The organism is Donghicola sp. (assembly GCF_025210255.1).
Lineage (GTDB): Bacteria > Pseudomonadota > Alphaproteobacteria > Rhodobacterales > Rhodobacteraceae > Donghicola > Donghicola eburneus.
Window position 1 is genome coordinate 1 of the sequence record NZ_JAOARZ010000011.1, and the last position, 55,329, is coordinate 55,329.

A 55,329-nucleotide genomic window follows, 5' to 3' on the forward strand; every position below is an offset into this window, starting at 1 on the left:
CGACCGCCGTATCCTGCTTCGGCACTGTGACAAGTTACGTAATTTTGTACCGTATCATCCATAAGAACCCTCCTTATCTGGACGGCTCCTTCTCGAAGAAACTGAAAACAACATCTACGAGGGTGATGGCGCGGCGCTTACTCTTTTCGGCGTTGCGGGCAAGGTCCAGCGTCTTTTGCGAGACTTCGTCCATCGAGACCTTTTGTGGCGCGGCAGAGAGGTGAGGCGCCAAGTCGAGCGACGTCATCATGTTCATAGCGTGGTGTCCTAGGGTGAATGGTGTTACCCGCTCCAACGACCGGTTTTGACGTCCTTTAGTGTGGGGTGCGAAATTAACCGCACTTCGGAAAAGGTTTGCGCCTAATGCCTATTTTGCACGCAAAAAGGGCGCCCGAAGACGCCCCTTTCATCACAATGTTGATCGCCCCTTAGGCTTGTTTGGCAAGGTTGCGCAGCACGGAATGGAGTACGCCACCGTTCTCGACGTATTCCTTTTCAGGGGCCGTATCGATGCGGCACTTCAGTGTGATCGTCTTGGTCGATCCGTCGCCATAGGTGATGTGGCAAGGCACTTCGGCCAAAGGCTTCACGTCATCTAGACCTTCGATGCTGACGGTTTCGTCGCCCTTCAGCTCCAGCGTCTTGCGGGTGTCACCACCTGTGAACTCGAAGGGTATCACGCCCATGCCCACAAGGTTCGAGCGGTGGATACGCTCAAAATTCTCGGCGATCACGGCTTTGACGCCGAGGAGCGCGGTGCCTTTGGCAGCCCAGTCACGCGAGGAGCCTGCGCCGTACTGTTCACCGCCAAAGATCACCAGCGGGGTGCCTTGGTCCTGATAGGCCATGGACGCCTCGTAGATCGTGGTCTGTTCGCCATCAGGGCCTTTGGTATAGCCGCCCTCGACGCCGTCCAGCATCTCGTTCTTGATGCGGATGTTGGCAAATGTGCCGCGCATCATGACCTCGTGGTTGCCGCGGCGCGAGCCATAGCTGTTGAATTCGCGCACCGGCACCTGATGGTCCAGCAGGTATTTGCCTGCGGGCGTGGTGTCCTTGAACGAACCGGCCGGAGAGATGTGGTCGGTGGTCACCATATCGCCAAGGATCGCCAGAACGCGTGCACCCTCGATATTGGTGATCGAGCCCTTCTCAGGCGACATGCCTTGGAAGTAAGGCGGGTTCTGGATGTAGGTCGAGCTTGCGGGCCAGTCATAGGTTTCGCCGCCCGACACCTCGACACCCTGCCATTTATCATCGCCTTTGAAGACGTCCGCATATTTAGACTGGAAGCTTTCGCGGGTCACGGTCTTTTCTACCAGTTCCGCGATTTCCGCGTTCGAGGGCCAAATGTCCTTGAGGTAGACATCGTTGCCGTCCTTGTCGGTGCCGATCACGTCAGTTGCGATGTTGACGTTCATGTCGCCGACCAGCGCATAGGCGACGACCAGCGGCGGCGAGGCCAGATAGTTCGCACGCACGTCAGGCGAGATGCGGCCTTCGAAGTTGCGGTTGCCCGACAAGACCGAGGTCGCGATCAGGTCGTAATCGTTGATCGCCTTGGAAATCGGTGCATCCAGCGGGCCCGAGTTACCGATACAGGTCGTGCAGCCGTAGCCCACAAGGTTGAACCCGATGGCATCCAAATCCTCTTGCAGACCGGCGGCCTCTAGATACTCGGACACAACCTGCGAGCCCGGCGCCAGAGACGTTTTGACCCAAGGTTTGCGGTTCAGGCCCAGTTCGCGGGCTTTGCGGGCCACCAGACCAGCGCCGATCATCACATAGGGGTTCGAGGTGTTGGTGCAGGATGTGATCGACGCGATCACGATCGAGCCGTCGTGCAGCTGATAGGCGCCGTCGTCGGTCTTGTACCAACCCTTTTTGTGGTGCCCTTCGTCACCAGGGATGTCGTGGGGTTCAGGCGCGCCGCCTTCACCTTCCCAGCGCACTTCTTCCTTGCCGCTGGCGTCTTTGCCTTCGCGGATGCCTTGGACGAACTTGCCGAACTCGGTGCCGGCTTCGGTCAGGGCGATGTAGTCCTGCGGGCGTTTGGGGCCCGAGATCGCAGGCACGATGGTGCCCATGTCCAGCTCGAGGGTCGAGGTGTAGACAGGCGCGTAGTCCGCATCGCGCCAGAAGCCGTTTTCCTTGGCGTAGGCTTCGACCAGTGCGATCCGGTCCTTGTCGCGGCCCGTCTGCTCCATATAGCGCAGGGTTTCCGCGTCGATGGGGAAGAAGCCACAGGTCGCGCCGTATTCAGGCGCCATGTTTGCGATGGTCGCACGCTGCGCCAGCGGCAGGTTGTCCAGACCTTCGCCGTAGAATTCAACGAATTTGCTGACCACGCCGTGTTCGCGCAGCATTTCGACGACCTTGAGAACAAGGTCGGTGCCGGTGGTGCCTTCGACCATTTCGCCGGTGAGTTTGAAACCAACAACTTCGGGGATCAGCATGGAGATCGGCTGACCCAGCATGGCGGCCTCAGCCTCGATCCCGCCGACGCCCCAACCCAGAACGGCCGCGCCGTTCACCATGGTGGTGTGGCTGTCAGTGCCGACCAGAGTGTCAGGATAGGCCACAGTCTCGCCGTTCTGGTCCACATCGGTCCAGACGGTCTGCGCCAGATATTCGAGGTTCACCTGGTGACAAATACCCGTTCCCGGAGGGACCACGCGGAAGTTTTCAAACGCGGTCTGACCCCATTTCAGGAACTGATAGCGTTCAAGGTTCCGTTCGTATTCGCGATCCACATTCATCTGGAACGCGCGCGGGTTGCCGAATTCGTCGATCATGACCGAGTGGTCGATGACCAGATCCACGGGGTTCAGAGGGTTAATCTTCTGCGCATCACCGCCGAGCGCTTTGATTCCGTCGCGCAACGCGGCCAGATCGACGACCGCGGGAACGCCGGTAAAGTCCTGCATCAGAACCCGGGCAGGGCGGTAGGCAATCTCGCGGGGGTTCTTGCCGCCTGCGGTGGCCCATTCGCCAAATGCCTTGATGTCGTCGGTCGAGACGGAAAAGCCGTCATCCTCGTAGCGCAGCAGGTTCTCAAGAACCACTTTCAGCGATGCGGGAAGTTTGGAAAAATCGCCAAGACCGGCATCGGTCGCGGCTTGAATGGAATAATAGGAAACGGTCTGGTCGCCGACCGACAGAGTACGGCGTGCTTTGACGCTGTCTGTTCCGACTGTAATGGGCATGAAATGGGCCTCCCTTTCAATCATGAGGGGTATCGCAAAAAATTATGTGGTCATGCTGCGCTCAGGATCAAGAGATCATCCCGCGCGACACAGCTTGCCGTCCAAGATGTAACCCTTTCACGATGCTGTCAGTTCCCAGACACATCGCATTTCGTTGATTGGTCTTCGCAGAAGTTTTTGCTTACATCCGAAGCAACAAAAAAAACGGTGCGGAGTAAGGATGAGACGAATTCTAACAGCTTTGGTGTTTGCCGGGATCGGGTCGATGGCTGCGGCGCAGTCTTCAACCTCTCCTGTGGTGGTGGAACTTTACACCTCCCAAGGCTGTTCGTCTTGTCCCTCTGCGGATCGGGTGCTGGAAAAACTGTCCTCGCGGGACGATATCTTGCCCTTGTCGCTGCACGTGGATTACTGGGATTACATCGGCTGGGCTGACACCTTTGCCAATCCTGCGTTCACCGAGCGGCAAAAGGTTTACGCCCGGAATATGGGCGAACGGATGATCTACACCCCGCAGATGGTGATCAACGGCGGTGCGCATGTGGTCGGCAATCGGCCCATGGACGTGGCGGATGCTTTGAATTTGGCCAAAGACACGCGCGGGGCAACATCGCTGTCGGTCAGGTTGGATGGCTCAACCCTGCGTATTCAGGCCATGGCGATCGATCCTGCCGGAGCGCCTTATGCGGTGCAATTCGTGACCTATCTGCCCGAGGAAACCGTCAAGATCAAACGCGGCGAGAATGCGGGCAAAGAGGTCACTTACGTGAATGTTGTCAGCGGATGGCAACATGTGGGTGAGTGGGACGGGACGGGTGAATTCACCGCCGCCGTTAACACCACGCCCGAAGAGGATGAGCATGCCGTCATCCTGCAAAAAGCCAATCAGGGCGAAGTTGTCGCTGCGGCCCGCTTGCGCTGACGCCGCGGCTTCCACCGGCGATGAACCCAGAACCACTGCTCTGGATGACGATGAATACGCTGCTCTAGGGCGGCTGTCATCGCGCGGGTTTGTTCAACGGGATCGTCATGGGTTAACGGCGCATCAAACTCTGCGCTGAACGTAAGGCCATCTGGCTGACGTACCCCAAAAAATGGCACCAAGAGCGCCCCTGTTTTGCGTGCGATCTCTGCCGCAGATGTCAGCGTCGGAGCAGGTTTTCCCATGAAATCAATTGGAACGCCGCCACTGTCGTAGATATCGAACAGCAAAACGGCCATGCCGCCTTGTTTTAGATGTTTGACCAGTCCCATGGTCCCACGGCGCCCTTGTTCAAACACCGGACCGCTCAGGTCGTGCATATTCTGCGCATAGTGTTCGTTGAAATAGGGGTTCGCGATGGGGCGATACAGGCCGCCGATTTGGTAGCCTTGGCGCACGAGCGCGGCGCGAGGGGCTTCGAAATTTCCGAAATGGCCAGTCACGAACAGGACAGGACGGTTCTCTGCGCGGGCCTCTGCGATCGCCTCTAGTCCGGGGCCAGAGAGCGTGGTCGTCTCGGCGCGTTTCAGCAGATCGCCGACCGAATAATTCTCGATGAAAACGCGGCCAAAATTATCGCATACCCCGTCCGCGATCCGGTTGCGCTCTGCTTCCGGCATGTCGGGCCAGATGTATGCCAGATGGTCCAGCGCCCGCTTGCGGTAGCCCACGCGCGGGGCAATGACCTTGCGCATGAGCCAACCCAGCAGTGCCACGCGCCGTTGATAAGGCAGCGCCAAAGCGGTGCGGATGATCCCGCGCAGGGCGCGGTCCTCGGCCCAGTCGCCCCAAGAACCGGAAGGTGCGGCGTCTGTCTGCTGTGTGCTCATGTCGTCTGGATGCTGCTTTGTGTCTGCGAGTGCAGACATAAGCCGCACGGGCGCTGATCACAAGCTTGGGGCGGATTCCTTACTCTTTGACGTCAGGGATCGGGAGCAGTTCCAGCCCGTTTTCCGCCTGCATCCGCCGGATGACCTTGACCACGCGGGCCATTGCGGTCTCGACCTCTTCGGTGTCGGGGGTCGTGCGTTCACGCGCTTGACTTCGCAGCTGATCAGATAGGCGTTTTGACATGTTCGCCAGCATGAACTTCCAAGAACTGATATCGTTCTCTTCGGTCGCACCAGAGATAATCAGCGCCATATCATCGTCCCCGATGGTGCGAACGACGGCGGGCGCGTCGATGGGTTTCAGGCGGTATTGCAGGTCGGCAAAGGTAAGAATCACGCCGCGCAGGGCCCGTGCGAACTCTGCGTCGTCCTCTTCTATCCCTGTCAGAACCGAATCGCGTGTGTTTGCGGTCGAGACATCCAAAATCTCTCCCAGCCGTTTGGCAGGGGGCTTGGCGAACTCTTTGGGCGGGGCCTGATCGATCTGAGTCGCGAGCGAAACGCCGATCCGGTAGACCGCCTCCGGGGTCACCTGTTCGGTGCGCGACACGGCAAAGGCCACGCGCCGGGCCTGATCGCCCGGCATGCGGGCCAGAATGCCTGCAGCTTTGTCGGTCGGCAGTTTTGACAGCAGGACGGCAGACACCTCTAGGCTTTCGCGTTCAAAGAAACCCATCAGCACATCGGCGTCCAAAGCAGATAGCCGCGCCCACGCATCGCCCTTTTGCCGGACCCCAGCCTCGCGGCGCAGGCGCGCGGCAGTTTCGGGACTCAGCTTGCCATCCAGCGTTTCGAGTGCACCCGCCAGCCCATCGGGAAAGGCCAACCCGATCTGCTCTAGCTCTGACGCGAACTCTCCCAGCACATCAGAGAGTGTGTCGCGATCAATGTAGCGCAGTTGGCCCATCGCTTGGGTCAAGGATTGCTGCAAGTCTTCGGGCAGGTCGGTCAGGGGGATGTCCGCGCCTTCTGACAGCAGAAAGCGCACGATGATCGCGGCCTTGTGCCGCCGCTGCAACGGAGCAGCAACGGGGCGTTGAACAGCGGTGATCCGGGCAAGGGGCTGACTGGTCATGGGGTCCTCTATACGGCAGAAGCACCCTAGACTCGCAGGAATGAAGAAAGCTTTACCTTCCGCAGGTTAGTGCAGATTTTGGCTCAGGTGAGGATACTGGGGAATGCGGATCGGGGGAACCAAAGCGGCCATGGTGCGCCGTGTCATGTGCGAGACGCCCCGTTGGCCGTCCAAACGCAGCACGGGCAAGCCCATCTTGTCGAGCCACTTGTTGTGGCAGGCCAGGCTGCGTCCTTTAAATTGGGGGTCGTCATACCGGCTGGCCCATCCCATAAAGCATTCGTGCACCAGATACATATCGCCGGTTTCGGTGATCCTGTCCCCGTACCGCCGTGCTTCGCGGGCGCGCAGGCGCTGCATCCGCAGGTCATGGGGCGTGTAGATGAAAATGATCAGGTCCGCGTCTTCGACCAGTTCTTCGCCCCAGCCCATGAGCGATCCGGCAACAATCCAGCCGTTGCGCGGCTGTGCCTTGTGCATCAGATCCAATCGTTCGGGGACGGTGCGCTTTTCGGTGTAGGGGACCTGTGTCGGCTTCCAATAATAGTCGTCAGTGTCCAGAAGCGGAAGATTCAGGACCTTGGACAGGCGGCGCCCTAGGGTCGAAACGCCAGAGCCAGCGGCCCCCGTAATATGAATTCTATAGCCCATGCCGGTAACTCCAGCTGCGACCCCGCCAGAAACAATCGGCTGAAATCGTCACGAAAGGTTATAAGTTTCTATACAAAAGGATAACGCTGTCGCTCGCGTCTCAGCAAGGCCGTTTTTGCACATGCAGAAAGTTTTAATTTACCAGTCATTAAAAAATCCGCCGCAGACAGGCTGCGACGGATCAGAATTTTCAGCGATGTAAAAGGCTTAGCTTTCGCCGAATACGCGCTTGAAGATCGCGTCCACGTGCTTGGTGTGGTAGTCCATGTCGAACTTGGCGTTGATGCCATCCACACCCAGTGCGGCGACGACTTCTTCGTCAGCCAGCAGAAGTTCACGGAAATCGACGCGGTCTTCCCAGACTTTCAAGGCGTTGCGCTGGACCATGGAATATGCGTCTTCGCGCGACACGCCCGCTTGGGTCAGGGCCAGCAGAACGCGCTGGGACATGACCAGACCGGGGAACTTGTTCATGTTGTCCAGCATGTTCTGGGGGAACACGAGCATCTTGTCGATCACGCCGGTCAGACGGGCAATCGCGAAGTCCAGAGTGATGGTCGCATCGGGGCCAATCGCGCGCTCGACCGAGCTGTGCGAAATGTCACGCTCGTGCCACAGAGCAACGTTTTCCATTGCGGGGATGACCGACATACGGACCAGACGGGCCAAACCGGTCAGGTTTTCGGTCAGAACGGGGTTCTTCTTGTGGGGCATCGCCGACGAGCCCTTCTGGCCCATCGAGAAGAATTCTGCGCCTTCCAGCACTTCGGTGCGCTGCATGTGACGGATTTCGATCGCGACGTTTTCGATCGAGGACGCGATCACACCCAGCACGGCAAAGAACATCGCGTGACGGTCACGGGGGATCACCTGCGTGCTGATGGGCTCGGGCTTCAGGCCCAGCTTTTCACAGACGTGCTCTTCGACGCGGGGGTCGATGTTGGCAAAGGTGCCAACCGCGCCACTGATCGCACCGGTTGCGATTTCTTCGCGGGCGGCTTTCAGGCGGCTCAGGTTGCGGTCCATTTCCGCGTAGAAGCGGGCAAAGGTCAGACCCATGGTGGTAGGCTCTGCGTGGATGCCGTGGCTGCGGCCGACGCGCACGGTGTTTTTGTGCTCCATCGCGCGCTTTTTCAGGGCGGCCAGCAGGCCTTCCATGTCTTTGATCAGGATGTCGCTTGCGCGGACCAGCTGCACGTTCAGGCAGGTGTCCAGAACGTCGGACGAGGTCATGCCCTGGTGGACAAAGCGGGCCTCTTCGGAGCCAACGTGTTCAGCAAGGTGGGTCAGGAACGCGATGACGTCGTGCTTGGTGACGGCTTCGATCTCGTCGATGCGGGCCACGTCGAACTCGACGTCTTTGGCTTTCCAGACGGCGTCGGCGTTTTCCTGCGGGATCACACCCAGCTCGGCCTGTGCGTCACAGGCGTGCGCCTCGATCTCGTACCAGATTTTGAACTTGGTGGCGGGTTCCCAGATCTGGGTCATCTCGGGGCGGGAATAGCGGGGGATCATCGGCAGGCCCTTTGCTTTGTCGTTGACAGTTGCGCGCGTCATAGACGGATGCGCGCAAATGAACAAGATAGCCTGCGTTTCCCGCTATTTTTCCAACAGATGCGTTTCCACGACCGAGGTCTGCTTCAAGGTGTCATGCACGGGGCATTTGTCCGCGATTTGCAGCAGGCGGTCGCGCTGTTCGTCGGTCAGATCGCCAAGCAGCGTAATCTCGCGGATAAAGCGGTCCACGCCCTTGTGCGGCATGGTCGGCATCGAGGCATCTTGGGCGTGTACCTTGTCGTGGCGCACATCGACGCGGATGTGCCGCAGGGGCCAGTTCTTGCGCCGCGCGTACATGCGAATAGTCATGGAGGTACACGCCCCCAGACCCGCCGAGAGGAACCCATAGGGCGACATGCCTTGGTCCGTGCCGCCATAAGCCTCTGGCTCGTCGGCCAGAACGTGGTGACGGGGGCCGGCCTGCACGTCGTTCAGGAAGCCGCTGGGATCGGCCTCGGACACGCGAATGATGCCTTCGGGGGCGCCAATCGGCGGCGCAGGGGGCCGCAGGTCCAGATAACGTTCCGCCCAAGCGGTGATCATCCCCGCCGCATACTCTGCATCGCGCGGGTCAGTTAGCAGGTGGTCTGCCGTGTCGAGGGTCACGTAGCTCTTGGGATGGCGGGCGTATTTGAAAATCTCGGTCGCGTTGGACAAGGGGACCACTTCGTCCAATGGTGCATGGAGGACCAGCAGGGCTTTGTCCAAGTCGCTGATCTTGTCCTTCAGGGTGGTGGATTCCACGTCGCGCACGAAATCTGCGCCGATACGAATCGCGTGGTCACCGATGAGAACCTCGGCCTCGCCGTTTTCGCGGATTTCAGGCAGCGCGTCTTCGAACTGGCGCGTCACGGACAGAGGACTGGCAGGCGCTCCGATTGTGGCAATCGCCCGAATGTGGGGCAGCCGGTGGGCGGCGGCCAGAACGGCGGTGCCCCCCAGAGAGTGACCGACCAAGAGGCTGGGGGTCATGCCCCGATCTGCCATATATTCGTTGGCTGCGACCAGATCATCGATGTTGCTGGAAAAGGTGGTCTCTTCGAAGGCGCCCTCGGACTGGCCCACGCCAGAGAAGTCAAACCGAAGGACGGCAATCCCCGCAGCGGCCAAACGGCGCGAGATGCGCGTGGCGGCAAGGCTGTCCTTGGTACAGGTAAAGCAGTGGGCAAACACGGCTGTGGCCAGCACGGGTCCGCCCGGTTGCTCCAGTCGCGCGGCCAAGGTGTGTCCCCCGGGTCCGGCGAAGGTGACGCGTTCGGTAGGCATTCATTTTCCCCAGATGTTTCCCTGTAGCTGTGTCAATTTAGGGCAATGGGCAAGGGGAATGACACAAGACTATCGCAAGGGTGATCGAACGGCATCAAAACGGATGAATGGAGTGGCAAGCTAAGCTAGCGTCCGAGGCATGAGCACAGAGATTTTACACAGCGCGATTCCCTATGACATTCGCAAGGGTCTGCCCGGCATCCAGCCCGTGCCAGAGAATGACTGGCTCTGGGTCGATGAATGCTATGGGGCGCAAATGGCCTATCGCGACCAGTTGATCGCCGAGCGCCTTGGCGATGTGCATTATCTAGAAGATGGTGCGCTGGAAGCAGGCCGAGAGTTTCTATTAACTTTGCTAAGTAAGCTTTCGTCTTTTCGGGATTTTGTGGTTTTGGATACGCATGTTATCCGGCCCGATGGTGTGCAGATTCCGATTGATTGGGACCAACCTTTGGTGACTGCGGGCCGGCTTGGTCAGGCCGACTACTGCATTCTGCAAAAGCCAGAAGGTGCGTCAGAGCATTGTCTAACCGGCGCAATCCTGTGCTTTCCGTCCAGCTGGACTCTCTCGGAAAAGGCGGGTCGGCCCCTGATGGCGATCCATGTGCCGATCCCTGAGTATGACGAGAATATTGGTAAGCGGGTGCAGCGTCTGTTCGATGGCGTGCAACCGGGGCGTCCAATCTGGCGGGCCAATGAGCTCTGGCACGGCTACGCGAATTTGCACCAACCCAAGTCAGAGAAGGACCCGCGCCGGTCCTACGGGCCTGATGCGCCGTTCTTTCGCTCTGAGCGTCAGGTGATCATGCGACTACCGGAAACGCGAGCCGTGGTGTTTTCGATCCACACCTTTGTGACCCGCAATCCGAATGCCGCTAGCGCATAATCTCTGCGCCCATGATCGCGATGGCCTGTTGATAGACCGTGGCGGCGTTCCATTCTTTGATCACTGCGAAGTTGGGTTGACCCTGCTGAAAGCCCGCACCGCGCCGCCAGCCCTTGGAGGCAAGGAAGTTCGCGGTCGAGGCCAGCGCGTCTGACTGGTTGTAGAAGTCCACGCGCCCGTTCCGATCAATATCCACACCATAGCGCAAGGCGTTTCCGGGCAGGAACTGGGTATGGCCAAGCTCGCCGTGTTTCGCGCCTTGGGTCGCTGCGGTGATGGACCCAATATCGACCAGTTGAAGCGCCCCGATGGCGTGAGGGATGAAGAAATCGCTACGGCGGCAGTCATAGGCCAACGTGGTGATCGCCGAAACGACAGGGGTGTCGCCCATGAAGCCCCCGAACGCGGTCTCCATCCCGTGGATCGCGATGATCACGCCTGCGGGAACGCCATAGATCTCTTCCAGAGCGCTGTAGAATTTCGCGTCACGGGCCAGACGTTTGCGTCCTTGCGCGATGATCGTGGCGCTGCCGCGCACCTGCATGAACTTCTCTAGGCTGTATTTGAAGCTCTTTTGATTACGGTCTGCGGCGATGGTTCCGTTCGAGTACCGCGCCGACGCCAGAGCCTGCAACCCGCGTTGGCCGACACCGGCCCGCTTCGCTGTTTGGGCAAAGGATGCCTTCCGCTGTTCAAAGCCTGCCGACGTGTTGCCGCACGCTGCACTGACGGCAGAGCCAGCCAAAATCCCGATCGCGGCCAAGGCCGCAGAGAGTGAAAGTCGCATCGTAAAACCTGTGTGTCTAAAATCCCGCAAAGGGTAGACCCATTCGTCCCAACCACCAAGTAAAGCCCCGGTCAGCAGGCATAGAAAAAGGGCGCCCGTTGCGGGGCGCCCTCGATGCTAAACCCAAGAGGGGAATTAGCAGCTGTAGTACATTTTGTATTCCATCGGGTGGGGAGTGTGCTCGTAGGCGTACACTTCTTCCATCTTCAGGTCGATGTAGCCTTCGATCTGACCTTTGGTGAACACGTCACCGGCCAGCAGGAAGTCCATGTCGGCTGCCAGTTCGTCCAGAGCTTCGCGCAGCGAGCCACAAACGGTGGGGATGCCGGCCAGTTCTTCTGCGGGCAGGTCGTACAGGTTCTTGTCCGACGCTTCGCCAGGATGGATCTTGTTCTTGATGCCGTCGAGGCCAGCCATCAGCAGAGCTGCAAAGCACAGGTAGGGGTTCGCCGCGGGATCGGGGAAACGTGCTTCGACGCGCTTCGCCTTGGGCGATTCGGTCCACGGAATACGAACACAACCCGAGCGGTTGCGTGCCGAGTACGCGCGCAGAACGGGAGCTTCGAAACCGGGAACCAGACGCTTGTACGAGTTGGTTGCAGGGTTGGTGAAGGCGTTCAGAGCTTTCGCGTGCTTCAGGATACCACCGATGAAGTACAGCGCTTCGTCCGACAGGTCAGCGTATTTGTCGCCAGCGAACAGGGGCTTGCCGTCTTTCCAGATCGACATGTTCACGTGCATACCGGAACCGTTGTCACCAGCCATGGGCTTGGGCATGAAGGTTGCGGTCTTGCCGTAGGCGTGCGCGACGTTGTGGATGATGTACTTGTACTTCTGCAGGTTATCGGCCTGCTCGGTCAGCGTTCCGAAGATCAGACCCAGTTCGTGCTGGCTGGTCGCAACTTCGTGGTGGTGCTTGTCCACCTTCATGCCGATTGCCTTCATGGTCGACAGCATTTCAGAACGGATGTCCTGCGCGTCGTCCACGGGGTTTACGGGGAAGTAGCCGCCTTTGTAGTCGGCGCGGTGCGACAGGTTGCCGGTCTCGAACTCTGCGTCGGTGTTCCAGGCTGCGGTTTCCGCATCGATCTGGTAGGACACTTTGTTCGGTGCAACCGAGTAGCGCACGTCGTCGAACAGGAAGAATTCAGCTTCGGGGCCGAAGTACGACACGTCACCGATGCCCGAAGACTTCAGGTAGGCTTCTGCCTTCTGAGCGGTACCACGGGGGTCACGGTCGTAGGCTTCGCCGGTGTCGGGCTCAACGATCGAGCAATGGATCGCGATGGTCTTCTCTGCGTAGAAGGGGTCGATGTAGACCGAATCGGTGTCGGGCATCAGTTTCATGTCCGATGCTTCGATCGACTTCCAGCCTGCGATCGACGAGCCGTCGAACATGAAGCCTTCTTCTAGGAAATCCTCATCGACCAGGTCCGAAACAACAGTCACGTGCTGCAGTTTGCCGCGCGGGTCGGTGAAGCGGATGTCGACATACTGGATGTCTTCATCTGCGATCAGCTTGAGAACTGCATCTTTGCTCATGTTCCCTGTTCCTCTCTAAAGTAGTGGATAGTTTTACAAGGCGGCTGAAATTACAGCGCGTCCTGGTTCGTTTCGCCGGTCCGGATACGGATTGCATGCTCAACGGGGCTGACGAAGATTTTGCCGTCACCGATTTTGTCGGTCTTGGCAGCATTGATGATCGCTTCGATGGCTGCGTCCACCTGATCGGCGGGCAGGACAACTTCGATCTTCACTTTGGGCAGGAAGTCCACGACATACTCTGCGCCGCGGTAGAGTTCTGTGTGGCCTTTCTGACGGCCAAACCCTTTGACCTCGATCACCGAGAGGCCCTGGACACCAACCTCTTGCAGAGCTTCTTTCACTTCGTCGAGCTTGAAGGGTTTGATGATCGCTTCGATTTTTTTCATAGCCGGCCTCCTCGTGTCGGGTTGCGTCACTTCAGATCATTTCTGTTTCCGCTCCACAATCGGATAGATTACTCTAGCCAAGCGCGTTGCAGCCGAATTTATAGGCGGGTGTAAAAAATGTGCAAGCTGACTGTATTTTGTGCAGTTTGAAAACTTTTAGGTGAATTGATGGGCGAAATTCTGACCTCTGCACAAATGCGCGCCAAAGAAAAAAGGGTGATGCAGGCTGGCGAGGTCACTGGCCTTGGGTTGATGGAGCGCGCTGGCCAAGGCGTTCTGGACGAGACTTTCCGCGAATTTCCGGACTTGGATAAATGCAAAGCTCACGCAGTTGTGCTGTGCGGGCCGGGCAACAATGGCGGCGATGGTTTCGTGATCGCCCGTGGGTTGTTTGAGCGCGGCTGGCAGGTCGAGGTTTTCTTTTGGGGCAAGGCCGAGAAGCTCTCTGACGATGCGCGGCAGATGCATGATGCATGGGCTGCTTTGGGTCCGATACATTCGATGACGCCTCAGAGCGCAGGGCAGGGTGAGCGCCCGACATTATTGTTCGATGCCATGTTCGGGATCGGGATCAGCCGTCCCATTCCGATAGAGTGCGCGCTGTCCTTCCATGCGGTGTGTGATCGGGCATCTGGTGACAAAAAGGTGATCTGCATCGCCGTGGATTGCCCGTCCGGCGTGGATGTGGACACGGGCGCGACGCTTTTGTCTGACGATCCGAGTCGCATCAAGGGCGACACTGACCCGCGGAAGATCGCCGAGCGGACAGATCTATGCGTCACCTTTCACGCTCCGAAATTGGGGCATTGTTTGGCACAGTTGGGGCGTCATCCCGTCGCCGTTGTGGATATCGGTTTGGACGCCGAGCCTGCGGATGCGGTCATACCTCCGGATGGCGTGACGCATTCTATCCCGCCTTTGGCGCCGGAAACCTGGCTCAAAGAGGTCACGGGTTTGGGCCGTGGGGGACACAAGTATACGCGCGGTCACGCTCTGATTCTGGCGGGCGGTGTTGGCAAAGGTGGCGCGGGCCGAATGGCCGCGCGGGCGGCGCTGCGCGCGGGCGCTGGCTTGGTCACGTTAGGGGTGCCGTCAGAGGCACTGGCGGAGAATGCAGCGCAGCTGAACGCCATTATGTTGACCGAGATTTCCAGCGCCAAAGACGTGTCGCAGGCATTAGAAGACACGCGCTTGTCTTCGGTCTGTCTGGGGCCGGGCCTTGGTGTCGGGATAGAAACGCGCGACAGAGTGCTCGCGGTACTACAGGCGACGGCCTCGGACGGGCGGCGCGCTGTTTTGGACGCCGATGCGCTCAGCAGTTTTGCCGATGCACCAGAGGTCTTGTTCGAGGCGTGTCATGAAAACGTGGTGATCACCCCGCACGAAGGCGAGTTTGCGCGTCTCTTTCCCGATCTCGCGGAAAAGGTGCGGATCCCGGATCCGTCCAAACAGGGGCTGGGGAAAGTCGAAGCGACGAAACTCGCGGCAGAGCGACTCGGGGCGACGGTCTTGCTCAAGGGCGAAGCGACCGTTTTGGCGGATCAGCGCGGGGCCAGTGCCATCCATTCTGCTCTTTATCATCGGGCAGTCCCGTGGCTGGGAACAGCGGGGGCAGGTGATGTGCTGGCGGGGATAATTGCGGGGCTCACCGCGCATCTGATGGCTGCAACCAGTGCTATGATCGATCTGGCCGCCGCCGCAGTTTGGCTTCATGCGCAGGCCGCGCGAAGCTTTGGGCCGGGCCTCATCGCAGAGGATTTGCCGGAGCAGTTGCCAAATGTCTTTAGGGAGTGCGGGTTCTAAGGGCGCTCGCCGCTAGTGATCACAGAACGGGGCAGTACAGTTCCAGCCCGTCTGCATAGATGATGTGATCAGTGTCGAAGCGCAGGCGATAGAACACACGTTTGGCGACCGGTAGGGACTTCAGGAATTCACCATCTTCCAGACGGCCTACGCGCATCAATGCCTGCTTCTGACCAGTCAACGCCTGAGCGCGCCAGTCTCGAATCAGGATTTTCTGGTTTGCGGGCAGGTCGGTGTCGTGTTCGGGGCGGTCGTGACCCAGACTTCCGGCGCGAATGCGGACGACATCACAATCGCTTTCAAATTTCTCGATTCGGCGCAGCACAGACATGCCCGCGTCACGGGTGATGATCCTTGCTCCTTCGCTCAGGGCTTCGACGGCGACGGCACCCATCGCGGTCAGAACCTGAGTGCCCGAGGTAATGCCCAAGCTCACATTGGCCATATCATCTGCGATCAGTGCGCTTTGCGTCGTCGGAAACATATCCACCTCGTATCTCACCACGGAGATACCTTCCGCGACATGTCTTAAGAAAACGTCCAAACGGGGCGAAATTAAGGCGCGGTGAAAAAAATTCATTTTGCCTCTCGCCACCGCTGAAACGCTTTGCTAGAGAGCAGTCCTCGGATGCGGGTGTGGCGAAATTGGTAGACGCACCAGATTTAGGTTCTGGCGCCGCGAGGCGTGGGGGTTCAAGTCCCTCCACCCGCACCACTGAGAATACTTTCTAAAAATCAGCTGATTACAGTGTGGGCTTCTCTACACATCGGTTTCATTTGACCAACCGTGTCTCGAACCCGTTACACTGGTCCTGCGGCAAGAACGACAGAGGAGCGCGCAGGATGGAAGAGCTGGAGACCAAATATGTCACGCCCCTGACCGAGGCTGTGACAGGGCTCTTGGACTATTTGTGGACCTTTGGGATTCAGTTGTTCACGCCCATCCAGTTCATCGCAATCTTCGTAGCTTTGTTCGTGGCGCTGGTGCTGCACCGTTTGGTGCGGCGCGTGATCAAAACTGTCGCAGAAACGACCGAGGGCCGCCTGACCCGCCGCGCTTTGGCAACGGCTGGGGCGATTAGCCTGCCGATCGGATGGGTGATCGGGCTGTGGATTGCGATGGGGGCGTTGAGTGCTTTTGGCCAGCCGATAACGATGGTCCGGCTGTTCGCAAGCCTGATCAACGCGTGGATCATTATCCGCATTCTGACAACGCTGCTGCCCTCAAACTCCTTTGCCAATCTGGTCAGTTGGACCATCTGGGCTGTGGCGGCGCTGAATGCGGTGGGGCTGCTGGACCCGACGATCCTATGGCTCGATTCGATAAAGTTTTCGTCCAACCAGCTGAACATTTCGCTGTGGACGGCCATTCAGGGCCTGATTGTCAGCTCCATGCTCTTGTGGGTGGCCTATCATTCGTCTGGCTTCATTGCGCGGCGGCTCGAGGCGGCGACGACACTTTCCCCCACAGCGCAGGTGCTTCTGTCCAAGGTTCTGGGCATCGTTCTGATGGTCGTGGCGGTGCTGGTCGGGATGCAGGTGGTCGGGATTGACCTGACGGCCTTTGCTGTATTTTCCGGTGCGCTGGGTCTGGGGGTTGGTCTGGGCATGCAGCGGACGGTGGCAAACTTTGTCGCTGGTTTTACCATGCTTGCAGACAGATCGATCAAACCGGGGGATGTGATCGAGATTCAAACCGGCGAGGGGCCCACCTATGGCGTGGTCAAAGCGCTGGCGGGGCGCTACGTGTCTGTTCGGACGCGGTCGGGGACAGAAACTCTGATCCCCAATGAAATCCTGATCTCTAATCCTGTGACCAACTGGTCTTTTTCGGACAAGCGCGTGCGCAGGGCCGTCCCGATTGGCGTTGCGTATTCCACCGATTTAGAAAAGGCGATGGCCCTCGCGATCGAAGGGGCGCAAGCCTGTCCGCGTGTGCTGAAGCTGCCTGCGCCGATTTGCCTGATCAAAGGGTTCGGCGATTCCAGTGTCGATCTGGAACTGCGGTTCTGGATTTCCGACCCAGAGGGCGGGGTAGCGAATATCACCAGCGAAGTGCTCTTGCAGATCTGGAAGCGCTTTCGTGAGCATGGCATCGAAATTCCGTTCCCGCAGCGCGAGATCACGATCAAGAACCCACCCGCGCCAGAGGTAGAGGCGCCGCAAACGCCGGAATAAGCCCACAATCGCGCCGAGTCGGATGGTTCCGCTGACAAATACGCCTTGCGCGCATCGTTTGTCCGCCTTAGAACGCGCCAAACCGATCCGGCGGGCGTGGCCCGCCCTAATTTCTATGGGGAAACGTATGCAGGTCACCGAGACGCTGAACGAAGGTCTGAAGCGCGGTTATGCGATCACCGTCACCGCAGCCGAGCTGGAAGCCAAGGTCAACGAAAAGCTGACCGAGGCGCAGCCTGAGATCGAAATGAAGGGCTTCCGCAAAGGTAAAGTCCCGATGGCTCTGCTGAAAAAGCAGTTCGGCCAGCGCGTTCTGGGCGAAGCGATGCAGGAAGCCATCGACGGCGCGATGAACGAGCACTTCGAAAAGTCGGGCGACCGTCCCGCAGCCCAGCCCGAGGTCAAAATGACCAATGACGACTGGAAAGAAGGCGACGACGTTGCGGTCGAAATGACCTACGAAAAGCTGCCCGAGATTCCCGAAGTCGACCTGTCGGGCGTTAAGCTCGAGAAGCTGGTTGTCAAAGCGGACGACGAGCAGGTCAACGAGACTCTGGAAAGCTTGGCGAAGAACGCACAGGACTTTGACGCGCGCGAAGAAGGCGCAGCGGCAGAGGACGGCGACCAGATCGTATTCGACTTCTTGGGTAAAGTTGACGGCGAAGCCTTTGAGGGCGGCGCAGCAGAAGACTACCCGCTGGTTCTGGGCTCGAACAGCTTCATCCCCGGCTTCGAAGAGCAGCTGGTTGGCGTGAAAGCCGGCGAAGAAAAAGACGTCACCGTCTCCTTCCCCGAAGAATACGGCGCAGAGCACCTGGCTGGCAAAGAAGCTGTCTTCGAGTGCAAGATCAAAGAAGTCAAAGCGCCCAAGGCTGCTGAGATCGACGATGAGCTGGCCAAGAAGTACGGTGCCGAAGATCTGGAAGGTCTGAAGACCCAGATCCGTGAGCGTCTGGAAGCCGACTACGCGAACACCGCGCGTCAGGTCACCAAGCGCAAGCTGCTGGACGCTCTGGACGGTCTGGTCTCGTTCGACCTGCCCCCGAGCCTTGTTGAAGCAGAAGCCAAGCAGATCGCGCACCAGCTGTGGCACGAAGAGAACCCCGAGGTTCAGGGCCACGATCACGGCGAGATCGAGACCACCGAAGAGCACACCAAGCTGGCCGAGCGCCGCGTGCGTCTGGGTCTGCTGCTGGCCGAAATCGGCAACAAAGCAGAAGTCGAAGTAACTGATCAGGAAATGACCCAGGCGGTTATGGCGCAGGCGCGTCAGTACCCCGGTCAAGAGCGTCAGTTCTTTGAATTCATCCAGCAGAACCCGCAGATGCAGCAGCAGCTACGTGCGCCGATCTTTGAAGACAAGGTTGTCGACCACATCGTCGATCAGGCCGAAGTCACCGAGAAAGAGATCAGCAAAGACGAGCTGAAAGAAGCTGTCGACGCGCTGGAAGAAGAAATCGCATAAACTGCGGTTCCTTTGACAGGATTTCGGGCCGTCCCAGTTGGGGCGGCCTTTTCTTTTGGGGCATTGGTGTGCATTTGGCCGATGGTTTGATTTGAGTATTTTTACAAAGCAGAAAGAGGCGGGGATGGCGCAGTTTGATGTGCGTATGGCGTCAATTGAGGATGCCGAGCGGATTGCTGAAATTCACGTGGCCTGCTGGAACGAGACCTATCGGAGTTTGCTGCCGGATTATTTGCTGGATCAGATGACTGTCGCGGACCGCGCGGACATGTGGCGCGGTGTTTTTGCGGCCTTTGAAGCGGGAGCTTTTGGCCAGTGTGCCGTGTTGGAGTTGGACGGAGAGGCCGTTGGATTTGCGGGATACTGCGCGCAGCGGGACGAGGCTTTGAAAGCGCAAGGCTTTGGCGGAGAGATCACAGCTGTGTACGTGCGGCGTGCGAACCAAGGGCAGGGCGCAGGGCGGCTCTTGATGCGTTGGTGTGCCGAGTCGTTGGTGGCTGCGGGAGTTCAGGGCGCTGCGTTGTGGGCATTACGAGAAAACGCGCCGGCAAGAGGGTTCTACGAGCGTATGGGTGGGGAGATTTGCGGCGAGACCGAAGAAACCCGCGATGGGGCTGTCTTGACGTCGGTTGCCTATGGTTGGGCGGATGTATCCGTGCTGGCCGTCCAATAAAAAACGCCGCGCAGGTGGGCTGCGCGGCGTCGCTTCGGGATTTGGAATAGGCGCGAGGCCTTATTCCGAAGCTGTCTCTTCTTCGTCGTCCGAAGCTGCCGAACCGAGGTCGTCGAACAGCTGCGAGACTTCAAAGTCCGCGGCTGCTTCTTCTTCGGCTGCCAGTTCTTGGATCGACTTGCCCGATGCCTGCAGTTCAGCTTCTTCGTTCGAACGAGCGACGTTCAGCTGAATGGTTGCTTCGACTTCGGGGTGCAGGACAACGTGTACGTCGTGCAGACCAAGGTACTTGATCGGTGCCGACAGAACGACCTGCTTGCGGTCAACGGTGAAACCAGCTTCGGTGGCTGCGTCTGCGGCGTCACGGGTGGTGACCGAACCGTAGAGAGCACCCGCGTCCGACGCGGCGCGAATCACGATGAACTGCTGGCCATCCAGCTTTTCAGCAAGAGATTCTGCTTCTTTTTTGGTTTCGAGGTTGTTTGCTTCCAGCTGGGCTTTACGCTCTTCGAAAGCAGCGATGTTTGCTTTCGATGCGGTCATGGCCTTCTGCTGGGGCAGCAGGTAGTTGCGGGCATAGCCGGGCTTGACGTCGACGACTTCGCCCATCTGGCCAAGCTTGGCCACGCGCTCGAGAAGGATAACTTGCATATCAGTGTCTCCTTATTTCACAGCGTAGGGCAGCAGAGCGAGGAAGCGGGCGCGCTTGATAGCACGAGCCAGTTCACGCTGCTTCTTTGCCGAAACGGCAGTGATGCGCGAGGGAACGATTTTGCCGCGCTCAGAGATGTAGCGCTGCAGAAGACGGGTGTCTTTGTAATCGATCTTGGGTGCGTTGTCGCCCGAGAAGGGGCACACTTTGCGACGGCGGAAAAACGGTTTGGTAGCCATGGTTTAGATCCCTTTCCTAATCCGCTTAGCGACGCTCGCGGCGGTCACCGCGATCACCGCGCTCTTCGCGCTTTTGCATCTGGATCGACGGACCTTCGGCGTGCTCGTCGACCTTGATGGTCATGACGCGCATGACGTCGTCATGCAGGCGCATCAGGCGTTCCATTTCCTGAACCGCTGCCGAGGGGGCATTGGTGCGCAGGAAAGCGTAGTGGCCTTTGCGGTTCTTGTTGATCTTGTACGCCATGGTTTTGACGCCCCAGTATTCACTGGCTACGATGGCACCACCATTGTCGGACAGAACGGTCGAGAAGTGTTCGATCAGGCCTTCGGCCTGTGCGCCGGACAAGTCCTGACGCGCGATAAATACATGCTCATAGAGAGCCATGTGTTATCTCCAGTCATTTTCAGCGAGCTTCATAGGGCGGGTTACTCCTTCGCCCCACCCACGAGAGGTCACGCGGTTCACGAAATTTGCGAAGGAAGCGCTCATATACACGAGTTCGGGAAAAACACAAGCCGCGAAGGGCTATTTGCGCCGGGCAGGATGATTGCGCTGGAAATGGCAACAATGGGGCGAAATGCGCCGGAAATTACCCCATGAGTGCCCAATTCTCGCCCTGACCCTTAAGGCATTGTAAACGCATATATTACCGAGGGAGCAGGTAAATGGTTGCACTGAATGAAAAGCCTGGAGCACAGGCGAACGGGCTTCCGTGGGAGAGCGGAGATGTCCATGTCGAGCCAACAATATGGGGCTATGTGGTCCATTGCGTATCGGCGGGTGAGAAATTGATGCCAGTCTTGCGCCTTGCGACCGCAATATTGGGGATCGTTGTCATCACGATGGCCGTGGGGTTGTGGTTTGTTCCAACCCGCTACTTGGGCGAGGAAACCCTGCTGGTCAAACTCGTGACCTCTGGCATGGGGTTCTACGGCGGGCTCATGCTTGTCCAAGCGGCCCAAGCGGTCAGCCGCCCCGAAGTGCAACTGGATATGCAGCGCCGCGAAGTGCGGATCATTGAAAGGTCTTCCCGTGGGGCCACGCGACTGATGGCCTGCCACAGCTTTTCCGCGCTCTCTGATATTCGGGTGGAAGAAGGTGAGCTCTTGGCTTTTGACCGCTCTAACGAAGAGGTGCTGCGCGTGCGTTTGAACGCAGTGATGGACCGCGCCCATATCGAGCGTCGGTTGCGCCGCGAGGTGTTTGGTCAGCGGGGCTGAAACGCCCCCTGCGCACACAGGCATAGGCCGACTGTTCGAATTCACACAGAACATGTTGAACCAACACGGATTGTCCGGAGCGCCGCTTCGGACAATTTGTTGTGGTGTAACGCAACACCCCTCTGGAGAGCGAAATGAAGAATACCCTGATTGCAGCCCTGGTCGCCACTACCGCAGCTTCCGCAGCATACGCAGCCCCCGAAAAGTACACCCTGGACCCCAGCCACAGCCAGATCGTGTTCAACTACAACCACCTCGGGTTCTCGACCACCTATGGCATGTACTCGGGTTTCGAAGGCGAAATCATGTTTGACGCCGAAGCGCCTGCAGACAGCTCGGTCACCGTGTCGTTCCCGACCGACACCCTGATCACTGGCTGGGACGAACGCACCCAGCACTTCCTGACCGGCGACTTCTTTGGCGCAGAAGAGAGCCCCGAGATCTCGTTCACCTCGACCGGCATCGAAGTCACTGGCGAGAAAACCGGTGAGATCACTGGCGACCTGACCATCAACGGCGTGACCAAGTCGATCGTTCTGGACGCAGAAATGACCCAGATGGGCGACCACCCGATGGCGAACAAGCCTTGGGTTGGCTTTAACGCGACCACCACCGTTGTACGCAGCGAGTTCGACATGGGTCAGTTCGCACCCTACGTCAGCGACGAAGTCGAAGTCTTTATCTCGATCGAGGCAATGAAAGCCGAGTAATCGCTGATCAGCTAACCGGTACAAGAAATGAAAAAGGCGGTCAGAGTTCTGACCGCCTTTCTTTTTGTCTGGCCGTTTGGGCCGAGGGGTTATTCCCCCTCGGCGGCGCGGGTAGCGGTCAGGTTGATCGCCACGTCGACGGAATATCCCAGCGAACCTTCGTCGCTCATGCTGTCGCCCACATGGTAGTTGCGGCGATCCAGAGTGACGGTGCCATTCACGGTCGCGGTGTCGCCGTCGATGGTCAGGTCAAAGGGCATAGTGATCGGTTGCTCGTAGCCTTTGATCGTCAGCGTGCCTTCGGCGGTGTTGCCCTCGGCGGTCGAGATCAGGTCAGCGGTAAAGGTCGCGGTCGGATGCTCTTCGACATTGAAGTAATCGGGGCCCATGGCCTGGTCCGTGACCGTGCCCAAGGTCAAAGAGGGGATCGAGATCGTGACCTCGGCTTGGCCTTTGACATCGGTCTCTGCGGTTTCGTCGTAGCTGATCGACGCGGTCCAATCAGCGAACGATCCTGTGACGGAGGATCCCATCTGCTGCACGGTGATCGCGATGTCACCTTCGGTTACGGTCCAATCGGTCTCAACTTCGGCCAATGCTGCGGCTTCGGTGCGTTCAGGCTGCGCGAACAGACCAAGCCCGGCACCTGTGCCCAAAGCGGCGGCCCAAATCACGAGCGCGACGAACAGAGGCGCAAAGACGCTGTGCTTGTCTTCGAGCGGACCCGTCGCGGGATAGCCGGGCAGCATCCGCAGCAGGGTCGCGTCGCGGTCGATGAAGTGGTGCTTTAGTGCGCCAAGGACGTGGGCGATCAGCGTAAACAGCAGGACCTTTTCCAAGATCCCGTGCAGCACAGAGAAGGTATGCGAGAGCTCTGGCGATTTGGGAACGAAGGGCAACGACTGACCGAAAGGCCACCAGATCGGTGCATAGCCTTCGGCACTGGCGTGGTGGATCCAACCGGTCAGCGGCACCAAGATCAGCGAGCCATAGAGCAGCCAGTGCGCGGTTTCGGCCAAAAGAGATTCGACTGGCTTGTCCCCGTTCATCAGGGCGGGCTTGGGTTGGGTCAGCGCCCACAGAATGCGTAGGACAGCCACAAAGAACACTGTGACCCCCAGCGTTTTATGCAGAGAGAAAAGCCATGCCTTTTGGGCCAGCTGTTCAGAGGTCTCGAATGGGGCATCGGTTGCAATGATCCCTAGGGGAATCAGCGTGAGGATGAGAAGCGCGACGAGCCAGTGGAAGGTCTTGGCTACGGCGCCGTAGTGGGTGGCGTTGTTGCTGAGGGGCATTGAAAAGTCCTGAACGTCAAATGAGGAGGGGTCCGCTTGGCAAAATAGCGTATGGGCAGTTTGCCACAATATGTGCGCCTGCACAGAGTTTGTGCCCTGCGCTTGTGGGTTTGAGCCGGACCGTCTAGACCTGTCGCAACTTTTTTAAAACGGAGAACTCCATGACACGCGCTTTCGTGTTTCCGGGGCAGGGCGCTCAGACCATTGGAATGGGCAAGGCACTGGCCGAGGCATATCCTGCTTCCAAAGCTGTTTTTGACGAAGTCGACGAGGCTCTGGGCGAGAATTTGTCCGGTTTGATCTGGGAGGGGGACATCGAAACCCTGACCATGACTGCCAACGCTCAGCCTGCGCTGATGGCGACGTCGCTGGCGGCAATGCGCGCGCTGGAGGCCGAAGGTGTTTCCGTGACCGACGCGGCGTTCGTCGCTGGTCACTCGCTGGGGGAATACTCGGCGCTGGCGGCGACTGGATCGCTGTCTGTTGCAGATTGCGCGCGCCTGCTGCGTCTGCGCGGCGATGCAATGCAGCAAGCTGTGCCGGTAGGCGAGGGCGCGATGGCGGCTCTGCTGGGTCTGGACTTCGAGACGGCTGCTGCTGTGGCGGCGGCTGCTGCCGAGGGGCAGGTTTGTCAGGCGGCGAACGATAACGATCCCAGTCAGGTAGTGATTTCCGGTGACAAGGCCGCGGTCGAGCGTGCCTGTGATATTGCCAAGGAAAAAGGCGCCAAGCGCGCGCTGCTGCTGCCCGTCAGCGCTCCTTTCCACTGTGCACTGATGCAGCCTGCGGCGGACAAGATGGCGGCGGCTCTGGCCGAAGTCGAGATCAAGAACCCCGCTGTGCCGCTGGTCGCGAACGTGCGTGCCGAGGCTGTGACCGAAGGCACCTTGATCCGCAATCTGCTGGTCGAACAGGTGACCGGTAGTGTTCGCTGGCGCGAAAGCGTTGCTTGGATGGCGGCGAATGGCGTGACCGAGATCTGGGAAATCGGTGCAGGCAAGGCGCTGAGCGGGATGATCAAGCGGATCGACCGGTCGGTGGCGACCAAGGCTGTTGGCACCCCCGACGACGTAAAAGCAGCTATTGCGGCTGAGTGAATGAGGGTGGCGCCGGGGGCTGTGCGCCCCCGGACCCCCGCAGGGTATTTGGACCAAGATGAAGTTTGGTTCCGAGAGAAGGATGAACGACATGTTTGATTTGACCGGCAAGAATGTTCTGGTGACCGGCGCTTCGGGCGGGATCGGTGGCGAGATCGCAAAAGCGCTGCACGCGGCGGGCGCGACCGTTGGCTTGAGCGGCACTCGTGTGGAGCCTTTGGAAGCATTGGCGGCGGAACTGGGCGAGCGCGCCCATGTGCTGCCCTGTAACCTGAGCGATGCCGAAGCGGTGGATGCGCTGCCTAAGCAGGCGGCCGAGGCTATGGGCTCTGTTGATATTCTGGTGAACAACGCGGGCATCACCCGTGACAACCTGTTTATGCGGATGTCGGACGAAGAGTGGGCGCAAGTTCTGGAAGTGAACCTGACTTCGACCTTCCGTCTGTGCCGCGGCGTGCTGCGCGGGATGATGAAAGCACGTTGGGGTCGGATCATCAACATCAGCTCGATTGTCGGTGCGACCGGCAACCCCGGTCAGGGCAACTATGCGGCCGCCAAAGCGGGTATGGTCGGGATGTCCAAGTCGCTGGCCTATGAGGTTGCGGCGCGCGGCATTACGGTGAATGCGATTGCACCCGGCTTCATTGCGACTGCGATGACCGACAAACTGAACGACAAGCAGAAAGAGGGCATTCTGACCCAGATTCCTGCGGGCCGTATGGGCAACCCCGAAGAGATCGCAGCTGCAACGCTGTATCTGGCGAGCAACGAGGCTGGTTATGTCACCGGCACCACCCTGCACGTCAACGGCGGGATGGCCATGCTGTAAGGTTCCCTAGAGGGACCTATGGAAAGCGTTTGCGTTGCCTGAGTGATGTGCTATAGGCGGCGCAGATTTTAGCCGAGGGTGCCATTGGCGCGTCGGCTGTTCGCTCTACGGTAGATGCCGTAGGGTCAAGAGCCGCCCGGTTGGGCAGAGACGTCCACCCCTCGGGGCGCGGGCAACAAACGGGCAAAAGCCCAGTAGAAGTGATGAGGAATTGACATGAGCGATGTCGCAGAACGCGTAAAGAAGATCGTTGTAGAGCACCTCGGTGTTGACGAAGACAAAGTCAGCGAAGGTGCTTCGTTCATCGACGATCTGGGCGCAGACAGCCTTGACACCGTTGAGCTGGTCATGGCGTTCGAAGAAGAGTTCGGCATCGAGATCCCCGATGACGCAGCTGAAAACATCCAGACCTTCGGCGACGCGGTCAAGTTCATCTCGGAAAACCAGTAATTTCCGACTGACTTACGTATAGCGAAAGCGGCGTTCCTGATGGGAGCGCCGCTTTTGTTTTGCGCGGTGGGGCGTTTTGCGATTCGATTGGGGCGCGCTTTCATGCGCTCTGAACGCGGAAATCCACCGGCGGAACGGGGCGCAAATGGCCCGCAGAACGCGCCAAGCCCTTGCCCCCCACGTGAAATGCGGGGTAGACAGCGGCAAAGCACTAATGAGGAAGGGCAGCCGCATGCGTCGTGTCGTCGTCACCGGTTTGGGATTGGTAACTCCGCTGGCTTGCGGGGTCGAGGAAACCTGGTCGCGTATTCTGGCCGGAGAGTCGGGCGCTGGTCCGATCACCAAGTTTGATGCCAGCAATCTGGCCACCACTTATGCCTGCGAGATTCCGCTGGGCGATGGGACCGATGGCACCTTCAACCCCGATGACTGGATGGCGCCCAAAGAGCGTCGCAAGGTCGATGACTTTATCCTTTATGGGATTGCAGCAGCGATGCAGGCGGTCAAGGATTCCGGTTGGGAGCCCGAGGATGCCGAGGCGCGTGAACGCACCGGCGTCATGATCGGCTCTGGCATCGGTGGTCTGAACTCGATCGCGGAAACCGCTGTTTTGATCAAGGAAAAGGGCCCGCGCCGTGTGTCGCCGTTCTTTATCCCTGGTGCGCTGATCAACCTGATCTCTGGTCAGGTCTCGATCAAATTCGGCTTCAAAGGCCCGAACCACGCTGTTGTAACTGCTTGTTCGACCGGTGCGCACGCCATTGGCGACGCAGCCCGTCTGATCAAGGATGGCGACGCGGACGTCATGGTTGCCGGTGGTGCAGAAGGCGCGATCTCGGAAATCGGGATTGCGGGTTTCAACGCCTGTAAAGCGCTGTCGACCAAACGTGCGGACGATCCCAAAGCGGCGAGCCGCCCCTACGACGCGGACCGTGACGGCTTTGTCATGGGCGAGGGCGCAGGCATCGTTGTTCTGGAAGAATACGAGCACGCCAAAGCGCGCGGTGCGAAGATCTACGCCGAAGTTCTGGGCTATGGACTGTCGGGCGACGCCTACCACATCACCGCCCCCAGCGAAGATGGCGAAGGCGGCGAGCGTTCGATGAAAGCCGCGCTGAAGAAAGCCGGTCTTGAGCCCAACGCGATCGACTACATCAACGCGCACGGCACCTCGACTATGGCGGACGTGATCGAATTGGGCGCGGTAGAGCGTCTGATGGGTGATCACGCGGGCAACGTCACCATGTCCTCGACCAAATCGGCGACCGGTCACCTGCTGGGTGCTGCTGGTGCAATCGAAGCGATCTTCTCGATCCTTGCGATCCGCGATCAGGTGGCTCCGCCGACCATCAACCTCGATACCCCCGCGGTGGAGACCAAGGTTGATTTGGCCCCGAACAAGAAGGTCGAGCGCAAGATTGATGTGGCTCTGTCCAACAGCTTTGGCTTCGGCGGTACCAATGCCAGTGTGATCTTCGGGAAAGTGAAGTAATGTGGCGCAGTGTTGCCTCTAACGCGCTGACGTTTCTGATCGTCGCGATCTTTCTGCTGTCTGGCGTCGTCCTCTGGGGGCAGCGCCAGTACACAGAAGCTGGCCCGCTGAACGAGGCAATTTGTTTGCGTGTGGAGCGCGGCAGCAATTTCAGTCGTGTGTCCGAGAACCTTGCTGAGCAAGGTGCAATCACGAATGCGCAGATCTTTCGCGTTGGCGTCGACTACACGGACAAATCCACCGAGCTAAAAGCGGGGTCCTACTTGGTGCCTGCCAATACCTCGATGGAAGAGATCGTGGATATCGTCACCCGTGGCGGCGCGAGCTCTTGTGGGACCGAGGTGGTTTACCGCGTTGGCGTGAACTCTTTGGTTGGGGAGGTCCGCGAACTGGACCCCGCCACCGGCCGTTTCGAGGAAGTGGCTGAGTATGCGCCTGGCTCGGACGCTGAGGTGCCCGCCGAAGTGACCCGCGTGAAGGAGTTGGGCGACACCCGCTATCGGATCGCTCTGGCCGAAGGTGTGACCAGCTGGCAGATCGTGAACGCGCTGAACAGCGTCGACGTTCTAAGCGGTGAGATTTCGGGTATTCCGGCCGAGGGTAGCCTCGCGCCTGACAGTTACGAAGTGTCCAAAGGCGATGACCGCGCGGCGGTAATTGCGCGGATGGAAGCGCTTCAGGCAGATCGTGTGGCTGAAGTTTGGGCCAGCCGCTCGGACAACATTGAAGTCGAGACCCCCGAAGAGATGCTGATCCTTGCCTCGATTATCGAGAAAGAGACCGGCATTGCGGAGGAGCGTCCTCAGGTGTCGAGCGTTTTTACCAACCGTTTGGCGCAGGGCATGCCACTGCAAACGGACCCGACCGTGATCTACGGAATCACGCGGGGCGAAGGTGTGCTGGGTCGCGGTCTACGACAGAGCGAATTGCGCCGCGAGACGCCTTGGAACACCTATGTGATCCGTGGTTTGCCGCCGACTCCGATTGCGAACCCCGGTCTGGCGTCGCTGCGTGCGGCGGTCGATCCGGCAGATACGCCCTATCTGTTCTTTGTGGCGGATGGCACCGGCGGCCACGCGTTCGCAGAAACACTGGCGGAGCATAATGCGAATGTGGCCAAGTGGCGGGCAATTGAAGCTGAGCGTGCAAATAACTGATATCGCTTGATGAATGCGGTTTGAGAAAGCGTCCCCTTGGGGGCGCTTTTTTCGTTTTGGGCCTGCTGTGCAGTCCACCTGCGGCGCGGGTATTTGTGCCAAGAAAGAGATACGCCTTTCCAAAGGGTTAAGGGCGCGGGCGTGTGAAATGCCGGGTCATAGGCGGGACGGACCGAGCGCGGTATATCTGGTGGCAAGCTAGACGAGACGGGCCCGCTACTTTGCAGGCAAACGGGTGGTGGGTCGCGTTTTCTCGTGCGGGTTTCGCATGAGAGGCAAAACACAATGAACACATCTATCGAGCAGCCCCATGAGGACCGTATTTTTGACCGCTTTCGCAATGTGGCGGGGCAAATCCACGATCTGATGGGGGAAGTCGAAGCCCTGCAGAACAAGATCCGCGTCGGTGACTTGGAGGCTATGAAGAACAGCGAAAAGGCGCTGGCCGCGCTGCGGGGGTGGATGAAACGGGCCTATGAATTGGAGGATCTGCACCATGAACGAACTGGACAGTCACGGGGTGGAGCCGAGCTTGACCTCGGCGCCGCACGCGCTTCGATCGGGGGCCGCTTGGCTCGCCTCCGCGCCGCTGGAGGTGCAGGAGCAGTTTCTGGACAGTCTGAGTGAGGCAGAGGTCGCGGCGTTACCGTGGCTCTTTGATTTCTGGGCTTTGCCGCATCAGTTGCCGCCTTCGGGGGATTGGCGCAGCTGGGTGATTATGGGGGGGCGCGGCGCGGGGAAAACCCGCGCCGGTGCCGAATGGGTGCGTTCTCGGGTCGAGGGTAACAGGCCCCGCGATCCGGGTGCGTGCTCGCGCATCGCGCTGGTCGGCGAGACATTCGATCAGGTGCGCGAAGTGATGATTTTCGGGGAGAGCGGGATTCTGGCCTGCTCTCCGCCGGATCGTCGGCCCGAATGGAGCGCGACGCGGCGGCGGTTGACTTGGCCCAATGGGGCAGAGGCGGCGGCCTTTTCTGCTCATGATTTTGAGGGACTCAGGGGGCCGCAGTTCGATGGCGCTTGGGTCGATGAATTGGCCAAGTGGAAGAACGGGCAGGAGGCTTGGGACATGTTGCAGTTTGCGCTGCGGCTGGGAGATGATCCGCGGGTCTGTGTGACGACAACGCCGCGGAACGTGGGGGTGCTGAAGGACTTGCTGAAGGCACCGTCTACGGTGGTGACCCATGCGCGGACGCAGGATAACAGCGCCTATCTGGCGGAGTCGTTTCTGGCTGAGGTGCAGGCGCGGTATGCGGGCTCTCGGCTGGGGCGTCAGGAATTGGATGGCGTGCTGCTGGAAGAGGCTGAGGGCGCGCTGTGGAAGATGGCAGAGCTGGAGCGAGCGCAGGTCGGTGCTGTGCCCGACTTGGATCGCATCGTGGTCGCTGTGGACCCGCCGGTGACGGGCCATGCGGGGTCGGACACCTGCGGGATCGTTGTGGTCGGCGCTGTGGTGCAGGGACCGCCGCAAAACTGGCGGGCTTATGTGCTGGAGGATGCTTCTGTGGCGTCGAGTTCCCCGTTGGCTTGGGCGCAGGCGGCTGTGGCTGCAATGCGCCGGCACAGTGCGGATCGGATCGTTGCCGAGGTCAATCAGGGTGGTGATCTGGTAGAGGCGGTTCTGCGGCAGGTCGATCCTTTGGTGCCCTATGCCAAGGTTCATGCCTCGCGCGGGAAGGTCGCGCGGGCCGAACCCGTGGCCGCTTTGTACGAACAGGGGCGCGTGCGCCACATTCGCGGTCTGGCAGAGCTGGAAGACCAGATGTGCCGGATGGGGCCCCGTGGTTTTGAGGGCAAAGGCAGCCCGGATCGCGTGGATGCGCTTGTCTGGGGTGTGACTGAGCTGTTGATCAAGCCTGCGCAGGGCTATCAGCGCCCGCAGGTTCGGAGCCTCTGACAGGCAGCGCACGGTGCTCCCAGCGGGTGTTAATCTTTGCGGCGGATAAGTGTCACACAGACGGCGCGGGACGGTCCCTCGCCAGAACGGAACGGAGGGACAATGGCGGTTTTCGATCTCTTCCGGGGTCGGGCAGAGCCCCAGCCCGTGCCAGAGACCAAGGCTAGCGCGACCGGTCCGGTGGTGCACTGGTCGGGAGGCGGACGGATTGCCTGGACCCCGCGGGATACGGTTTCACTGACCCGTGCGGGGTTTGTCGGCAATCCGGTGGGCTTTCGTGCGGTCAAGGTGATCGCCGAGGCGGCGGCCTCTTTGCCGCTGATCCTGCAGGACAGCGCGGCGCGGTATTCGGAGCATCCTTGGCTGGCGCTTTTGAACCGGCCCAACGGGGCGCAGGGGCGGTCCGAGTTTCTGGAGACCCTGTATGGCCAAATGCTGCTGTCGGGGAACGGGTACATCGAGGCTGTCGAAGCCGAGGGCGTGCCGGTGGAACTGCATGTTCTGCGCTCGGACCGGATGCATGTGGTGCCGGGGACGGATGGTTGGCCGGTGGCCTATGACTACGTGGTCGGGGCGAAAAAGCATCGGTTCGACATGATGGGCGGGCAGCCGGTTTGCCATATCCGCAGTTTTCACCCGCAGGATGACCACTATGGTCTGTCGCCTCTAGAGGCGTCGGGAACGGCGATTGACGTGCACAATTCAGCGGCGCGATGGTCCAAGGCTTTGTTGGATAACGCGGCGCGGCCTTCGGGGGCGATCGTGTATTCGGGGGCCGAGGGGCAAGGCACCATGAGCGCGGATCAGTATGATCGCCTTGTGTCCGAGATGGAGGCCCATCACACCGGTGCCCGCAATGCTGGGCGGCCGATGCTGCTGGAGGGCGGTCTGGACTGGAAACCGATGGGCTTTAGCCCCAGCGATATGGAGTTCCAGAAGACCAAAGAGGCCGCCGCGCGGGACATCGCCATTGCCTTTGGCGTGCCGCCGATGCTGCTGGGGATTCCCGGAGATGCGACCTACGCCAACTATCAAGAGGCGCATCGGGCGTTCTATCGCCTGACGGTGCTGCCTTTGGCGGGCAAGGTGCTGGGGGCGCTCTCGAACTGGCTGTCGGTGCTGTCGGGCGAAGAGTTGGCTCTGGGGCTAGATCTGGACCAGGTCCCTGCCTTGGCCGAGGAGCGCGAGGCCCGTTGGCGCCGCGTGGCGAATGCCGATTTCCTGACCGATGCGGAAAAGCGCGTGGCGTTGGGGTTCCCCGCCATGCCCGAGGAGAATGCAGATGCTTGAACGTAAATTCCATCGCCCGGATGCGGGTTTGCGCACCGATGGGGCCGAGATCAGCGGGTATGCCTCGGTCTTTGGTCTGGTGGATCGCGGCGGTGATGTGGTGGCCAAGGGCGCCTATGCAGCCTGTCTGGAGCGACTGAAGGCCAAGGGCGGCAGAGTCCGGATGCTGTGGCAGCACGATCCGAACCAGCCCATCGGCGTGTGGGACGAGCTGCGAGAGGACGACCATGGCCTTTGGGTCAAGGGCCGACTGCTGGAAAGCGTCGACAAGGGGCGCGAGGCTGCGGCCTTGGTCAAGGCCGGTGCGCTGGACGGGCTGTCGATTGGCTATCGCACCGTGCGTGCCGCCAAGGACGGCAAGGGGCGCCGCATCCTGCATGAAGTTGATTTGTGGGAGGTGTCGCTTGTGACCTTTCCCATGCTGCCTGACGCCACCGTTCGGGCCAAATCCCACAATCCCGCAGGGGCCTTTGTAAAGGCGCTCCAGCGGGCCGGTCAGCTTCTGACTCAAGCCTAATCCCAATCAAGGAGAGACCCGGATGGATCTGACCGAGGCGATACCACGGACCGGCGAAGCTGTGCCCGATTCAGGTGAAATGCACAGCGCGATCAATGACTTCTTGGGCGCGATTGAAGCGTTCAAGGCCGACGTGAATTCGAAATTTCAAAAGCAGGAAGAGAGACTGACCATGCTTGACCGTAAATCCCTGACCGGAACCCGTCCCGCTCTGTCGATGGCTTATGACACTGAGGCGCCGCACAAAAAGGCGTTTGATGCTTATCTGCGTAGCGGCGATGACGAGGGTCTGCGCGGTCTGGATATCGAGGCTAAGGGTATGTCCACCGCAGTGGCAGCCGATGGTGGCTATTTGGTGGACCCTCAGACCAGTCAGCGCATTTCTGGCGTGCTGTCGAGCACTGCTTCGATCCGCGCGATTGCCAATGTCGTCAGCGTCGAGGCGACCAGCTATGACGTGCTAATCGACCGCGCCGAAATGGGCCACGGTTGGGCGAATGAAACCGACACGATGGCCGAAACGGCGTCGCCCCAGATTGATCGCATCACCATCCCGCTGCATGAGCTGTCGGCTCTGCCCAAAGCCTCGCAGCGGTTGCTAGATGACAGTGCGTTCGACATTGAGGGCTGGCTGGCGGGCCGTATCGCGGACAAGTTTGCCCGCGCCGAGGCGGCGGCCTTTGTCAGCGGTGACGGTGTGGACAAGCCCAAAGGCTTTTTGACCCACAGCCGTGTCGCTGATGAAATCTGGACATGGGGCAATCTGGGGTATGTGACGACCGGTGCGGATGCGGCCTTTTCTGGCGCCGAGAGCCTGATCGATCTGGTCTATGCTCTGGGTGCTCAGTATCGCGCCCGTGCCCAGTTCGTGATGAACTCGAAAACTGCAGGCCAAGTGCGCAAGCTAAAAGACAACGATGGTCGTTTCCTATGGACTGATGGTCTGGCGGCGGGTGAGCCTGCGCGTCTGCTCGGTTACCCCGTACTGATCGCCGAAGACATGCCTGATATCACCACCGGTTCCTGTGCGATCGCGTTCGGCGATTTCCAGTCGGGCTATACTGTTGCCGAGCGTCCGGACCTGCGCGTTCTGCGTGATCCCTTCAGTGCCAAGCCCCATGTCCTGTTTTACGCGACCAAGCGCGTCGGCGGAGACGTGAGCGACTTTGCCGCGATCAAGCTGCTGAAATTCGCCACCTCCTGACCAGAGGTGCAGTGATCTGGCCCAGGCATGGGCCGGACAAGGCCTCGTGCTGTCGCTGTCTGGCCAATCCTCCGCACGAGGGCGGCAGCGCGGGGTCCGAGTTTGAGCGGGCTGATTTCGGAGACAAAAATGATCCTGAACGAAGAGACTAAAGTGCCTTTGACCGCTTTGCCGGTGCAGGCGTTCAAGTCCCATTTGCGGCTTGGCACCGGATTTGGCGAAGATGCGGTGCAGGAAGCTGTGCTCGAGGGGTACCTGCGGGCGGCCTTGGCGGCGATTGAGCGCCGGACCGGCAAAGCTCTGATCACGCGCGAATTTTCCTGCCGTATCTGGGCATGGCGAGATGTATGCGGGCAGACGTTACCCTTGGCGCCCGTGCGTCAGGTTTTGGAAATGAGTCTGATCGATGTGGATGACAACCTGACCATCGTGCCTGCAGATCGGTACCGATTGGCAGGCGATGCGCAGCGGCCGCGGATTGCGCCGCGTGGCACGCAGCTGCCGACGATCCCAAACGGTGGCTACGCTGAAGTGTTCTTTCTCGCGGGCTACGGCGAGACTTGGGGCGATTTGCCAGCCGATCTGGCGCAGGCCGTAATGATGCTGGCGAGCCACTACTACGAATATCGCGATCAGAGCGCAGGCGGGACAGATGCCTTTCCGTTTGGGGTGAGTGGTTTGATCGAGCGGTTTCGCACAGTCCGCGCCTTTGGGAGGATCGGCGCATGAAGTCGGTCCATCTGAACCAAGAATTGGTGCTGGAGGCGCGCCAAAGCGTCTCGGACGGTGCCGGTGGGATGCAATCGGGCTGGGTCAGCCTTGGCACGCTGTGGGCAGAGGTGCGAGGCGGCAGTGGCCGGATCGCAGGTGGGGCGGCGCAGGTGGTGTCAGAGACCGCTTATCGCATCGTGGTGCGCGCCGCCCCAGCGGGGAGCCCTGCGCGACCCGTTGCGGGGCAAAGACTCCGCTCTGGTGTCCGTGTTTGGCAGATCGAGGCCGTGCGGGAATACGACCACGCTGCACGCTTCTTGATCTGCTTTGCCAAAGAGGAGGTTGCTGCATGAGCTATCAACACTCAGGAGCCCTACAAACAGCCCTGTTTTCTCATCTGGCGGCGGATAGCGCTTTGTCGGCGCTGATCGGCGACGCTCTGTACGATACCGTACCATCGGGCACCCTACCAGAGACTTACGTGATGATGGGTGAAGAAGAGGCCAAGGATGTGGCAGACCCGTTGGGCCAAGACGCTCTTCACGACTTTACGCTGTCGATCGTTTCCACAGCGCAAGGATTTCTGATGGCCAAAACGGTCGCCGCGGCGATTGGTCAAGCGCTGGAAATTGCGCCTGTTCCTTTGACCGAGGGACGCGTGGTCTGGCTTCGGTTCCGCAAGGCGAAGGCGCAGCGCAATTCAGAAACTCGACAAATCGATCTCAAGTACCGCGCGTATCTCGCGGCAAACTGACTTTCAAACAAAGAGGTGAACTATGGCTACTCAGGCGGGCAAGGACCTACTGATCAAGATCGACCAAACCGGTGACGGTGTCTTTGAAACTCTGGCCGGGCTGCGCGCAACGCGTTTGTCTTTCAACGCTGAAACTGTGGATGTGACCAACCTTGGCAGCGAAGGTGGCTGGCGCGAGTTGCTGGCGGGTGCCGGTGTGAAATCGGCCTCAATCTCAGGGTCTGGCGTGTTCAAAGACACTGCGGGCGATGCCCGTGCGCGGCAAATTTTCTTTGACGGTCAGATGCCCGATTTTCAAGTGATCATTCCTGACTTTGGCGTCGTTCAAGGCGCTTTCCAGATCGCAGCGATTGAGTATGCGGGCACCTATGACGGCGAGGCGACCTATGAGTTGTCGCTGTCGTCGGCGGGCGCGCTGGACTTTACGGCGCTGTGATGGCGAACCCGTGGAGCGGAGAAGTCGCGATTTCGGTCAATGGCACTGAACGGGTCATGAAGCTAACGCTCGGGGCCTTGGCTGAACTTGAGGACCGGATCGAAGCAGGCAGCCTTGTGGATCTCATATCGCGGTTCGAAACTGGCACCTATCGGTCGCTAGATTTGATGGCCCTGATCACCGCGGCTTTGCGTGGTGGTGGGTTACCGATCACAGAGACAGAGGTTGCGAACGCATCATTCGATGGGGGCCTGAACAGAGCGGCGTCTGCGGCAGCTAGATGTATGGCTTTGGCATTCGCTCCACCAGAAAGCGTTGAATGACTGAGTTCGATTTCAATGGAATGCTGCGGGTGGCTTTGGCTGAATTAAAGCTATCGCCATCCGCGTTCTGGGCCATGACCCCTTATGAATTCATGACCATGACCGGCCGCACGCCAGCGGACATGCCCATGGTCCGTGCGCGGTTCGATGTTTTGAGCCGTGCTTTTCCCGATACCAAGGAGAATGATCATGACCGAGGGTCTGAGTGATCTAGAGGCCGATCTCGACCGGCTTGAGGAGAGCATGGAGGGTGCCGCAAGCCTGACACGCGGGTTCGAAGCCGAGCTATCTCGGATGCGTGAAAGCATGAGTGAGACCACGTTGGATATGCGGCGGATGGAGCGCGGGATGTCGAACGGGCTTCGGCGTGCCTTTGACGCGGTGGTGCTGGATGGGACGCGGCTGAGTACAGCGTTGTCAGGGTTGGGGCAATCGATGGTGAAGACAGCTTACGGTGCCGCGACCAAGCCCGTAACGGATCAGGCTGCGGGGGCCCTGTCAGGCACTCTTGGCGCGTTCATGTCGCGTGTGTTGCCATTTGCGAAGGGCGGAGCGTTTGCTCAGGGGCGGGTCATGCCCTTTGCCAAAGGGGGGATCGTGAACAGTCCCACGGCGTTCCCGATGAAGGGCGCGACGGGCCTGATGGGCGAGGCTGGCCCTGAGGCGATTATGCCTCTGACACGTGGACCAGACGGATCACTCGGCGTTCGCATTGCTGGGGGGGCTGGCCCTGTTTCTGTGGTTATGAACATCACAACACCCGATGCGGCGAGTTTTCGGCGCAGTCAGTCCCAGATCGCGGCGCGCATGGCGCGCGCGCTCTCTCATGGCAATCGTAATCATTAAGCGAGGCAAGAATGGCTTTTCACGAAGTTCGGTTTCCCACCGACATCAGCTTTGGCGCCTTGGGCGGACCAGAGCGCCGCACCCAAATTGTGACACTATCGAACGGCTACGAAGAGCGAAATACCCCGTGGCACCATTCTCGTCGCCGTTATGACGCTGGAATGGGGGTGCGCTCTTCGGCGGATTTGGAGGATGTAATCGCCTTCTTTGAAGCGCGGGCAGGGCAACTCCATAGCTTCCGATGGAAGGACTGGAGCGATTTTCGGTCGGCAAAAGGTCAGGCACCGATCACACCCGAAGACCAAGAAATTGCGATCGGTGATGGCGAGACGATGACGTTTCAGCTGCGCAAAGAGTACCGCTCGGGCGCACAAAGCTACGCGCGGCCCATCGCGAAGCCGGTCCGTGCGACGGTGCGGATGGCCGTTGCGGGAAACGAAATGCACGAAGGCATTGATTGGTCGCTGGATGACACGACGGGCGAGATCACTTTTGTTGCCCCGCCTGAAAGTGATGCGCCAATCACGGCCGGTTTCGAATTCGATGTTCCAGTACGATTTGACACGGATACGATTCAGATCGCGATGTCACGGTTCAACGCGGGCGAGGTACCGGACGTCCCTGTTGTGGAGGTGCGGCTATGAACGTCGGGGCTCAGAACCAGGATAAATCAGCGACGACGATGTGCCGTGCGTGGCGCTTGGTGCGTGCTGATGGTCATGCACTAGGGTTCACAGATCATGATGGTGTTCTTGAATTCGACGGAACAATCTTTCGCCCACATGGGGGAATGAGCTCTTCAGCGTTGGAGCAATCCACTGGCTTGTCAGTTGATAACGCAGAGGCGTTTGGCGTCTTAAGTTCGGACAAGATTTCGTCCGAGGACATCGCGGCTGGGCTCTACGATGCCGCTGCATTCTCCTTGTGGCAGGTGAACTGGCAAGATCTGTCTGAACGGGAATTGCTTTTCCGAGGTCAGCTGGGAGATATCCGCCAGTCGGGTGGCATGTTTCAGGCAGAGCTGCGCGGCTTGTCTGATCTTTTAGCGCAGCCGCGTGGTCGAACTTTTCAAAAGGGGTGCGGGGCTGTCCTTGGGGATCGGGCTTGTGGGGTGCATCTGAACCAACCCCTTTACCAACTGAATGGTACGGTGCGAAAAGTCATCGATAAGAGAGTGCTTTTGATTGAGACTGAAGCCGCGCATGATGCTGGATGGTTTGCGCGTGGGACAGTCAAGTTTGAAACCGGCTTGGGTCAGGTTGTAGAGGGCGCTGTCAAGTCCGATGGCGTGACCGACGGACGTCGCCGAATCGAACTTTGGCATCCTCTGCCCCGTGAGCCCGCTCTTGGCACCCAAGTTACCGTGAATGCAGGCTGTGATAAGCTGTTCTCGACTTGTCGATTTAAGTTCCGGAACACACCGAACTTTCAGGGTTTTCCCGATTTGCCGGGCGACGATTGGATGATGCGCTACCCGAATATGTCCGAACCGAAGGACGGGGGGAGCCGTCGATGAGCGCACGATCACAAGCAGCACTCGCGGAGGCGAGAGAATGGATCGGAACGCCCTATCTTCATCAAGCTAGCGCGAAGGGTTTCGGCACAGATTGCCTCGGGCTCCTGCGCGGAGTTTGGCGTCATTTGTATGGGCGGGAACCGGAGGTAATTCCGAGCTACACGGCAGATTGGTCAGAGCCACAAGGCGACGAGGCGCTGTGGCGTGCGGCGTGCCGGCACCTCGTCGCAAAGCCACTCTCGAAGGAAGCAGAGGGCGATGTTCTTTTGTTCCGGATGCGGCACGGCGGCGTAGCAAAGCATTTGGGGCTACAGAGCGCCTGCGGTAATGCCCCGCGCTTCATTCATGCATTCGGCAATCATGCGGTTCTCGACAGCCCGCTCAGTGCTCCTTGGCGCCGCAGGATCGTGGCGCGTTTTGAATTTCCCAATGAGGTAAAGTGATGGCGACAATCGTATTATCCGCGGCGGGCGGGGCATTGGGTGGTTTTCTGGGCGGAAGCCTCGGCGGCTTGGGAATGGCGACACTGGGACGTGCTACCGGCGCAGTTTTGGGACAAGCGCTGGACTCGCGTCTCTTCTCGAATCAAACGAGCGCTGGATCCACCGTCGAAGTTGGGCGCACAAATCGACTGCGCATCGGCTCTTCGTCCGAAGGTGAAGGGATTGCCAAAGTTTACGGCCGTACGCGCGTCTCAGGCCAGATCATCTGGGCGACGCGATTCAAAGAAACCGTTCACACCAAGACCTCGCGAAGTGGCGGGGGCAAAGGCTCCTCTGGTTCGCACTCTTCGACAACCCAGCGCTACACGTACTCTATCAATCTCGCGATCGCTTTGTGCGAGGGCGAGATCGCGCGTGTTGGCCGAGTCTGGGCGGACGGCTCAGAGGTGGATCTGTCTACCCTGAATATGCGTGTTTACCGCGGCGAAGTAGACCAGCAGCCGGACCCCTTGATTGAAGCGATAGAAGGAACCGATGCCGTTCCCGCCTATCGTGGGACGGCCTATGTGGTGCTAGAGGACTTACCACTCGGAGACTTCGGAAACCGTGTCCCTCAGTTCAGCTTCGAGGTCGTGCGCCATGCACCTGATCATGTGTCAGAGCACGGCGACGTGTCTAAAGATATCACCGCCGTTGCGATGATCCCGGGCTCTGGAGAATACACTTTGGCGACCACGCCCGTTCACTACGGGAAAGGGTTGGGACGTAATTCCTCGGCCAATGTGAACAGTTACTCAGGCATGAGCGACTTTGAATCCTCGGTGCACGCGTTGACCGAGGAGGCGCCGAATTGCCGTGCAACATCGCTCGTTGTGTCTTGGTTCGGAAACGATCTGCGATGTGGTGCGTGCTCGATCAAACCAAAGGTCGAGCAGACCGCGCATGATGGAGTTGGCATGCCTTGGCAAGTCAGCGGGGTACTTCGCGCTGAGGCAGAGCAAGTCGTGCAGCTTGACGGCGATCCTGTCTACGGTGGGACGCCCGCAGATCAGTCCGTGGTGGAAGCGATCCAGCATTTGAACGCTGTGGGTCAAGAGGTGATGTTCTATCCCTTCATCTTGATGGATCAGCTCGGCGGCAACGGCTTGCCCGATCCTTGGGGACAGGGTGAAGAGCAGCCGGCTTTGCCGTGGCGCGGCCGGATCACCTTGTCTACCGCACCAACACTGAGCAATACGCCCGATGGGACAGAAATGGCGGATGCAGAGGTCGCTTCCTTTGTCGGAACGGCACAGCCCAGCGACTTTCGGATTGAAGACGGGCAAGTCTTATACGATGGACCAGACGAATGGTCTTTGCGCCGTTTCGTCCTTCATTATGCCAAACTGTGTGAGCTGGCAGGCGGCGTACATGCCTTCTGTATCGGGTCTGAACTGCGCGCTTTGACACAAATTCGCGGTGTCTCCGGTTTTCCGGTCGTCGATGCCTTGAAGGCGTTGGCCGCGGACGTGCGCACCATCCTCGGGCCTGATGTCAAACTGGGCTATGCGGCGGACTGGACTGAGTATTGGGGGTATCAGCCCCAAGATGGCACCGGCGATCGCTACTTCCATTTGGACCCACTGTGGGCTGACCCGCAGATCGATTTTATCGGAATTGACAACTATATGCCGCTTTCGGACTGGCGCGACGGCAACGATCACGTCGATGCGGATTGGCACACAGCCTACAACCCGGCCTACCTGAAGCAGAACATCGAAGGCGGTGAAGGCTACGACTGGTATTACCCAAGCGATGAGGCGCGCGATTTGCAGCAGCGCGCACCCATCACCGATGGCGCCTACGGGGAGCCTTGGGTGTACCGCTACAAGGACATTCGCAGTTGGTGGACGAGCCATCACCACGAGCGTATCGCCGGTCTGCGTGCGGACACTCCAACTGCGTGGGAGCCCTTTGCCAAGCCAATCTGGTTCACGGAAATAGGATGCGCAGCGGTCAACAAAGGCACCAACCAGCCGAACAAATTCGTCGACCCAAAGTCTTCTGAGTCTGCTTTGCCCCATTACTCCACAGGAGAGCGGGACGAGTTCATCCAGATGCAATACCTGCGTGTGATGCGCGAATATTGGCAGGATGCGTCCAAGAACCCCGTTTCGCCGGTTTATGGTGGTCCGATGCTGGATGCTGACCGGATGTTTGTGTGGGCTTGGGATGCGCGTCCCTACCCGGCATTTCCCAATCACGGTGGCCTATGGAAGGATGCGCCAAACTATCAGCGCGGACATTGGATCACGGGCCGGAGTGGGCATCGAACGCTGGCCTCCGTCGTGGCCGAGATTTGCGCCTCTGCTGGCGTTTTGGATGTTGACACCTCGCAGCTATACGGAGTGGTTCGGGGATATTCGGAAACGGGCCCCCAGTCCGCCCGTGCCGCGCTGCAAGGGCTCATGGTGACTCACGGCTTTGATGCGGTGGAAGAGGGCGGCACGCTGGTATTTCGTTCCCGCTCCGATGCACAGGTCAAGATGCTGGACCGCGAGCGCGTGCTGGCGGACGACGAAGGGGATATCCGGCAGGCGCGGGCGTCTGACCTAGAGGTGCCGAATACCGTTGGCCTGTCTTTCTTCGAGGCGGACGCGGGCTTCGAACCCGTGTCTGTCGACACGCGTGGACCGTGGGATAGTGTTCAGCGCCCCTCACAGAACGAGGTGCCTGTTGTCCTGACCAGAGGGGAAGCGAAACAGGCCGCAGACCGCTGGCTCTCAGAGGCGCAAACAAGCCGAGAGACCTGCGCATTTGCGCTCCCGCCCTCTCGCAACGATGTGTGTGCCGGAGATTTTGTCGCCTTTGTGGATGCGCCGCAGGATATCTACCGTGTCGAACGTGTGACCGTTGCTGAGGGCCGAGAGGTCGAGGCAGTGCGCGTGGATCCGTCCGTCTACACACCCGCGCCAGAGATCGCAGAGATCCCCATTACGGCGCCCTACGTGCCGCCTCTGCCTGCTATCTGCCTGCCGATGGAGTTGCCCTTGCTGCGCGGGGATGAGGTCGCTCATGCACCCTATCTCGCGGCGTCAGGTGATCCGTGGCCGGGTGGCGTCAACGTCTATTCCAGCCGGACCGATGCTGGATATACGCTGGCAACAACGCTTGATGCGCCTGCGACGCTGGGCCAGTTGGACACGGCGCTGCCCTTTGCGCCGATCGGAGCCGAGCAAAGGGGCGTGTCTATCGAGGTGACATTGGTGTCGGGTGACCTTTATTCGGTGGATGAGGCTGCGTTTCTGTCGGGCGCAAATCTTGCCGCCATTGGGTCGGGTGCTTCGGATGGATGGGAGCTGATCCAATTCCGCAAGGCCGAACCGTTGGGGGGCGGGCGCTACCGACTGTCCGGCTTCTTGCGCGGGCAGGCGGGGACGGACTGGACCCAAGCTGGCGCGTGGCCCAAGGGCAGCTATTTTGTACTAGTGGACGGGGCTTTGGATCAGCTTGATCTGCCGGCCGAGTCCCTGAACCTGCCGATGTACCTGCGCTCGGGCCCAGTGGGCCGTCCCTATGACGACCGCGCCTACACCACCGAGGACGTCACGTTTGTCGGCCGCGGGTTGGCACCTTATCGCCCTTGTCATTTGGCGCAGGTCCGTTCGGGCGGGGATGACCATCTGTCTTGGGTACGTAGAACGCGTATCGGCGGCGATGACTGGAGCCGCGAGGACGTGCCGCTGGCTGAAACAATTGAGGCCTATGCCCTGCGTGTTTTTGCACAGGGCTCTCTCGTCCGCGAAGAGAGACTTACAGAACCGCAGTTCACCTATACGTCTGCACAACGGTCTTCGGATGGTGTTGTCGGGGGCTATCGTATTGAAGTTGCGCAGATTTCTGACCTGTTCGGAGCGGGCCCAAGCGCCGCACTCAATATCGGCTGATAAAAACAAAAGGCGGCGCTTTGAAAGTGCCGCCTGTTCACAATCACGTCCTTGCATTTCGCCATCCGATCCTATCTGTTACACTGTTCGAAAGAGCGGAGGGTCCGATGCCTGAGACACAACCGAAAATTGCCGCGATCGACCCTGTGTGGTCCCGCATCGTAGAAGAGGCCGAAGCGGCCATCATCGAAGAGCCTCTTCTTGGGGGGCTGGTCCACTCAACGATCCTGCACCACGGATCGCTTGAGCGTGCGCTGACCTATCGGATGGCGATGAAGCTGTCCTCGCCCGAGATGTCGGGCCAACTGCTGCGTGAGATCGCCGAAGAGGCGTATGCCAGCGACGAAACCTTGGGCGAGGCGGCACGCGCTGACATCGTCGCTGTGTACGACCGCGACCCCGCATGCTTGCGGTACATCCAGCCTTTGCTGTTCTTCAAAGGGTTCCAAGCGATCCAGAGCTATCGCGTGGCGCACTGGCTGTGGCGCACCGGACGGCACGATCTGGCATACTTCCTTCAGATGCGGATTTCTGAACAGTTTGGTCTGGACGTTCATCCTGCAGCGCGCATCGGGCGTGGCATCATGATCGACCACGCACACTCGATCGTCATCGGCGAGACTGCCGTGGTCGGTGACAACGTGTCTATGCTGCACTCGGTAACCCTTGGCGGGACGGGCAAGGAAGAAGAGGATCGTCACCCCAAGATCGGCAATGGCGTCCTGATCGGTGCCGGTGCCAAGGTGCTTGGAAACATCAAGGTCGGTGACTGCTCGCGCGTTGCGGCGGGCTCTGTGGTTCTACAAGACGTGCCGCCCTGCAAGACCGTTGCCGGTGTGCCCGCGCGCATCGTCGGAGAGGCAGGGTGCAGCCAACCGTCGCTGAGCATGGACCACAATTTCCCCTCGCACGGCTGACATCACCAATATCCTTAATGGTAAGGCGGAGTTGCATATTTGCAGCTCCGCCTTTTTGGTTTGTCGCGTTTCTCTGATTCCATTGTTGCACTTTAGATTCGCGCCATGGCGCGAAAATGAGCACTGAGAATAATCCAAGGAAATAAGGGCTTAAAAGAGAAAGGGACGAAACGGCAGTGTCCGTTTCGTCCCTGTGATTTTGAAAGTGAGCGGCTTTCTTGAGATTGAAACTACTACTTTTGTTTATAACGTTTCAAACTGCCCATTGGGTCTATTCCGCTATCTTTCGATCCTAATCGATACACTCTTTATGCGAGCATCATCATCGGGTTCTCGAGGTTCTCTGCGATTGCCTTCAGCAGCTCGGCTCCCAGTGCGCCATCAATCACACGGTGATCAACGCTCAGGGTGACGGACATGACGGTCGCCACTTCGATTTCGCCGTCTGCGTTCACCACCGGTTTTTTCACACCAGCACCAACCGCAAGGATCGCACCGTGGGGCGGGTTGATCACAGCGTCGAAGTTGTCGATGCCGAACATGCCGAGGTTCGAGATGGCAAAGCTGCCGCCTTGGTACTCGTGGGGCGCAAGTTTGCGGTCACGGGCACGTTTCGCCAGATCTTTCATCTCTGCCGACAGCGCGGACAGGGACTTCATCTCGGCATCTTTCAGGACGGGCGTGAACAGACCACCGTCGATCGCAACCGCAACGGCTACGTCCGAAGGCTTCAGTTCCAGCACGCGATCACCGGCCCAGACCGCGTTTGCGGTGGGAACGGCTTGCAGCGCCAGAGCCGAAGCTTTGATGATGAAGTCGTTGACCGACAGCTTCACACCGCGACCTTCGAGTTGCTTGTTCAGCTGACTGCGGAACTTCAGCAGCGCGTCCAGCTTGATGTCGCGGCGCAGGTAGAAGTGCGGGATGGTCTGCTTGGCTTCGGTCAGGCGGCCCGCAATGGTCTTGCGCATACCGTCGAGCTTCTTCTCTTCGAACTCGCGGCCCTCGTACATTTTGAGCACGGCGTCGGTCGACGGACCCGCAGGCGCGGCGGCAGCGGCGGGCGCAGCTGCAGGCGCGGCGGCTTCGGCCTTGGGCGCGGCAGTTGCGTTTTCCACGTCGGCTTTGACGATACGGCCACGGGGGCCCGAGCCTTTGATCGACTTCAGGTCCAGACCTTTGTCCGCCGCAATGCGACGCGCCAAGGGCGACGAAAAGATGCGGTCACCGCTGTCGGTGGTCGCCGCCGCAGGAGCAGGGGCCGCAGCCGAAGGCGTTGCCGCCGCAGCTTTGGTCTCTTCGGCCTTGGGCGCTTCTGCCGGAGCCGCCGCAGGGGCCGCTCCGATATCGTCCGCGCTTTCGCCTTCGGCCAACAGAACCGCGATGGGGCTGTTGACCTTCACGCCTTCGGTGCCCTCGGCGATCAGGATCTTGCCGATCACGCCTTCGTCCACGGCTTCGAATTCCATGGTGGCTTTGTCGGTTTCGATCTCGGCCAGCAGGTCGCCCGAGTTCACGGTGTCACCCTCTTTGACCAGCCATTTGGCCAGTGTGCCCTCTTCCATGGTCGGAGACAGGGCGGGCATCAGGATTTCGGTAGGCATTCTGCGATCTCCTTAGCGGTAGGTGACTTGTTTGACAGCGTCGATCACCTCGTCGGTGGTGACCAGCGCCAGCTTTTCAAGGTTCGCGGCGTAGGGCATCGGAACGTCCTTGCCGGTGCAGTTGATCACCGGTGCGTCCAGATAGTCGAACGCTTCCTGCATCAGGATCGAGCTGATGTGGTTGCCGATCGAGCAGACGGGGAAGCCTTCTTCGACGGTGACGCAGCGGTTGGTCTTCATGACCGACTTGATCACGGTGTCTTTGTCCAGCGGACGCAGGGTGCGCAGGTCGATGACTTCGGCGCTGATGCCTTCTTCAGCCAGCTTGTCAGCGGCTTCGAGCGCGTAGGTCATGCCGATGCCGAACGAGACGATGGTCACATCGGTACCTTCGCGCCAGATTTTGGCTTTGCCGAAGGGGACGGTGTAGTCGTCCAGAACCGGAACGTCGAACGATTTGCCATACAAGATCTCGTTCTCGAGGAAGATGACCGGGTTCGGATCGCGCACAGCGGTCTTGAACAGACCTTTGTAGTCCGCTGCCGAGTAGGGCATCACAACCTTCAGGCCGGGGATCTGCGCGTACCAAGCTGCATAGTCCTGACTGTGCTGCGCGCCAACGCGGGCGGCGGCGCCGTTCGGACCACGGAACACCATCGGTGCGCCCATCTGGCCGCCCGACATATACAGGGTTTTCGCAGCAGAGTTGATGATCTGGTCGATCGCCTGCATCGCGAAGTTAAAGGTCATGAACTCGACGATAGGCTTCAGACCACCGAACGCGGCACCCACAGCCACACCGGCAAAGCCGTGCTCGGTGATGGGGGTGTCGATCACGCGCTTGGCGCCGAATTCGTCCAGCAGGCCTTGGGTGATTTTGTAGGCACCCTGATATTCAGCGACCTCTTCACCCATGATGAACACGCCTTCGTCGCGGCGCAGTTCTTCGGCGATGGCGCTGTTCAGCGCTTCGCGGACGGTCATGGATTTGAATTCGGTGCCTTCGGGGATGTCCTGCTCTTCGGGGACAACAACCTCGACCGGACCCTTGGGCGCGGCGGGCGCGCTGGGGGCAGCTTCGGCAGCAGGCGCAGCGTCTTCTGCAGGGGCAGAAGAGGTCGCCACATCGTCAGCGCTTTCGCCTTCTTCGACCAGCACGGCGATGGGGGTGTTCACCTTTACGCCTTCGGTGCCTTCGGCGATCAGGATCTTGCCGATGATGCCTTCATCAACAGCTTCGAATTCCATGGTCGCTTTGTCGGTTTCAATCTCGGCGAGGATATCGCCAGAGTTTACGGTATCGCCTTCTTTGACCAGCCATTTGGCTAGTGTGCCCTCTTCCATCGTGGGCGAAAGGGCGGGCATCAAAACTTCGGTTGCCATAATCCTATGTCCTCTCCCTTAGGCGTCTGCTTCTTGGCCTGCGGGCAATTCCGCGGCGTAGATGTCGGTATAGAGTTCGTCGAGCGCGGGCTCGGGGCTTTCCTTGGCGAACTCGGCGCTTTCGTTGACAACAGACTTGATCTCTTTGTCGATGGCCTTCAGGTCATCTTCGGACGCGTGGCCGCCGGACAGCAGCAGTTCGCGCACGTGTTCGATTGCGTCACGCTCTTCGCGCATCTTCTGCACTTCTTCGCGGGTGCGGTATTTCGCAGGGTCCGACATGGAGTGACCGCGGTAACGGTATGTTTTCACTTCCAGAATGTAGGGGCCTTTGCCTGCGCGGCAGTGTGCGACAGCTTTCTCGCCAGCCTCTTTGACCGCCAGAACGTCCATGCCGTCCACTTCTTGACCTGCGATGCCATAGGCTTCGCCACGTTTCCACAGGGCAGGGGATTTGGTCGAACGTGCGACCGAGGTGCCCATGGCGTACTGGTTGTTCTCGATCACGAAGATGACCGGCAGTTCCCAGAGTTGCGCCATGTTGTAGGTCTCGTAGACCTGACCCTGGTTCGCCGCGCCGTCGCCAAAGTAGGCAAAGGTCACGCGGTCATTGCCAAGGTATTTGTCGGCGAATGCCAGACCGGCACCGATCGGCACCTGCGCGCCCACGATGCCGTGGCCACCGTAGAAGTGCTTCTCTTTCGAGAACATGTGCATCGAGCCGCCTTTGCCGCGCGAATAGCCGCCTTCGCGGCCGGTCAGTTCGGCCATGACGCCCTTGGGGTCCATGCCGCAGGCCAGCATGTGGCCGTGGTCGCGGTAGGATGTGACGCGCTTGTCACCTTCGCTTGCTGCCGCCTCAAGGCCGACAACAACAGCTTCCTGACCAATATACAGGTGGCAGAACCCGCCGATCAGGCCCATGCCATAAAGCTGGCCGGCCTTTTCTTCGAACCGGCGGATCAACAGCATTTCACGATAGTATTCGAGCAGCTCGTCCGCCGATACATTCGGTTTTGCTGGACTTTTCCGAGTGGCCATAATCCGTCCCCTCCCATTTTCAAGCAAATAGTTTAACGTTGAACTATCTATATCGCATCTATTTCCATGATGCGAGAGAAAATCTTGCACACCCGAAAAACGAGAGTCTTTCTGCGCATCTGTTAGGAGGAGTGGGGCTGCCTGGTGTGCAATTTTTTACAAAACGTGTAATTCGTATACAAAAAAACCGCCCCCCGAAGGGAGCGGCCTTGTCGTGTGAGTGGTGACAAGTATTCTTAACGGATGACGATCTCGTCGGAGCGAACCATCCCAAGGACCTCGCGGGCTTGCTCGTCGAGCAGCTCCAGATCCAAAAATCCGTCAGACAGGCGACGAGTTAAATTCTCCATCCTGTCGACATCTGCTTGCAGCGATGCAAGCTCGGCGCGAAGCGCCAGTGTTTCTGCCTCGATCTCAGCGCGGCGGAATACGCCGTAATCACCCTGAACCGCAGCGAAAGTAAAGTATAGACCTAACGTAAAGGCCGCAGTGAAGTATATCAAGAACCCGAGACCGGGACGTTGGTTCGACATGCTGCCTCTGGCGGTTTTCCGCTCTATTCGTTGCATTAGCCTGTGGATAACATATTGCCACAACGATACAAATCAGGGAATACCCCAAATTTGGGGGGACATTCTCAAACATCCCCCCCATTTTGTGGTAAGACCTAGCCCAGAGCGGCGACGCCAGGCAGGGTTTTGCCTTCCATCCACTCCAAAAACGCACCGCCAGCGGTGGAGATGTAAGTGAAGTCGTCAGCCGCACCGGCCTGATTCAGTGCCGAAACGGTATCGCCGCCACCTGCAATCGAGATCAGTTTGCCCTGCTGGGTCAACACGGCGGCTGCCTTGGCGGCGGCATTGGTCGCAGCATTGAAGGGCTCGATCTCGAAGGCACCAAGGGGGCCGTTCCAGATCAGGGTTTTCGACTGCTCAAACACCGACACGATCTTTTCGACCGCAGCTGTGCCTGCATCCAGGATCATCGCATCCTCGGGGCAGGCGGTGTTCGCGACGGTTTCATGCTTGGTGTTCGCGGCAAATTCCCAAGCCACGACAACATCTTCGGGCAGAACAATCTCGCAGCCTGCGCCGCTGGCTTTGTCCATGATCTCTTTGGCGGTGCTGGTCAGGTCATGCTCGCAGAGCGATTTGCCCACGTTGATGCCCTGTGCCGCAAGGAAGGTGTTGGCCATGCCACCACCGATCACCAGATAATCGACCTTCTCGATCAGGTTCGACAGCAGTTCCAGCTTGGTCGAGACCTTGGCACCACCGACGACAGCGACCACGGGACGTTCGGGTTGTCCCAGTGCGGACTCCAGAGCGGTCAGTTCGGCTTCCATGTTGCGGCCCGCGCAGGAGGGCAGCAGGTGCGCGACACCCTCGGTCGAGGCATGGGCGCGGTGCGCCGCAGAAAACGCGTCGTTACAGTAAACGTCGCCCAAAGTTGCCAGAAACTTGGCCATCTCGGGGTCGTTTTTCTCTTCTCCGGCAGCGAAACGGGTGTTTTCGATCAGGATGATGCTGCCGGCGTCGGCGGCATCCAACTGAGCGGAATCAGGCTTTTCGATGAAGGTCACCTTGCGACCCAGAACCTCTTCGACCTTGGGGGCGACGTGGCTCAGGGACATTTCCGGCACAACCTGACCCTTGGGGCGACCGAAGTGCGCCAGCAAAACAGGGGTGCCGCCAGCCGCAAAGATCGAGTCGATGGTGGGCTTGATGCGTTCGATACGGGTGGCGTCGGTGACGACCCCGTCTTTCATCGGAACGTTGATATCTACACGGGTCAGAACGCGTTTGCCGTTCAGGTCCATCTGGTCGAGGGTTTTCCAGGCCATAATCGTGGCTCCTCCTAAATATAACCTGCGCGTTTCTTCGCGTGTCGGGACGCTCAGGTCAACGGCTTAGCTTGGCAATCCTGCGTCCAAGGCTTAAGTCTGTGCGCAAATACCAATGAGAGGACCAGTTATGGCCGAGATCAAAGATCCTGAAAACACCATCCTGATCGAACTGAAGGACGGCACCGTGACCATCGAACTGCTGGCCGACGTCGCGCCCAAGCATGCAGAACGTATGAAAGAACTGGCCCGCGAAGGCGCGTATGACAACGTCGCGTTCCACCGCGTGATCGACGGCTTCATGGCGCAGACCGGCGACGTGCAGCACGCGAACATGGAAAAGGACTACAACCCCGGCCGCGCAGGCACTGGTGGTTCGGACAAGCCTGATCTGCCCGCAGAATTCAGCAAACTGCCCCATGACCGTGGCACTCTGGGTGCGGCGCGTTCGATGAACCCGAACTCGGCGAATTCGCAGTTTTTCATCAACTTCAAGGACAACCACTTCCTGAACGGTCAGTACACCGTTTATGGCCGTGTGATTTCCGGCATGGAGTTCGTAGACAAGATCGCACGCGGCGAGCCCCCTGCGAACCCTGACCGCATGATCAGCGTCAAGGTGGCCGCGGATGCGTAATCTGTTGGCTCTGGGGTTTGCACTGGTTGCAGGCCCCGCACTGGCAACCGGTCTGGACATCACCATCGCGGGCGAGGCCAACGGCACCGTTCACGTGGACCTGTTCGAAGATGTCGCCCCCCAGCACGTCGAGCAGATCACCGCTCTGGCAGCCGAAGGGGCTTATGATGGCGTGGTGTTCCACCGCGTGATCGACGGCTTCATGGCGCAGACGGGTGACGTGCAGTTCGGCAAAATGGGCGAAGGCTTTGACATCCGCCGCGCCGGTATGGGCGGGTCGGATCGCGAGGACCTGCAGGCCGAGTTTTCGGACAAGTCGTTCGAGCGCGGTGTTGTCGGCATGGCGCGGTCTCAGGACCCGAACTCGGCGAACTCGCAGTTCTTTATCATGTTCGCGCCTGCGCCCCATCTGAATGGTGGCTACACCATCGTGGGCGAAGTGACCGAGGGCATGGACGTGGTTGATGCGATCAAGCGCGGCGCGGGTCGCAATGGCGCTGTTGTTGGCGAACCTGACGTGATGACCAAGGTTGAAGTCTCCGAATAAGAGCTGACGCTCTGGGCCGCTGTCGCGGCAATTGGGTATTTTTACCAAGATGAAGGGGCAGGCGTTATCGGGCGTCTGCCCCTTTTCTATTTGGCAAACAGGCGCGTGAAAGGGCCAATGAGGGTTGTGGGGCCTTGGGTGTGGGCCTGTGCCCCTGTGCCGAGTTTGAAGCGGGCCAGACCTGCGGCGCGATCGGTGTCCAGAATGCCAAGGTCGAGCCGCGTGACCCCTTTGTCGCGCAGGGTCAGCGCGGCAAAGAACAGCAGAAGGTTTTGCGCGTGCACCTTGCGTCCCTCAGCGGTGGTCCACGCAATCTGGTAGGTGGCGCTGTCGCCGTGTATCAGGATCAAGAGGGCGGCAATCGGGTTGCCTTTGTGGAGGGCAGTCAGGGTAAAGCCCTTGCCCTGCGTGCGCGCCCATGTGGCGATAAAGGCGGGCGGATAGGGGCGGAAGCGTTTCAGCTTGGCTTGTTCCGCGTTGGTTCTCAGAAGCCAGTGATCGGGCGCGGTTGGAAGAGGCGCTTTGCGGATCGACAGACCGGATGCTTCTGCTTTGACCAGACGGTTGCGCCACTTCTGGCAGAGCCCCGCGCGGAGGTCCGTTCGCAAATCCCAGATGGCCGAGGTTGCTGGCGTCATAATCGGGATGGCGCGCCGTGCGATGGGGTCGGCGGCGCTGTTTGGCGTTATCAGGGTGGCGCGTGCCTTGATGCGCCCTGTTAATCCTGTCAGGGCGGTTTGCTTTTGTATGCTCGATAGGTGTTCCGACCAGATCGGGCCGCTGATGATGGATGCGACCGTGCCGATCACCGGAACCTGCCGGAAGAGAACATGTGCCTGACCCAGAGGTGCGGAGACATCCCCGAGGGTCAGGCATAGTGTCTTATGACCCAATGCTGCGCAGGTTCTATGGTATGCCGCGCTTTGCTGCAGGGGAACCGTGTGAGAGGCCGGGGGGATGGCTGACTGATCGGTCCATGCAGGGTTCATGGACATCATTAACCATATCTAAACTTAACGATTGGTTAATGGCGGCATGGAAAATTTTAAGACACCTGAAAAAACCGTAAAGGGCGTGCACGCAAAAGCGCCCCGACCAACACTGATCGGGGCGCTCTGGCTGTTTTGCATGCTGGCTGTGCCCGTCTACTTGGGGCTCAGCTTGATCGATTGGTTGGTTTAGCCCAGTTCGACGATGGCGTGACGCTTTTTGCCCGCGCTGAGTTTTAGCGGGCTGGACAGATCGGCTGCAGTGATCAGCTTGCCCGCGTCGGTGACGGCCTCGTCGTCGATCTTGGCGCCGTTGTCGGCGATCAGGCGCTTGGCCTCTTTGCCAGTGGCTGCAAGGCCGGACCGGACAAAGATCTGCACGACCGAGATGCCATCGCCAAGCTCATCGGCGCTCAGGGTCAGACGGGGCAAGTCGCCGCCGGCGATGCCCTTTTCAAAGACCTCTTTCGCGGTGGCTTCGGCGGCTTTGGCCGCTTCGACACCGTGGAGCAGGCTGGTGACTTCGTTCGCCAGAATGATCTTGGCTTCGTTGATTTCCGACCCTTGCAGGGCCCCCAGACGCTCGCATTCGTCCACGGGCAGCTCGGTATAGAGCTTCAGGAAGCGGCCGGTGTCTGCGTCCGTCGTATTGCGCCAGAACTGCCAGAAGTCGTAGGGCGACAGCATGTCGGCGTTCAGCCACATGGCGCCGCCTTGGCTCTTGCCCATCTTCTTGCCGTCGCTGGTGGTTAGTAGGGGCGAGGTCAGGCCGTAGATTTCGTGATCCAGCACGCGGCGGGTCAGGTCGATGCCGTTGACGATGTTGCCCCACTGGTCCGAGCCGCCCATCTGCAAGAGACAGCCATAGCGGCGGTTCAGCTCGAGGAAGTCATAGGCCTGCAGGATCATGTAGTTGAATTCGAGGAAGCTGAGCGACTGTTCGCGGTCCAGACGGGACTTCACCGATTCGAACGAGAGCATGCGGTTCACGCTGAAATGGCGGCCGATGTCGCGCAGGAACTCGAGGTAGTTCAGGTTGTCCAGCCACTCGGCGTTGTTCAGCATGATCGCGCCGTTGGGCGCGTCGCTGTAGCTCAGGTAGCGGGCAAAGACCTGCTGCATCCCGTCGATGTTCGACTGGATCTGATCGGGGCCAAGCAGTGGACGTTCATCGCTGCGGAACGACGGATCGCCCACTTTGGTGGTGCCGCCGCCCATCAAGGTGATGGGTTTGTGGCCGGTTTTCTGCAGCCAGCGCAGCATCATGATGTTCAGCAGGTGCCCGACGTGCAGCGACGCGGCGGTCGCGTCATAGCCGATATACGCAGGGACAGTGCCCGCCATCAGCGCGTCATCGAGGCTCTGATAGTCGGTGCAATCCGCCAGATAGCCGCGCTCGATCATGATGCGCAGGAATTCAGACTTTGGATGGTAGGTCATTGCACTTGTCCCTTTTACGGTTGCGAGGCACTCTATAGAGCGGTTGCGAGCAGAGGAAAAGCGCATGAAGCAATCTGGTGTGCTGCGAGCCCTTGGAACGATGTCTGGAACATCGCTGGATGGGGTAGATGCGGCAATTGTACTGAGTGATGGCGAGCGAATTCACGGGTTCGGGCCTTCGGCCTATCGGCCCTATACGGACTGGCAGCGGGACACGTTGCGCGCCGCTTTGGGCCAGTGGCAGGACGGGGATTTCGAAGAGGCCGCCGAGATTGTTGAGACCGTGCATGCGCAGGTGATGGCCCCCTTTGGTCCGGTTGATCTGGGGGGATTCCACGGGCAGACCTTGGCCCATGATCCGGCAGGGCGCGGGACGCACCAATGCGGGGACGGCGCGGTTCTGGCGGAGTTGCTGGGGTATCCGGTCGTGTGGGATTTCCGATCCGCCGATGTGCGCTTGGGCGGCGAAGGGGCGCCTCTGGCCCCATTTTTCCATTTTGCTTGCGCGAAGTATATCGGGGCCAAGGAGCCGGTCGCGTTTCTGAATTTGGGCGGTGTGGGGAACATCACCTATGTGGACCCGCGGTTTGACCGGCCCGAGGAAGAGGGCGCGTTGTTGGCGTTCGACACGGGGCCTGCGAACGCGCCCGTGAACGATGTGATGTTTGCGCGGCTGGGGCAGGCCTATGACGCGAATGGCGCTTTGGCGGCCACGGGCGTCGTGGATGAGGCGCTGATTGCTGACGTGTTGGAGCGCGCGTTCTTCCATCGCATTCCACCGAAATCTTTGGATCGCGATGACTTTGCCGATGTGATCGGGCGGGTGGATGGTCTGTCCGATGCTGATGCCGTGGCGACCCTGTCGATGCTGGCGGTGCGCTGTGTGGCGGCGGGGCTGGAGCATTGTCCAATGGTGCCGTCCAAGCTGCTCGTGACTGGCGGCGGTCGAAAGAATGCGTTTATCATGAATGGCTTGCGCGGCGCGATTGATGCGAAGGTTTTGCCAGTCGAGGACGTTGGTTTGGACGGGGATATGCTCGAGGCGCAGGCTTTTGGGCATTTGGCCGTGCGGGTATTGAAGGGCTTGCCGACGTCGTGTCGGTGGACAACTGGTGTGCCTGCGGCAGTGGGCGGCGGCGTTGTGAGCCGTCCGGCGGCAGGGGCATTGGCGATCGGGGAATAGGGGGCGCTGCCCCCTCCGGCGCGGGGCGCCGTCACCCCCGGAGTATTTTAGCAAAGATGAAAGTTAGCCGCGTGGAATGTCGAAGCCTGGGGCGGCGAGGGTGAAGCCTCCGAATTGGAAGGCGGGGCTGACCGTGCAGCCAACCAATGTGTAGTCGCCTGTGGTTTTGGCGGCCTGCCAGTGGTGGGGCGGGACGATCAGTTGAGGCTGTTCGCCATTCAGGACGTCGGGGCCGAGGATGTGATCCTTGGCGGGGCCTTCGTCCGATTCCGAGAGGCTGAGGATCAGGGGCGCGCCCGCATAGTAGTGCCAGATTTCGGCGGCATCGACGCGGTGCCAGTGGCTGGATTCGCCCGCTTTGAGCAGGAAATAGATGCAGGTTCCAGCGGGGCGTTTGCCGTCTGTGCTGTCTGCGATCCATGTCTGGCGGTAGTAGCCGCCTTCGGGGTGGGGCTGTAGGGCGAGGCGCGCGATGAGTTCGTCAGCTGTGGTCATGGGGTCGAGTTTAGGGGCGCGGGGCCAAAAGAAAAGCCCCGCTTGCGGTGTGCAAGCGGGACCATTTGATCACCGGATGGGGTGATTACTTTTTCAGGATCGAGGTGCCCGCGTAAACGGCAGTCTCACCCAGCATTTCCTCGATGCGGATCAGCTGGTTGTATTTCGCGAGCCGGTCCGAACGCGCGAGCGAGCCGGTTTTGATCTGGCCGCAGTTGGTGGCAACCGCGAGATCCGCGATGGTCGCGTCTTCGGTTTCGCCCGAGCGGTGCGACATCACGTTGGTGTAGCGCGCGCGGTGGGCCATATCAACGGCCTTCAGGGTTTCGGACAGCGAGCCGATCTGGTTCACTTTGACCAGCATGGAGTTCGCAACGCCCTTTGCGATGCCGTCTGCCAGACGCGAGGGGTTGGTCACGAACAAATCGTCGCCAACCAGCTGGACTTTGTCGCCTAGCTTCTCGGTCAGCATGGCCCAACCTTCCCAGTCGTCCTCGTCACAGCCGTCTTCGATCGAGATGATCGGGTAGTCCGCGCAGAGCTGCGCCAGATATTCGACGTTCTCGGCGGGGGTCAGCGATTTGCCTTCGCCCTTCATCTCGTATTTGCCGTTCTCGAAGTATTCGGTCGCAGCGCAGTCGAGGGCCAGGAAGATGTCTTCGCCGGGTTTGTAGCCTGCTTTTTCGATCGACTTCAGAACGAAATCCAATGCTTCGCGGGTCGAGCCCAGTTCGGGGGCAAAGCCGCCTTCGTCACCCAGACCGGTGGACATACCAGCAGCCGACAGCTCTTTTTTCAGGGTGTGGAAGACCTCGGAGCCCATGCGGACGGCTTCGCGGATGTTCGCGGCCGATACGGGCATGATCATGAATTCCTGAATGTCGATCGGGTT

At 59.5% G+C, this 55,329-nt stretch carries 57 protein-coding genes and 1 tRNA gene (1 of these 58 only partly in view); 34 read left to right on the forward strand and 24 right to left on the reverse strand.

Features of this window, described 5'->3' with window-relative positions:
* Positions 1–73: 73 nt before the first annotated feature.
* Positions 74–256 carry a hypothetical protein gene (locus tag N4A58_RS02565; protein WP_293707507.1) on the reverse strand — a complete coding sequence of 61 codons (183 nt, stop codon included), beginning with the start codon at positions 254–256 and terminating at the stop codon, positions 74–76.
* Positions 257–428: 172 nt separating this feature from the next.
* The gene (gene acnA / locus N4A58_RS02570; RefSeq protein WP_293707509.1) at positions 429–3,206 is read right to left on the reverse strand and encodes an aconitate hydratase AcnA; all 2,778 of its coding nucleotides are present in this window, start codon (positions 3,204–3,206) and stop codon (positions 429–431) included.
* 220 nt (positions 3,207–3,426) lie between these two features.
* Between acnA and N4A58_RS02575 the strand changes: the two genes are divergently transcribed.
* The gene (locus N4A58_RS02575; RefSeq protein ID WP_293707510.1) at positions 3,427–4,128 is read left to right on the forward strand and encodes a thioredoxin family protein; all 702 of its coding nucleotides are present in this window, start codon (positions 3,427–3,429) and stop codon (positions 4,126–4,128) included.
* Here N4A58_RS02575 and N4A58_RS02580 read toward each other — a convergent pair.
* From N4A58_RS02580 to N4A58_RS02600, 5 genes are all read right to left on the reverse strand, one after another.
* Positions 4,092–5,018, reverse strand: coding sequence for a lysophospholipid acyltransferase family protein (locus N4A58_RS02580; RefSeq protein ID WP_293707511.1), 927 nt, complete (start codon positions 5,016–5,018; stop codon positions 4,092–4,094). The two genes, N4A58_RS02575 and N4A58_RS02580, sit on opposite strands and share 37 nt — an antisense overlap.
* Positions 5,019–5,097: 79 nt before the next feature.
* Positions 5,098–6,153 (reverse strand): FliG C-terminal domain-containing protein, encoded by a 1,056-nt coding sequence (locus N4A58_RS02585; RefSeq protein ID WP_293707512.1) that lies wholly within the window; start codon positions 6,151–6,153, stop codon positions 5,098–5,100.
* Positions 6,154–6,219: 66 nt separating this feature from the next.
* Positions 6,220–6,804 carry an adenylate kinase gene (locus tag N4A58_RS02590; protein WP_293707513.1) on the reverse strand — a complete coding sequence of 195 codons (585 nt, stop codon included), beginning with the start codon at positions 6,802–6,804 and terminating at the stop codon, positions 6,220–6,222.
* 207 nt (positions 6,805–7,011) lie between these two features.
* Positions 7,012–8,319: an adenylosuccinate lyase gene (gene purB, locus N4A58_RS02595; RefSeq protein ID WP_293707906.1), complete on the reverse strand. Its 1,308-nt coding sequence runs from the start codon at positions 8,317–8,319 to the stop codon at positions 7,012–7,014.
* An 84-nt stretch (positions 8,320–8,403) separates the two neighbouring features.
* Positions 8,404–9,627, reverse strand: coding sequence for a bifunctional alpha/beta hydrolase/OsmC family protein (locus N4A58_RS02600; protein WP_293707515.1), 1,224 nt, complete (start codon positions 9,625–9,627; stop codon positions 8,404–8,406).
* A gap of 139 nt (positions 9,628–9,766) precedes the next feature.
* Here N4A58_RS02600 and N4A58_RS02605 point away from each other — a divergent pair, with 139 nt between their 5' ends.
* A complete protein-coding gene (locus N4A58_RS02605; RefSeq protein ID WP_293707518.1) occupies positions 9,767–10,513 on the forward strand; it encodes a DUF3445 domain-containing protein in 747 nt (248 codons plus the stop codon).
* On the opposite strand, the gene N4A58_RS02610 is transcribed toward N4A58_RS02605, so the two are convergent.
* The 3 genes from N4A58_RS02610 to N4A58_RS02620 form a co-directional block, all read right to left on the reverse strand.
* The gene (locus N4A58_RS02610; RefSeq protein ID WP_293707520.1) at positions 10,503–11,300 is read right to left on the reverse strand and encodes a lytic transglycosylase domain-containing protein; all 798 of its coding nucleotides are present in this window, start codon (positions 11,298–11,300) and stop codon (positions 10,503–10,505) included. The genes N4A58_RS02605 and N4A58_RS02610 overlap by 11 nt on opposite strands.
* A gap of 135 nt (positions 11,301–11,435) precedes the next feature.
* A complete protein-coding gene (gene glnA, locus N4A58_RS02615; protein WP_293707523.1) occupies positions 11,436–12,842 on the reverse strand; it encodes a type I glutamate--ammonia ligase in 1,407 nt (468 codons plus the stop codon).
* Between the two features lie 50 nt (positions 12,843–12,892).
* Positions 12,893–13,231 (reverse strand): P-II family nitrogen regulator, encoded by a 339-nt coding sequence (locus N4A58_RS02620; RefSeq protein WP_072706600.1) that lies wholly within the window; start codon positions 13,229–13,231, stop codon positions 12,893–12,895.
* Positions 13,232–13,399: 168 nt separating this feature from the next.
* Between N4A58_RS02620 and N4A58_RS02625 the strand changes: the two genes are divergently transcribed.
* Positions 13,400–15,034 (forward strand): NAD(P)H-hydrate dehydratase, encoded by a 1,635-nt coding sequence (locus N4A58_RS02625; RefSeq protein WP_293707528.1) that lies wholly within the window; start codon positions 13,400–13,402, stop codon positions 15,032–15,034.
* Between the two features lie 19 nt (positions 15,035–15,053).
* Here N4A58_RS02625 and N4A58_RS02630 read toward each other — a convergent pair whose 3' ends face one another.
* A complete protein-coding gene (locus tag N4A58_RS02630) occupies positions 15,054–15,518 on the reverse strand; it encodes a Hint domain-containing protein (RefSeq protein WP_293707530.1) in 465 nt (154 codons plus the stop codon).
* A 146-nt stretch (positions 15,519–15,664) separates the two neighbouring features.
* Here N4A58_RS02630 and N4A58_RS02635 point away from each other — a divergent pair.
* The 4 genes from N4A58_RS02635 (at position 15,665) to N4A58_RS02650 (ending at position 19,350) form a co-directional block, all read left to right on the forward strand.
* Positions 15,665–15,749 (forward strand) — tRNA-Leu (locus N4A58_RS02635).
* 128 nt (positions 15,750–15,877) lie between these two features.
* Positions 15,878–17,212: a mechanosensitive ion channel domain-containing protein gene (locus N4A58_RS02640; RefSeq protein WP_293707532.1), complete on the forward strand. Its 1,335-nt coding sequence runs from the start codon at positions 15,878–15,880 to the stop codon at positions 17,210–17,212.
* A gap of 127 nt (positions 17,213–17,339) precedes the next feature.
* Positions 17,340–18,677 (forward strand): trigger factor, encoded by a 1,338-nt coding sequence (gene tig, locus N4A58_RS02645; protein WP_293707535.1) that lies wholly within the window; start codon positions 17,340–17,342, stop codon positions 18,675–18,677.
* Between the two features lie 124 nt (positions 18,678–18,801).
* Positions 18,802–19,350, forward strand: a complete 549-nt coding sequence (locus tag N4A58_RS02650; protein WP_293707537.1) for a GNAT family N-acetyltransferase — start codon at positions 18,802–18,804, stop codon at positions 19,348–19,350.
* 60 nt (positions 19,351–19,410) lie between these two features.
* On the opposite strand, the gene rplI is transcribed toward N4A58_RS02650, so the two are convergent.
* The 3 genes from rplI to rpsF are packed head-to-tail and all read right to left on the reverse strand — an operon-like array spanning position 19,411 to position 20,629.
* Entirely contained in the window at positions 19,411–20,001 is a 591-nt protein-coding gene (gene rplI / locus N4A58_RS02655) for a 50S ribosomal protein L9 (RefSeq protein ID WP_293707540.1), read from the reverse strand.
* Positions 20,002–20,013: 12 nt separating this feature from the next.
* Positions 20,014–20,241 carry a 30S ribosomal protein S18 gene (rpsR, locus tag N4A58_RS02660; protein ID WP_013961325.1) on the reverse strand — a complete coding sequence of 76 codons (228 nt, stop codon included), beginning with the start codon at positions 20,239–20,241 and terminating at the stop codon, positions 20,014–20,016.
* Between the two features lie 25 nt (positions 20,242–20,266).
* Positions 20,267–20,629, reverse strand: a complete 363-nt coding sequence (gene rpsF, locus N4A58_RS02665) for a 30S ribosomal protein S6 (protein WP_072706594.1) — start codon at positions 20,627–20,629, stop codon at positions 20,267–20,269.
* A gap of 281 nt (positions 20,630–20,910) precedes the next feature.
* On the opposite strand from rpsF, the gene N4A58_RS02670 reads away from it, so the two are divergent.
* Positions 20,911–21,465, forward strand: coding sequence for a hypothetical protein (locus N4A58_RS02670; RefSeq protein WP_293707565.1), 555 nt, complete (start codon positions 20,911–20,913; stop codon positions 21,463–21,465).
* A gap of 134 nt (positions 21,466–21,599) precedes the next feature.
* Entirely contained in the window at positions 21,600–22,175 is a 576-nt protein-coding gene (locus N4A58_RS02675) for a YceI family protein (RefSeq protein ID WP_072706592.1), read from the forward strand.
* A gap of 89 nt (positions 22,176–22,264) precedes the next feature.
* Here the strand turns inward: N4A58_RS02675 and N4A58_RS02680 are convergent, their stop codons facing one another.
* The gene (locus tag N4A58_RS02680) at positions 22,265–23,470 is read right to left on the reverse strand and encodes a cytochrome b/b6 domain-containing protein (protein ID WP_293707568.1); all 1,206 of its coding nucleotides are present in this window, start codon (positions 23,468–23,470) and stop codon (positions 22,265–22,267) included.
* A gap of 161 nt (positions 23,471–23,631) precedes the next feature.
* On the opposite strand from N4A58_RS02680, the gene fabD reads away from it, so the two are divergent.
* The 22 genes from fabD to cysE all read left to right on the forward strand — a co-directional run bounded on the left by fabD (position 23,632) and on the right by cysE (position 43,275).
* Positions 23,632–24,567, forward strand: a complete 936-nt coding sequence (gene fabD / locus N4A58_RS02685) for an ACP S-malonyltransferase (RefSeq protein ID WP_293707570.1) — start codon at positions 23,632–23,634, stop codon at positions 24,565–24,567.
* 91 nt (positions 24,568–24,658) lie between these two features.
* A complete protein-coding gene (fabG, locus tag N4A58_RS02690) occupies positions 24,659–25,396 on the forward strand; it encodes a 3-oxoacyl-ACP reductase FabG (RefSeq protein WP_293707573.1) in 738 nt (245 codons plus the stop codon).
* 216 nt (positions 25,397–25,612) lie between these two features.
* Entirely contained in the window at positions 25,613–25,846 is a 234-nt protein-coding gene (locus N4A58_RS02695) for an acyl carrier protein (protein WP_072706588.1), read from the forward strand.
* Between the two features lie 232 nt (positions 25,847–26,078).
* On the forward strand, positions 26,079–27,338 hold the full coding sequence (gene fabF / locus N4A58_RS02700; protein WP_293707575.1) for a beta-ketoacyl-ACP synthase II: 1,260 nt from the start codon (positions 26,079–26,081) through the stop codon (positions 27,336–27,338).
* Entirely contained in the window at positions 27,338–28,495 is a 1,158-nt protein-coding gene (gene mltG / locus N4A58_RS02705; protein WP_293707578.1) for an endolytic transglycosylase MltG, read from the forward strand. Before fabF ends, mltG begins: the two co-directional genes overlap by 1 nt.
* A gap of 285 nt (positions 28,496–28,780) precedes the next feature.
* On the forward strand, positions 28,781–29,122 hold the full coding sequence (locus N4A58_RS02710) for a hypothetical protein (RefSeq protein WP_245780460.1): 342 nt from the start codon (positions 28,781–28,783) through the stop codon (positions 29,120–29,122).
* A complete protein-coding gene (locus tag N4A58_RS02715; protein ID WP_293707908.1) occupies positions 29,091–30,392 on the forward strand; it encodes a terminase family protein in 1,302 nt (433 codons plus the stop codon). Before N4A58_RS02710 ends, N4A58_RS02715 begins: the two co-directional genes overlap by 32 nt.
* A 102-nt stretch (positions 30,393–30,494) precedes the next feature.
* A complete protein-coding gene (locus N4A58_RS02720) occupies positions 30,495–31,682 on the forward strand; it encodes a phage portal protein (RefSeq protein WP_293707585.1) in 1,188 nt (395 codons plus the stop codon).
* Complete coding sequence (locus N4A58_RS02725; RefSeq protein ID WP_293707588.1) at positions 31,669–32,199, forward strand: HK97 family phage prohead protease; 531 nt, start codon at positions 31,669–31,671, stop codon at positions 32,197–32,199. The genes N4A58_RS02720 and N4A58_RS02725 overlap by 14 nt, the downstream gene beginning before the upstream one ends.
* Positions 32,200–32,221: 22 nt before the next feature.
* The gene (locus tag N4A58_RS02730) at positions 32,222–33,403 is read left to right on the forward strand and encodes a phage major capsid protein (RefSeq protein WP_293707591.1); all 1,182 of its coding nucleotides are present in this window, start codon (positions 32,222–32,224) and stop codon (positions 33,401–33,403) included.
* Between the two features lie 129 nt (positions 33,404–33,532).
* Positions 33,533–34,132, forward strand: a complete 600-nt coding sequence (locus N4A58_RS02735) for a head-tail connector protein (RefSeq protein WP_293707593.1) — start codon at positions 33,533–33,535, stop codon at positions 34,130–34,132.
* The gene (locus tag N4A58_RS02740; protein WP_293707595.1) at positions 34,129–34,467 is read left to right on the forward strand and encodes a head-tail adaptor protein; all 339 of its coding nucleotides are present in this window, start codon (positions 34,129–34,131) and stop codon (positions 34,465–34,467) included. The genes N4A58_RS02735 and N4A58_RS02740 overlap by 4 nt, the downstream gene beginning before the upstream one ends.
* Entirely contained in the window at positions 34,464–34,868 is a 405-nt protein-coding gene (locus N4A58_RS02745) for a DUF3168 domain-containing protein (RefSeq protein ID WP_293707598.1), read from the forward strand. The genes N4A58_RS02740 and N4A58_RS02745 overlap by 4 nt, the downstream gene beginning before the upstream one ends.
* Positions 34,869–34,890: 22 nt before the next feature.
* Positions 34,891–35,304, forward strand: coding sequence for a phage major tail protein, TP901-1 family (locus tag N4A58_RS02750; RefSeq protein WP_072706577.1), 414 nt, complete (start codon positions 34,891–34,893; stop codon positions 35,302–35,304).
* A complete protein-coding gene (locus N4A58_RS02755; RefSeq protein ID WP_293707601.1) occupies positions 35,304–35,627 on the forward strand; it encodes a gene transfer agent family protein in 324 nt (107 codons plus the stop codon). The genes N4A58_RS02750 and N4A58_RS02755 overlap by 1 nt, the downstream gene beginning before the upstream one ends.
* On the forward strand, positions 35,624–35,836 hold the full coding sequence (locus N4A58_RS02760) for a phage tail assembly chaperone (protein WP_293707603.1): 213 nt from the start codon (positions 35,624–35,626) through the stop codon (positions 35,834–35,836). Before N4A58_RS02755 ends, N4A58_RS02760 begins: the two co-directional genes overlap by 4 nt.
* Complete coding sequence (locus N4A58_RS02765) at positions 35,811–36,473, forward strand: phage tail tape measure protein (RefSeq protein ID WP_293707605.1); 663 nt, start codon at positions 35,811–35,813, stop codon at positions 36,471–36,473. The genes N4A58_RS02760 and N4A58_RS02765 overlap by 26 nt, the downstream gene beginning before the upstream one ends.
* 11 nt (positions 36,474–36,484) lie before the next feature.
* A complete protein-coding gene (locus N4A58_RS02770; RefSeq protein WP_293707607.1) occupies positions 36,485–37,117 on the forward strand; it encodes a DUF2460 domain-containing protein in 633 nt (210 codons plus the stop codon).
* Positions 37,114–37,989, forward strand: coding sequence for a DUF2163 domain-containing protein (locus tag N4A58_RS02775; protein ID WP_293707610.1), 876 nt, complete (start codon positions 37,114–37,116; stop codon positions 37,987–37,989). The genes N4A58_RS02770 and N4A58_RS02775 overlap by 4 nt, the downstream gene beginning before the upstream one ends.
* Entirely contained in the window at positions 37,986–38,432 is a 447-nt protein-coding gene (locus N4A58_RS02780; protein ID WP_293707613.1) for a peptidase, read from the forward strand. Before N4A58_RS02775 ends, N4A58_RS02780 begins: the two co-directional genes overlap by 4 nt.
* Positions 38,432–42,358, forward strand: coding sequence for a glycoside hydrolase/phage tail family protein (locus N4A58_RS02785; protein WP_293707616.1), 3,927 nt, complete (start codon positions 38,432–38,434; stop codon positions 42,356–42,358). The genes N4A58_RS02780 and N4A58_RS02785 overlap by 1 nt, the downstream gene beginning before the upstream one ends.
* Before the next feature lie 107 nt (positions 42,359–42,465).
* On the forward strand, positions 42,466–43,275 hold the full coding sequence (gene cysE / locus N4A58_RS02790; protein ID WP_072706569.1) for a serine O-acetyltransferase: 810 nt from the start codon (positions 42,466–42,468) through the stop codon (positions 43,273–43,275).
* Between the two features lie 308 nt (positions 43,276–43,583).
* On the opposite strand, the gene N4A58_RS02795 is transcribed toward cysE, so the two are convergent.
* The 5 genes from N4A58_RS02795 to pgk form a co-directional block, all read right to left on the reverse strand.
* Positions 43,584–44,879, reverse strand: coding sequence for a pyruvate dehydrogenase complex dihydrolipoamide acetyltransferase (locus N4A58_RS02795; RefSeq protein ID WP_293707618.1), 1,296 nt, complete (start codon positions 44,877–44,879; stop codon positions 43,584–43,586).
* A gap of 12 nt (positions 44,880–44,891) precedes the next feature.
* On the reverse strand, positions 44,892–46,262 hold the full coding sequence (locus N4A58_RS02800; RefSeq protein ID WP_293707620.1) for a pyruvate dehydrogenase complex E1 component subunit beta: 1,371 nt from the start codon (positions 46,260–46,262) through the stop codon (positions 44,892–44,894).
* 18 nt (positions 46,263–46,280) lie between these two features.
* The gene (gene pdhA / locus N4A58_RS02805) at positions 46,281–47,303 is read right to left on the reverse strand and encodes a pyruvate dehydrogenase (acetyl-transferring) E1 component subunit alpha (protein ID WP_072706566.1); all 1,023 of its coding nucleotides are present in this window, start codon (positions 47,301–47,303) and stop codon (positions 46,281–46,283) included.
* Between the two features lie 236 nt (positions 47,304–47,539).
* Positions 47,540–47,836, reverse strand: coding sequence for a septum formation initiator family protein (locus tag N4A58_RS02810; RefSeq protein ID WP_072706710.1), 297 nt, complete (start codon positions 47,834–47,836; stop codon positions 47,540–47,542).
* A gap of 134 nt (positions 47,837–47,970) precedes the next feature.
* Entirely contained in the window at positions 47,971–49,146 is a 1,176-nt protein-coding gene (pgk, locus tag N4A58_RS02815; RefSeq protein ID WP_293707627.1) for a phosphoglycerate kinase, read from the reverse strand.
* Positions 49,147–49,276: 130 nt separating this feature from the next.
* Here pgk and N4A58_RS02820 point away from each other — a divergent pair, with 130 nt between their 5' ends.
* Both N4A58_RS02820 and N4A58_RS02825 read left to right on the forward strand, forming a co-directional pair.
* Positions 49,277–49,783 (forward strand): peptidylprolyl isomerase, encoded by a 507-nt coding sequence (locus N4A58_RS02820; protein ID WP_072706564.1) that lies wholly within the window; start codon positions 49,277–49,279, stop codon positions 49,781–49,783.
* Positions 49,776–50,330 carry a peptidylprolyl isomerase gene (locus tag N4A58_RS02825; RefSeq protein ID WP_293707631.1) on the forward strand — a complete coding sequence of 185 codons (555 nt, stop codon included), beginning with the start codon at positions 49,776–49,778 and terminating at the stop codon, positions 50,328–50,330. The genes N4A58_RS02820 and N4A58_RS02825 overlap by 8 nt, the downstream gene beginning before the upstream one ends.
* An 86-nt stretch (positions 50,331–50,416) precedes the next feature.
* On the opposite strand, the gene N4A58_RS02830 is transcribed toward N4A58_RS02825, so the two are convergent.
* Both N4A58_RS02830 and tyrS read right to left on the reverse strand, forming a co-directional pair.
* Positions 50,417–51,139, reverse strand: a complete 723-nt coding sequence (locus tag N4A58_RS02830) for a GNAT family N-acetyltransferase (protein WP_293707633.1) — start codon at positions 51,137–51,139, stop codon at positions 50,417–50,419.
* Between the two features lie 369 nt (positions 51,140–51,508).
* Positions 51,509–52,759, reverse strand: coding sequence for a tyrosine--tRNA ligase (tyrS, locus tag N4A58_RS02835; protein ID WP_072706561.1), 1,251 nt, complete (start codon positions 52,757–52,759; stop codon positions 51,509–51,511).
* 64 nt (positions 52,760–52,823) lie between these two features.
* Between tyrS and N4A58_RS02840 the strand changes: the two genes are divergently transcribed.
* Positions 52,824–53,942: an anhydro-N-acetylmuramic acid kinase gene (locus N4A58_RS02840; protein ID WP_293707641.1), complete on the forward strand. Its 1,119-nt coding sequence runs from the start codon at positions 52,824–52,826 to the stop codon at positions 53,940–53,942.
* A 63-nt stretch (positions 53,943–54,005) separates the two neighbouring features.
* Here N4A58_RS02840 and N4A58_RS02845 read toward each other — a convergent pair whose 3' ends face one another.
* Both N4A58_RS02845 and eno read right to left on the reverse strand, forming a co-directional pair.
* Complete coding sequence (locus N4A58_RS02845) at positions 54,006–54,437, reverse strand: cupin domain-containing protein (RefSeq protein ID WP_293707643.1); 432 nt, start codon at positions 54,435–54,437, stop codon at positions 54,006–54,008.
* Between the two features lie 85 nt (positions 54,438–54,522).
* On the reverse strand, positions 54,523–55,329 hold the 3' portion of the coding sequence (eno, locus tag N4A58_RS02850; RefSeq protein ID WP_293707645.1) for a phosphopyruvate hydratase. It continues 471 nt past the right edge of the window; 807 of the gene's 1,278 nt are visible here — the last part of the coding sequence; its start codon lies beyond the right edge, outside the window — the gene reads right to left on this strand; its stop codon occupies positions 54,523–54,525.

Coding starts and splice junctions, on each gene's coding strand:
- N4A58_RS02565 (WP_293707507.1), bottom strand. CDS start 256: ATGAACATGATGACGTCGCTCGACTTGGCGCCTCACCTCTCTGCCGCG.
- acnA (WP_293707509.1), bottom strand. CDS start 3,206: ATGCCCATTACAGTCGGAACAGACAGCGTCAAAGCACGCCGTACTCTG.
- N4A58_RS02575 (WP_293707510.1), top strand. CDS start 3,427: ATGAGACGAATTCTAACAGCTTTGGTGTTTGCCGGGATCGGGTCGATG.
- N4A58_RS02580 (WP_293707511.1), bottom strand. CDS start 5,018: ATGAGCACACAGCAGACAGACGCCGCACCTTCCGGTTCTTGGGGCGAC.
- N4A58_RS02585 (WP_293707512.1), bottom strand. CDS start 6,153: ATGACCAGTCAGCCCCTTGCCCGGATCACCGCTGTTCAACGCCCCGTT.
- N4A58_RS02590 (WP_293707513.1), bottom strand. CDS start 6,804: ATGGGCTATAGAATTCATATTACGGGGGCCGCTGGCTCTGGCGTTTCG.
- purB (WP_293707906.1), bottom strand. CDS start 8,319: ATGATCCCCCGCTATTCCCGCCCCGAGATGACCCAGATCTGGGAACCC.
- N4A58_RS02600 (WP_293707515.1), bottom strand. CDS start 9,627: ATGCCTACCGAACGCGTCACCTTCGCCGGACCCGGGGGACACACCTTG.
- N4A58_RS02605 (WP_293707518.1), top strand. CDS start 9,767: ATGAGCACAGAGATTTTACACAGCGCGATTCCCTATGACATTCGCAAG.
- N4A58_RS02610 (WP_293707520.1), bottom strand. CDS start 11,300: ATGCGACTTTCACTCTCTGCGGCCTTGGCCGCGATCGGGATTTTGGCT.
- glnA (WP_293707523.1), bottom strand. CDS start 12,842: ATGAGCAAAGATGCAGTTCTCAAGCTGATCGCAGATGAAGACATCCAG.
- N4A58_RS02620 (WP_072706600.1), bottom strand. CDS start 13,231: ATGAAAAAAATCGAAGCGATCATCAAACCCTTCAAGCTCGACGAAGTG.
- N4A58_RS02625 (WP_293707528.1), top strand. CDS start 13,400: ATGGGCGAAATTCTGACCTCTGCACAAATGCGCGCCAAAGAAAAAAGG.
- N4A58_RS02630 (WP_293707530.1), bottom strand. CDS start 15,518: ATGTTTCCGACGACGCAAAGCGCACTGATCGCAGATGATATGGCCAAT.
- N4A58_RS02640 (WP_293707532.1), top strand. CDS start 15,878: ATGGAAGAGCTGGAGACCAAATATGTCACGCCCCTGACCGAGGCTGTG.
- tig (WP_293707535.1), top strand. CDS start 17,340: ATGCAGGTCACCGAGACGCTGAACGAAGGTCTGAAGCGCGGTTATGCG.
- N4A58_RS02650 (WP_293707537.1), top strand. CDS start 18,802: ATGGCGCAGTTTGATGTGCGTATGGCGTCAATTGAGGATGCCGAGCGG.
- rplI (WP_293707540.1), bottom strand. CDS start 20,001: ATGCAAGTTATCCTTCTCGAGCGCGTGGCCAAGCTTGGCCAGATGGGC.
- rpsR (WP_013961325.1), bottom strand. CDS start 20,241: ATGGCTACCAAACCGTTTTTCCGCCGTCGCAAAGTGTGCCCCTTCTCG.
- rpsF (WP_072706594.1), bottom strand. CDS start 20,629: ATGGCTCTCTATGAGCATGTATTTATCGCGCGTCAGGACTTGTCCGGC.
- N4A58_RS02670 (WP_293707565.1), top strand. CDS start 20,911: ATGGTTGCACTGAATGAAAAGCCTGGAGCACAGGCGAACGGGCTTCCG.
- N4A58_RS02675 (WP_072706592.1), top strand. CDS start 21,600: ATGAAGAATACCCTGATTGCAGCCCTGGTCGCCACTACCGCAGCTTCC.
- N4A58_RS02680 (WP_293707568.1), bottom strand. CDS start 23,470: ATGCCCCTCAGCAACAACGCCACCCACTACGGCGCCGTAGCCAAGACC.
- fabD (WP_293707570.1), top strand. CDS start 23,632: ATGACACGCGCTTTCGTGTTTCCGGGGCAGGGCGCTCAGACCATTGGA.
- fabG (WP_293707573.1), top strand. CDS start 24,659: ATGTTTGATTTGACCGGCAAGAATGTTCTGGTGACCGGCGCTTCGGGC.
- N4A58_RS02695 (WP_072706588.1), top strand. CDS start 25,613: ATGAGCGATGTCGCAGAACGCGTAAAGAAGATCGTTGTAGAGCACCTC.
- fabF (WP_293707575.1), top strand. CDS start 26,079: ATGCGTCGTGTCGTCGTCACCGGTTTGGGATTGGTAACTCCGCTGGCT.
- mltG (WP_293707578.1), top strand. CDS start 27,338: ATGTGGCGCAGTGTTGCCTCTAACGCGCTGACGTTTCTGATCGTCGCG.
- N4A58_RS02710 (WP_245780460.1), top strand. CDS start 28,781: ATGAACACATCTATCGAGCAGCCCCATGAGGACCGTATTTTTGACCGC.
- N4A58_RS02720 (WP_293707585.1), top strand. CDS start 30,495: ATGGCGGTTTTCGATCTCTTCCGGGGTCGGGCAGAGCCCCAGCCCGTG.
- N4A58_RS02725 (WP_293707588.1), top strand. CDS start 31,669: ATGCAGATGCTTGAACGTAAATTCCATCGCCCGGATGCGGGTTTGCGC.
- N4A58_RS02730 (WP_293707591.1), top strand. CDS start 32,222: ATGGATCTGACCGAGGCGATACCACGGACCGGCGAAGCTGTGCCCGAT.
- N4A58_RS02735 (WP_293707593.1), top strand. CDS start 33,533: ATGATCCTGAACGAAGAGACTAAAGTGCCTTTGACCGCTTTGCCGGTG.
- N4A58_RS02740 (WP_293707595.1), top strand. CDS start 34,129: ATGAAGTCGGTCCATCTGAACCAAGAATTGGTGCTGGAGGCGCGCCAA.
- N4A58_RS02745 (WP_293707598.1), top strand. CDS start 34,464: ATGAGCTATCAACACTCAGGAGCCCTACAAACAGCCCTGTTTTCTCAT.
- N4A58_RS02750 (WP_072706577.1), top strand. CDS start 34,891: ATGGCTACTCAGGCGGGCAAGGACCTACTGATCAAGATCGACCAAACC.
- N4A58_RS02755 (WP_293707601.1), top strand. CDS start 35,304: ATGGCGAACCCGTGGAGCGGAGAAGTCGCGATTTCGGTCAATGGCACT.
- N4A58_RS02760 (WP_293707603.1), top strand. CDS start 35,624: ATGACTGAGTTCGATTTCAATGGAATGCTGCGGGTGGCTTTGGCTGAA.
- N4A58_RS02765 (WP_293707605.1), top strand. CDS start 35,811: ATGATCATGACCGAGGGTCTGAGTGATCTAGAGGCCGATCTCGACCGG.
- N4A58_RS02770 (WP_293707607.1), top strand. CDS start 36,485: ATGGCTTTTCACGAAGTTCGGTTTCCCACCGACATCAGCTTTGGCGCC.
- N4A58_RS02775 (WP_293707610.1), top strand. CDS start 37,114: ATGAACGTCGGGGCTCAGAACCAGGATAAATCAGCGACGACGATGTGC.
- N4A58_RS02780 (WP_293707613.1), top strand. CDS start 37,986: ATGAGCGCACGATCACAAGCAGCACTCGCGGAGGCGAGAGAATGGATC.
- N4A58_RS02785 (WP_293707616.1), top strand. CDS start 38,432: ATGGCGACAATCGTATTATCCGCGGCGGGCGGGGCATTGGGTGGTTTT.
- cysE (WP_072706569.1), top strand. CDS start 42,466: ATGCCTGAGACACAACCGAAAATTGCCGCGATCGACCCTGTGTGGTCC.
- N4A58_RS02795 (WP_293707618.1), bottom strand. CDS start 44,879: ATGCCTACCGAAATCCTGATGCCCGCCCTGTCTCCGACCATGGAAGAG.
- N4A58_RS02800 (WP_293707620.1), bottom strand. CDS start 46,262: ATGGCAACCGAAGTTTTGATGCCCGCCCTTTCGCCCACGATGGAAGAG.
- pdhA (WP_072706566.1), bottom strand. CDS start 47,303: ATGGCCACTCGGAAAAGTCCAGCAAAACCGAATGTATCGGCGGACGAG.
- N4A58_RS02810 (WP_072706710.1), bottom strand. CDS start 47,836: ATGTCGAACCAACGTCCCGGTCTCGGGTTCTTGATATACTTCACTGCG.
- pgk (WP_293707627.1), bottom strand. CDS start 49,146: ATGGCCTGGAAAACCCTCGACCAGATGGACCTGAACGGCAAACGCGTT.
- N4A58_RS02820 (WP_072706564.1), top strand. CDS start 49,277: ATGGCCGAGATCAAAGATCCTGAAAACACCATCCTGATCGAACTGAAG.
- N4A58_RS02825 (WP_293707631.1), top strand. CDS start 49,776: ATGCGTAATCTGTTGGCTCTGGGGTTTGCACTGGTTGCAGGCCCCGCA.
- tyrS (WP_072706561.1), bottom strand. CDS start 52,759: ATGACCTACCATCCAAAGTCTGAATTCCTGCGCATCATGATCGAGCGC.
- N4A58_RS02840 (WP_293707641.1), top strand. CDS start 52,824: ATGAAGCAATCTGGTGTGCTGCGAGCCCTTGGAACGATGTCTGGAACA.
- N4A58_RS02845 (WP_293707643.1), bottom strand. CDS start 54,437: ATGACCACAGCTGACGAACTCATCGCGCGCCTCGCCCTACAGCCCCAC.